Raw genomic sequence first — 56,725 nt, forward strand, 5'->3', positions numbered from 1 at the left:
CGTTCCTCGCTCATACGGGGCAGCAGCAGGCGCAGGGTCTCGGTGGCCATGGTCTTCTTGGCGGCCAGGTCGTCGCCGAACGCGAACGGGTCGAGGAGACCGGGTTGAGCCGACCCCAGGGACATGATGCGGGCCTTGCGGCCGCGGCTCTGGAGGAGTTTCACGAGGGACTCGGCGTCGCCCTTGGGATCGATGGCGGCGACCGTGACCCCGCGCAGGGCGAGCTGGTGGATGAGCAGCAGCGCCAGGGTGGTCTTGCCGCCGCCGGGCTCGCCGGTGATCGCGATGGCGGTGGGGCGGTTGCGGGCGGCGGCGACCAGCGGGTCGAAGTGGACGATGGAGCGGGCCCGGCCGATGGTCTCGCCGATGTAGGGGCCCACCCAGCCGTCGCCGGAGCGGTCGACGCGGTCGCCGACGTCGACGGTGGCCGTGGGCATGCCGCCGGCGATGGTGCGCAGGGGTTGGCGCTGGGCGTAGGCGCTCAACCGGATCCGGTCGCCCGGCAGGGACTCGTTGAACAGGGAGAACTGGTCGCCGGTGGAGTTGATGACGTCGATGCCGATGTCACGGTAGTGCTCGATGACGGCTTCGACGTGCTGGCCGAGGAGGCGTTCGGTGGGCGCCGACACCATGAGACGGTGCCAGCCGTAGACGAACGGCAGGCGTTCCTTGGTGATGCCGTGTTCGAGCATGCGGGCGGCGTCGATCTGCTCGGCCAGGGCGATGGGGGCCTCCACGCCGGCCTCGCGGATGTGCGCGTCCATGTCGCGGGCGTGCGCGAGTTTGCGGCCGACGTCCTTGGAGGCCTTGGCGGGCGGGATGAGCTTCATCCGCAGCGACACCTCGACCGGGAACGGCAGGGAGTCGGAGTGGTGCAGCCAGGGTTCTCCGTCGGGGAAGGGCATGAGGTCGGGGAACCGGGCGAAGGACAGGAAGGCGACCCAGGTGGAGCCCGAGGGTTGTTCGAGGCGGAGCGTGGAACGGCCGTTGTGGAGGGTGCCGTCGACCAGGGCCTCGATCTCGCCGCGGCCCCAGGTGCGGCGACCCGCGGCGGAGGGGCGGGGTTCCTCGGCGCTTCCGGTGACGGAGTGGCGGATGAGCCAGGCGAGCTCGTCGGCGGTGGCGTGGCGGGCGTGCAGCGAACTGGCGGCCAGGGCGCGGCCCAGGCGCTCGGACTGGTCGGTCCAGCGGGCGAGTTCCTTGTCGTCGACGGCGTCGTCGGTGATGCCCAGAACCTGTTCCGTGCGCTGGTAGGTGCCCAGGAACTGGGAGAACAGGCCCAGACCGGCGCCGGTGTTGCGCAGCCCGAGGCGGACGCCGAGGTAGGCCTCCTTGGTCCAGAAGTCCTTGGCCCACACGTGTCGGTAGGTCTCGTCGAGGTACTCGTACCAGCCGGGGCCGGAGTCGGAGGTCTCGTCCAGGCGGGTGGCCCACTCGGCGGCGGGGTAGGTGCGGTGGGCGATGCGCAGGTGGACCTCGGCGTCGTTCATGCGGATGGCGGCGAGCGCGATGGTGATGTTGGTGGCGAGGGCCTGGCGTTCCTCGGGGGTGGTGAACTCGTAGGAGACCGTCGGCAGCCGGAAGTAGGCCCAGGCCTCGCTGTCGCTGAACAGCACCCGGTCGTCGAAGTAGCGGACCGCGAGGCGGGTCGAGCCGCGGGTCCCCCATGTGCCGGTCATCTTCTGCCGCCCCTCCTGTTCGCGTCGCTCGGTGGGTGCGCCCGGCGGGCGGGCGCGACCGCGCGTGTGCCCTCCCCATAGTGCTGCACGGACCCCCGCCCGTAGAAGTGGAACGGGTTACGGCGCGCCAGAATGAGCGACGGCCCACCCCGAAAGCCGGGGAGGGCCGCGAACCGGGAGGGACGCGAGGCGTCAGCAGCGGTTGTTGATGGTGCTCTGGATCGAGGACTTCTCGGCGGAGGTCACCGTGAGGCTGTAGCGGTGCTTCACGTTGACCCACGCCTTGACGTAGTTGCAGTGGATCGCCGTGTTGGGCGGCATCCACTGGGACGGGTCCTTGTCGCCCTTGGAGCTGTTGACCGAGGCGGTGACCGCCCACAGCTGCGGGGAGTTCACGTCGTTGGCGAAGGTCCGCCGCTGGGTGGTGGACCAGGAGGCCGCACCGGTCTTCCAGGCCTCGCTGAGCGGGACCATGTGGTCGACGCTGATCTGGGAGACGTCGCCGCTCCAGTTGACGTTGTCGTAGGTGCTGTACCAACTGCCGGAGGTGGGCTGGCAGTTGGAGTTGGTGACGACGTTGTGGCCGTCGCGGACCAGGACGTGCTGGCGGGCCGTGCAGGGGCTGGAGACCACGACCCAGTGCGGGAAGAGGCTGCGGTCGTAGCCGGTCTGGGGACCCTTGGCGGCGACTCTGAGGGAGTTCAGCTGGGTCTGGGCGGCGGAGGTGGAGGGGATGCCGGGGGGCAGGACGTGGTGTGCGGAGGCGGGGGCGGCCCAGCCGATGACGACGGCGAGGGCCAGGGCGAGCGCCGCGGTCAGGGCACGGCGGAGCCCACGGGGGTGGGGGGTCACGTGTTATCTCTCCTCTTGAGCGGGGGTGAGGGTAGAAGGGGACGATGACCACACCACTGTGAAGGGATCCGGGGCTTCACACCAGCCCCCGTGTGGGAATTCCAGAAGAAACCGGCGTTACGTCCACGGGTCGTGTCCGACCTTTTTGCACCAAGGCCCGAACCGGATCCTTGTGAACTGGATCACGAAAAAAAGCGGGGGCGATGAAGCCCGGGTTTGACCGGTTGGGGGCCACCGGGGGGACCCGCGGCGATGAGCGCCCGGTCGCCGGATCGGACACGCCGTGCCATCCGCCGAGGGGAAAAGACCGGATGCACATGGGGGAACGGCGATCCGGGGCCGGGTGGGAACGGGAAAGGCGCCGTTCACCTTTTCGACCGGCGCCGCAGAGTAGAGCGACCATACCCTGGGAAGAAGTGGGCAAACCCGGTGAAGGGAATCGTCGGAGAACGGCCAGGGGCGCGTTTGTTACGTTCGGATGTCGTACGGACCGTCCACGACTGTGAAGCGACACCGAAAGGATCACCCCGCACAGGGGCTCGGCCATGACGCTGCAGATGGATCTCCCCACCCTGGACGACTACCCCACCCGCAAGAGCACCGAAGCGGCCCTGCTGTACCGCCGGGACCCCACCGTCTGGGGTACCGCCGAGGAGGGCCCCTTCACCGACTCCGAACTCCAAGACCACGACCGGCGCGGCTACACCCGGCTCGAATCGCTCGTCGGTGACGCCGAGGTGCTCGACTACCGCGACGAACTGGACCGACTGGTCCGCGACCCGGGCCTGCGCGAGGACGAGCGCGCCCTCGTCGACCCCGCGGACGGCGGTATCCGCTCGGTGTTCGAGGTGCACCGGGTCAGCGAGGCGTTCGAGTCGCTGGTCAACGACCCGCGCCTGGTCGAACGCGCCCGGCAGATCCTCGGTTCGGAGGTGTACGTGCACCAGAGCCGGGTCGACCACCGGCCCGGGTTCGGTGGCGGCCCCCTGTACTGGCGCTCGGACTTCGAGACCTGGCACGCCGAGGACGGCATGCCGCGCATGCGCGCCGTCGGCTTCTCCGTGGCACTGACCGACGAGCACTCGCACAACGGCGCGCTCATGGTGATGCCGGGCTCGCACCGCACCTACGTGTCGTGCCTGGAACCCGCCGAGGAGGACGGGCACGAGCGGGCGGGCACGCCCGATCGGGGCGCGCTGACGATCCTGGCCGGACGGCACGGGATCGACGTGCTGAGCGCGGAGGCCGGCGACGTGACGGTGTTCGACTCCAACTGCATGTACGGGGCCGGGGCGAACATCACGCCGTTCGCGCGCTCCAACCTGTTCGTCGTCTACAACAGCGTGGAGAACGTCTGCGAGAAGCCGTTCTCGGCGGCCGAGCCCCGGCCGGGGTTCCTGGCCTCCCGCGACTTCACCCCCGCCGGGGGCTGACCCGCTCACGCACGACGCCCCGCCCGGTTCCCGGGTTCCGGCGGTGGTCGCGACACCCTGACTTTCAGGAGGTCGCGGCCACCGTGTCGTCTTCAGAGGACCGTGAAGCACTCGGGGCACGGTTTCCGAGGCCTGGACGAGGTCGGCACCGTGCCGCGGGACGTCAGGTCAGGAGCTTGTCGACGATGACGCCGGCGAGGGCGCCGTGGGCGCGTTTGGTGTTGGCCCGCAGGGCGCCGACGTCGATGCGCGTGTAGGAGGAACCGAGGTGGTCGTCCCACGGGATGCGGACGATCGCCCGGCATCGACCCCGGGCCACCCGCTCGGCGGCGTCGACGTCGGGGAGACTGCGCTTGCTGACCCCGTTGACGACCAGCACCGAGTTGGCGCGCAGCGCGCCGTGACCGTTGCCGTCGAGCCAGTCGAAGGTCATCGAGACCGCGCGCTCGGCGTCGGCGTTGGCCGGGGCGACCAGGACCAGCCCGTCGGCGGCGGGCAGGGCGCGGGCGACGCCGGTGGCCGCCGGGTCCAGGACGGTGACCGCGTAGAACCCGCCGAGAAGCTCGGTGAGCTGTGCGTAGTCGCGGTCGTCGAGGGTCTGGACGTAGGGGTCGTCGAGGGTCTGGACGACCTCCAGGCCGGTCTGGGTACGACTGGTGTAGGCGCTCATCCGCTCCTGGTCGCCGATGGCGTCGGCGTTGGCGAGCAGCGCGGTCAGGGTCTCGGGAGCCTGGGCACCGATGCGTCGGGACAGGCCGTTGGGGCCCGGGTTGACGTCGACGGCGACGATGCGCTCGTCCCGGTACTCGGCCAGGGTGTGGCCGATCATCAGCGTGGTGACGGTCTGCCCGGCGCCACCGGTGCACCCCAGGACGACGAGCCCTCGGGGGCGGTCCAGCGGGGTGCGCAGGCGCTCGATGTCCTCCGAGGACAGTTCGGAACGGACCGGGGCGGCGCCGCCGGTGACGACCTTGGCCAACCGGCGCCAGCCGCGGGTGCCGCCGGAGTCGGCGGCGGGTTCGGGGGCGGGTTCCTCGATCCGGAGCGCGGGGACGCCGGCGGGGGTGTCGCCCAGGCTCTCCTGCTCGCCGGTGCCGTGGTCGAGTTCGAGGTCGGATCGGGGTTCGCGCCGGGGCGGCTCGGGTTCTTCACCCGGGGCGGGCTGACCGAAGAGCCGGCCGATGCGGCGGGCGTTCTGGGCGACCCGGTGGAACACACCGTCGTGGGGGTCGTACCCCGGGGCCGTGGAGGGCTCGGACCCGGTGTCGTGGACGATCGGCGCGGCGCCACCGGCGGCGCGCATGCTCCACTTGGCCGAGGACGGCTCCTCGGTGGGGGCCTCCTCGGGGGCGGGCCGCGCCGAACGGCGGCGGGCCAGGGCGGCCGCCTCGGCCTGTTCGAGCTCGGCGGCGGTGCGGCGGTGTTCGGGGCCTTCCCGGACCTCGGCGAAACCGGCGAGTTCACCGGTGCCGTGGTCGAGCTGGGTGGGCGGCTTCGCGAGGGGCCTCTCCTCGGCGACGGCGCTCTCGCGCAGTTCCTCGGCCGGGATGACCGGGTTGTCCCTGTCGCCGACCCTGGGCTGGTCGGGGTGGCGCTTCTTGCCGTCGTCGAACCACTCGGGGGAGTCCTTGACGTCGCGTTCTCCGGTGGGCACGACGTCGGCGAACGTGGGTCGCGGCGGGGCCGGGGTGTCGGCGGTGCTGAGGTGGCGGTCGAGCACGGTCATGTGCTCGTTCCACTCGGGGCCGTGGTCCTCGTCGTCGCTGGGCTGGGCGGGCATGGCCTCGTGCTCGCCGGTGCCGTGGTCGAGTTCCAGCGGCGGCTTGGTCTGAGCGGCCTCGCCCTCCGAGGCCCGTATCCCCTCCGGAGCGTCCGCGCCGTCCTCCGCAGCCCCCGAGATCCGCTCCGGGGCGTCCTCGACGGCCGGGAGGTCCTTCTCGGGAGTGCGCGCGGGAGCGGAGGCACGGGCCTCCGGGTCCTTGACCGGTCCGGTCTTCGCGCCCACGGGCGCGGTCGAGTCGTCGCCGTCCTCCGGGGTGCGCCCGGGGGACGCCGGACGTGCGTCCGCCACCGGGGCGGAACGGACCTCGGAGGTCCGCGCGCCGGCCGGTCCGGGCTTCGGGGCCGGGGTGTCGGTGCGCGAACCGCGCTCGTTCGGAGTGCGCGCGGGAACGGAGGCAGGGGCCTCCGGTGCCGTGACGGGGCCGGGCCTCGAAGCCGCGGGGGAGGTCGGGGTGCGTGGGACGGGCACGTCGTCGTCCGAGTCCGTGGGAGCGGCGGTGCGCTCCTCCGGTGCCGTGACGGACTTCGGAGCGTCGGGGACGGCGGTGCGGGACTCCGGGCCCGGGTCGAGGGAGCCCTCGGCGGCGCGGACCGGGTCGTCCTCCGCGTCCTCGGAGTCCTGGGGGAGCCAGGGCGCGGAGGTGGGTTTGGCCGCGGGGCGGCCCGTGGCGGCCGCGTAGCGCTGCGCGTAGTCGGAGACGTCGTACCCCGGCCCGCTCTCCTCCGCCGTCTCCTCCAGGTCCCACGGGGCGGCGTGCGGTCGGCCCGTACGGCGGGGCCGGGCCGGGGCCCGCTCCTCGGCGGGACCGGGGTCCTCAGCCCTGCGCTCCTCCAGTTCGCGGGTCACCCGGATGCCCTGGGTACGGCCGCGCAGCCGGCGGGCCGCCGTCGACTCGTCGGCCTCGCGGGCGATGGCCTCGGTGATCTCCTCCCGGCTGAACGCGGAGGTGTCCGAGTCCGCGTAGGCGCTCTTGGAGGTGAGGCCGACCGGCGTCTGCCCCGAGGAGGCGCGCAGACGGGAGAACCACTCGTCGCTGTCGCGCTCCGCCTCCCCCACCGTGTCGTAGACGGGTTCGGCGAACCCCTCCTCGAAGTCGTCCGCGTGAGGACGCGCCGGTTCGGCCGGGGTCCGGTCCAGGGCGAATCCGAAGTAGTTGAGCATCCGGACGCCCACTCCCGGGCGCCCGTCCCCGGTCGCGCCCTCCGGGGTCTCCTCGTCGCCCCCCGTGTCCTCCTCCACACTCCGCTCCACGGCGGTCACCGTGGCCACGGAGGACCGTTCGGGCTCCGGCGCGGTCTCGCGCGCCGGTTCGGGGTGCTCGGCGACCACGCGGACCGGTTCGGGGTGCTCCTCGATCACGCGGACCGGTTCGGAGTGCTCGGCGGCGTGAGCGCGCACCGGACCCGGGCGGGCCGGTTCCGGCGGGGCGGCCTTCTGGGGCGCGGGTGGGGTCTGGGCCGCGACGCGGCGCAACGGAGGTGCCTGCTCCGGCGCCGGTCGGTGTTCCTCGACGACCTCGACGACCTCGGCGGCCTCCGCCCGGACGGTCTCGGGCACGGCGATCTCGCGCTCGAAGCGCCGTCGCGGCGACGGCAGCGGCCCCGAAGCCGGGTCACGGTGCCAGACGCGCACCGCGACACGGATCTCGGCGGGTTCGTACTCGGGGGTCAACCGGGTGTACACCCGCGCCTCGGCGAGGAAGCGCGCCTGGGACAGCAGCAGTTCGGTGAGGCGTTTGCCCTCGATGACGGGCCGGGTGACCAACACCGTGATGACACCGGGCGGCACCACCCACAGGACCAGGTGCCACCCGTTGCCGAACACGAACGGGGCGTTGAGAATGCCGAGCAGGATCACCCACAGCGCGAACACGCCCAGGGCGACACCGAAGGTCCCCACCGGGAGCGGCATGGGCAGCCGGAAATCGTAGAGCTTGTACAGCCGCTTCTCGATACGCCAGATGTTGGTGTACGTGGGCAGATCCACGTTCCCGGCCTCCCTCGCCTATTCCGTCGATACGCCCATCGCTCGCGCGAGCGCCACCGCGATGACCTCGATGATGCCGGGGACGTAGAAGACGATCCCGATGAAGATCGCCAGGATGATGAACTGAGCGAATCGCGTGATCTCCCTGGTGAACAGGAAGAAGATCGCGACGATGGACACGATGACGAGGAAGAGCGGTCCGAAGAAACCGCGCAGGAAGTCCGCGAGTCCACCGGTGTCGGGGGCGTTGGCGTCGGCCAGGACGATGGGATCGACTCCGCCGAACACGGTCATGGTGTCCGCGGCGGATGACAGCAGGGGGAGCATGTCAGGCGCCGCCTCCCGGTGTCGTTGCTGCTGTGCGCATGGTCCTTCTCGTCTCCTTGCCTACGTGCCCCGTCATCCGCCGAACGAGTGCGGGGCGCCCTGGATGTCACGTACGTGCCACTCGTTTCCGGAGTTCACGACGGTGACCAGATAGCCCTGTGTCAACGTGCCGGTCCGCTCCCCTTCGGGGGCGGGCAGTACCCAGTCCACGGTGACGGCCACCTCTCGTACGTCATCATCCCCGGTCGAGGTCCGGGATGGCACCACGGGATCGGACAGTTCGGAGAATTCCAGGCTGTTCGCCGGAAGCGGGACGATCGTGGCACCGGGTTCGAGGTAGCGGTCGAGGTGGTCCGGCTGCTGCGCGTAGGCGCCGAAGAAGCCGATGAGCACCTCCCGCAACTGGTCGGCGGCGGCGGGATCGGTGTCGAAGGCCGCCCGCTCGGGCAGCGACGCGCGGTCGGGGGCGGCCAGCAGGGCGGGACTGCCGGAGATCACCAGGGAGTCGCCGTCGGCGTAGACGGGGACCTCCAGGCTCATGGGTTCGCCGTTGACGTCGGCGCGGATGACGACGAGGGCGTTGTTGTCGTCCTTGACGTCGACGGCGGTGACGGCGAGGTTCTCACCGGCGAGGGAGTCGGCGGGGGCGTCGAGCGCGGTGGCCTCGCCTTCGGGGACGAAGGCGGCCAGGGCCGAGCGTCGGGACTCGACGTCCTCGGTGTCGAGGTAGGCGTCGGCGAAGCGGAGGGCGAAGGCGGCGGCCGAGGTCTCGGGGAAGGCGGAGGTCTCGGTCACCTCCGGTTCGGGCTCGGAAGCGGGGAGGGCGAGCCCACCGCGCAGGGGGAACCAGATGCCGTTGAAGATGACGACGATGAGGAACGCCCACAGGACGGCACGGCCCACACCGACCCACCAGCGGCCGCCGGCCCCGGCGCGCGACCGGCGGGGGCGGGGGACGTCGTACTCCACGTCGTCCTCACGCTCGCGCACGGCGGCACCGCGCCGTGGTGCGTTCGCCATCCCCGACCTCCTGCACACAGTTCCAGGCCGTCCGGTCGGACGGCGTACCCGCCATGCCCTTGTCTACCCCATCCCTATAGTGAGGCATTGTGCGGGTTGGGCGCGGACATGGGCGCTCCGCGTTTCCCCGCCAACCGCGCATTGCGCGCAACAGTCGAAGTTCTCAAAAGAGGAACAATACGGCAATAAGCAGACGAACCTATCTGTTGGTTGTACACCTTCCTCGCTTTATGGTCCGCCCGAAAATGGATTAGTCACCGGACGGAGAGCAACATGTGTCCTGAGCGACAGGCCGCGACGGCCGGACTGTGACCGGGGTCTCCCCCAGGGATGCGCGACGAGGATGCCTATGATGGCGCGATGATCCCCCGCAGCCCCCTCCCCCGCGCGTTGCTCACCCTGTTCGTCCTGATCACGGCGGCGCACCTCATCGTGCAGCTCACCGGCCCCGAATCCTGGTCCCGCCCCACCCAGGCACTGCTCATGCCCGTCCTGGCGGCGTTCGTGCTGGCCGCCGTCCCGCGCCCGCGCGGGCGCTTCACGGGGCTGGTGCTGATCGCCCTCTTCTTCTCCTGGCTGGGCGACACCGCCCCGGCCCTGGCGTCCGGTGACGCGGCGTTCCTGGTGATGGTGGGCTTCTTCCTGGTGGCGCAGGTGGTGTACGTCATCGCTTTCTGGCCGTGGCGGGCGAACAGCCCGCTGTACCGGAACCGGACCCTGCTGGTGCCCTACGGGGTGGTGGTGGCCGGTCTGGTGTCGCTGTGCGCGCCGGGCGTGGGGGCGCTGCTGGTGCCGGTGCTGGTCTACGGGCTGCTGCTGGGGGCGATGGCGATCCTGGCCGTGGGGGTGCACCGGTGGACGGCGGTCGGCGGGGCGCTGTTCCTGCTGTCGGACGGGCTGATCGCGCTGCGCGCGTTCACCCCGGACTTCGACCTGCCCGCGAGCGGGTTCTGGGTGATGGCGACCTACACGGCGGCGCAGGCGTTCATCGTGCTGGGCGGCCTGGCCCGCGTCCCCGAGGAGCCCCCGCTCACCGAGGGGACGCCCGCCTGAACGTCCGAGGGCGGGGCTAGGTTCGCGGGCATGGACGATGAGGACGTGTTGGCGCGGATCCGGGACGACGGGGCGCTGCGGGCGGCGCTGGACCTGGTCGGGGACTTCGACGTCGAACGGGTGGACCCGATCGAGGAACTGGAGCTGCCCGACGGCGAACGCCCCGTCCCGATCGCGGGGTGCGCCTCGGGCGGCACGTATTTCCTGTGCGGTCCGGCCGGGACGCCACGGCCGGTGCTGTACGCCGACTCCGAGGGGCGGGCCACGCTGGCCGCCGCCGACCTGGCGGAGGCCCTGACCCTCTTCACGGCGCCGGCGTCGTGGCGGGACGCCCTCGACGGCCACCCGCTCGACGAACTGGAGGAGGAGGCCCGGGAGCGACTGCGGAACGCGGCCCGGCGCACCGTGCCCGACTTCCTGCCCCGCCCGACGGGGCACGAGGGCCACTACGAGCCCATGCACTCCGGCTGACCCGTACGGCTCACGAGGGCCTCGGAACGCCCCGGCGCGACAACCGGGTGGCGCCCCGCCCCGCCTCTCCGGGACGCGTCCGGCCTCCTCGTCCTCGTGTGGGTCCGGGCCGTGCCCGGCACCCCGAACGTCCCGTCGGCCCCTGTCCCGCTGGGCGTCCCGCCGTTCGGGCCGAGCGTTCCGGCGCCGGGCCCTCGCCGAGACCTATCCGGTCGCAGGGAACGACGGGCAGGGGCCGGATCCGAAGATCCGGCCCCTGCCTCGGGTGTCATCGCCCGACCGGCGGTCGCGCTCCCCGCCTACACGTTGAAGCGGAACTCCACCACGTCGCCGTCGGCCATCACGTAGTCCTTGCCCTCCATGCGGACCTTGCCCGCGGCACGGGCGGCCTGCATGTCGCCGGCCGCGATCAGGTCGTCGTAGGAGACCACCTCGGCCTTGATGAAGCCGCGCTGGAAGTCGGTGTGGATGACCCCCGCCGCCTCCGGGGCGGTGGCGCCCTTCTTGATGGTCCAGGCGCGGGCCTCCTTGGGCCCGGCGGTGAGGTAGGTCTGCAACCCCAGGGTGTCGAACCCGACGCGGGCCAGCTGGGCCAGACCCGACTCGGTCTGTCCCATGGACTCCAGCAGCTCCTGGGCCTCGTCGTCGTCCAGCTCGGCCAGCTCGGCCTCGATCTTGGCGTCCAGGAAGATCGCCTCGGCCGGGGAGACCAGCTCCTGGAGCTTGGCGCGCAGGGCCTCGTCGGCGAGTTCGCCGCTGTCGAGGTTGAACACGTAGATGAACGGCTTGACCGTGAGCAGGCTCAGCTCGCGCAGGCGGGCCAGGTCGACGTCCTTCGCCGCGTACAGCGAGGTGCCGCCGTCGAGGATGTCCTGGGCGGCGCGGGCGGCGGCCAGCAGCTCCTGGGAGTCCTTGTCCTTGGCGTTGCGCTTGGCGTCCTTCTCCAGGCGCGGCAGGGCCTTCTCCAGGGTCTGGAGGTCGGCGAGGATCAGCTCTGTGTTGATCGTCTCGATGTCGCGGGAGGGTTCGACCTCACCGTCGACGTGCGTGACGTCGGGGTCGTCGAAGACCCGGATCACCTGGCAGATCGCGTCGCTCTCGCGGATGTTGGCGAGGAACTTGTTGCCCAGGCCCTCGCCGGTGGAGGCGCCGCGCACGATGCCGGCGATGTCGACGAAGTCGACGGTCGCCGGGAGGATCTTGGCGGAGCCGAAGATCTCGGCGAGCCTACCGAGTCGGCCATCGGGCACGCCGACGACTCCGACGTTGGGCTCGATGGTCGCGAACGGGTAGTTCGCGGCCAGAGCGTCGTTCTTGGTCAGCGCGTTGAAGAGGGTGGACTTGCCGACGTTGGGCAGTCCGACGATCCCGATAGACAGACTCACAAGGTGAGAGTCTATGCGGCCCGACGGGGCGGGCGGTCCGTCGGGGAGGAAAGCGGGGCCATTCACCGAAACACAGTGCGCAGGGATGACTACTCACAGTAGGTTCGGTTCATGCCGCCGGGGACCGGTGCGGGAGATGTCCGAACCGTCGGCCCCTTTCCCCTCCGTCCCCTCCGGCCGACGTGCCACGGCCACGGGGCCGGGAACCGGCGCGTCCCGGGGTCGACCCGGGTGCGCGCCCCGGTCCCGAGGTCCTGTTCCCTGGGGAGAGAGCATGGTCACCGATCAACTTCGCGAACTCGTGCGCCGCTACCCGCTGGTGCGATTCGCCACCCGGCGGATACGCGTCCGGCTACCGCGGAGCATGGGAGGTCTGAACCCCGCCAGGGTGCCCCCGTGGAGCCGCGTTTTCACCCTGGACCTGCCCCGCCCGGACACCGACGCCCGCCGACTCGGCCCCGACTCGGTGACCCTGCACCTGCCCGGTTACCTGACGGTGCCCCGTCGACTGGCCGCCCACGGCCTGGCCGGGCACGAACCCGACAGCCTGTCCTGTTTCCTCGCGATGCTCGGGCACACACGGCCGGGCGCGGTGCTCGACGTGGGCGCGGGGGTGGGGGTGTACGCGATGTTGGCCGCGGCGCGTTCCGGACGGCCCGTGTTCGCGTTCGAGCCGACCCCGGAGATCGCCGCGGCGGCCCGTTCCGTGTCCGAGGGGGCCGAACTGGGGTTCACGGTGGCGGAGGTCGCGTTGAGCAACCACAACGGCACCGCGTACCTGCGACGGGCCCGGCACAACGACATGTGCAACACGATCGAGCGGTCCGGTCGCCACGACCTGTCGGGGATCACGGTGCGGGCCGCGACCCTGGCCCGGTGGAACGAGTCGGTGGGCTGCTCCCCCAGCGTGCTGAAGATCGACACGGCGGGCACCGAACCGGACGTGATCGCGGGCGGCCTGGAGGTGCTGCGCCGGTTCCGGCCGTGGATGTTGGTCAAGGTACGCCCGGGGCGGGGCCTGGAGGAACGCCTGATGGCCCTGCTGGAGCCGTTGGAGTACACGTGGTACCCGGTCAACGGACGGCCGCCGTACCCGCCGAGCCGGGAGATCGCGGGTCGGGCGTCCCCGGCGTGGGAGAGGACCTGGCTCTTCACACCGGAGCCCGCCGGGTCGGGCTTCTGGACGTCGGTGGAGGCCTGGCGGAAGGCGTTGAAGGTCTGCGCCTGACCGGCCCCCGCCGATGGCGCGGAGCGGCCGCGGGGTCCACCGGTCTCGGGGTGCCGTCACCGCCCCGGGAGGGGGAGCCCCCGTCCGGAGGGGTCGGGGCGCGACCGATTCGCGCCCCGCTCCGGTCAGGTCGCGGCCACTCGGACCCAGGAGTCGAGTTCGGCGAGGAGCCCGGGGAGGTCGTCGCGGTGGATGCAGTGGGCGGCGTTCGGCACCATGCGCACGTCGAATCCGCGGTCGGCGAGTTCGTCGGCGGTCCGGGCGTCGATCGTGATGGTGTTCTCGGCGTGCAGGACCAGGGAGGGCACGTGCGGCTCGTCCGGCAGGAGGTCGCGACCGGCGACCTCCTCGGCGACGAAGGTGTAGAACTCGGGGTCGCAGGCGGCGAACCCGGCCAGTTCCCGGGCGACGTCGAGATCGTTCCAGCGCGGGTTCATCGCGCGCACGTGCGCGGCGTCGGCGGTGGCGAACACCCGGCGCATGCGCTCGCCGGCGTCGGCGGGCATGGGCGGCAGCCGGAAGGCCGGGTCGACGTAGACGGCGTGGGCCGGGGCCAGGCGCTCCACGGCCAGGGACAGCGCCAGACCGCCCATCGAGTGACCGATGGCCAGGTCCGCGCCGACGGGCAGCGAGTCGACCAGGTCGTCGCCCAGCGCCGCCAGGCTGTAATCGCCGCGCGGGCTGCGCCCGTGCCCGCGCATGTCGACGCTCACGACGCGGTGGCCGCGCTCGATGAGGGCGGATTCGACGGCGTGCCAGGTTCCGTGGTCCGCCGCCGCCCCGTGGACGAGGATCGCCGTTCTTTCTCCGCTGCCGTTGGTGTAGGTCTCCAGGTTCATGGGACTCCTTGCAAAGGGGCGAGAGCCGTCCGGGACCGGGATGGGAGAGGCCGGTCGACCGGGTCGGTCACCTCAGCTTCTCGGACGATCCGGAGGACGAGAAGGGAAATGACCGGAATCGGACGCGCCCGCGCATTTTTCCTTCCTCGACTCCGCCCCTCCGACGCCGGGCCCGGAGCCCCGGCCCTCAGCCGTTCCCGAGGACGGTGACGAGTTCGGACAGCCCTTCGACCGTCGTCGGGTCCTCACCGGAGGCGTACGCGCGATCGACGGTGAGCGCGCTCACCGACACGGCCCCCTCCGCCAACAGGGCGATGGCGTCGGCGTCGTCCCGGGTCTCGGGGAGACAGCCGGGCGCCTCGGGTCCGCACAGCCGCATGGCCGGGGTGAAGGCGTCCTCTCCCTCGTAGTCGACGGCCAGGACCGTCCCGGCGCCCGCCCGGGTCCAGCGGACGTCGGTGCCCGGCGCGCCGTCGGGTGAGGCCGGGTGGTTGACGTTGACCACGTACCCGTCGGACCCGCCGGTGAGCAGGTCGGCACCGTGCATCCGGGCGATGAGGTCGGTGCCGAAGGCGGCGGTGGCGGTGAGGGTCTCGGGGGTGACCACGAGGTCCTCGTTCACGCTCGCGCTCAGGGCGAGCGCGGGCACCCCGGCCGCGACGGCGGCCGAGGCGACGCCGATCGTCCCCGAGTGGGGGATCTGCGAGGCGACGTTGGGGCCGGAGTTGACGCCGGAGACGACCAGGTCCGGCGGGCCGTCCCAGCCGACGACCTCGGGCAGGCCGTGGGCGAGGGCGAAGCCGAGGGCGTCCACCGGGGTGGCGCTGGGCGAGTCCGGGCGGCAGGGCCCCTCCTCGACGCACACCCCGTGGACCGCGCCGCCGGAGGGTGCGTCGGAGCAGGCGTCGGCGTACTCCTCGGGCGGGGCCGGCGGGGCCCCCAGTCCGAAGGCGCCCTCGTGGGACAGGGCGGCGCTCATGCTCGACTGCTGCGCCCAGGGCGCGAAGACGACCACGTCGGCACCGGCGTCGCACAGGGCCGCGCGCAGGGCGTACAGGCCCAGGCCGTCGCCGCCGTCGGGCTCTTCGCCGCGCATGGAGTCGTCGTTGCCGACGAGGACGCGCACACCCTCCAGCGAGGCGGGCGGGAAGTCGGCGAGAACGCGCCCTTCGGGGGCCGACGGGTCGTCGGGGGCGGCGCAGGCGGTGGCGGCGATCAGGAGGAGGGCGGTCGAGGCGAGCGTGCGCCGCATCGGTGTCATGACGGGTCCTTCGGTCGGGGGGTCTCAGGGGTGGGGCGGGACGCGGTGCCCGTGGGGGGACGGGCACCGCGCGGTCGGGTCAGAGCCAGCCGTCGAGGGAGGCCAGGAAACCGCGCAGGTCGTCGCGGTGGACGCAGTGCCCGGCACCGACGACGGTCCGGACCTCGAATCCGCGTTCGGTCAGTCGGCGGGCGCCTTCGGCGTCGACGGTGAAGCTGGGGTCGGCCAGCTGCACCAGGGAGGGCACCACGGCCTCGGCGGGCATCGGGTCACGATCGGCGGCGTCGGCGATGACGTCGAAGAACGCCGGGTCGAAGGCGGCGAACCCGGCGAGTTCGGCGGCGATGTCGGCGTCGCTCCAGCGCGGGTTCATGGCGCGCACGCTCTCGGCCGTGGCCTCGGCCACCATCCGCCGCATGGCCTCGCTCGCACCGGGGGTGACCTGGGCGAACCCGAAGGCGGGGTCGGAGTAGACGGCGCGGGCCGGGGTCAGGCGCTCCACGGCGAGGGCCAGCGCCAGACCGCCCATCGAGTGACCGATGGCCAGGTCCGCGCCGACGGGCAGCGAGTCGACCAGGTCGTCGCCCAGCGCCGCCACGCCGTAGTCGCCGCGCGGGCTGCGCCCGTGCCCGCGCATGTCGACACCGATCACCCGGTAACCCAGGCCGATCAGATGGGCCTCGACGGCGTGCCAGGTGCCGTGGTCGGACATGGCGCCGTGGATCAGCAGGGCGGTGCGGTCGCCGGTACCGCTGTCGTAGGTGGCCAGTTCCATGGGGAATCCCTTCGGTGGTCGTGCGGGGTGGCGGGCGGGGTCAGCGGACACCGCGGACGAAGACGATGGCGAGCGCCCCGAGCAGGCCGACGGTGGAGCCGACCAGGAACAGGGAGCCGTAGCCGCCGAGGTGGAGGATGATCGCCGAGGCGACGAACGGGGCGATGACCTGCGGTCCTGCGGCGGCGATGTTGAGCACGCCCATGTCGCGGGCGGCGTCGGCGCCGCTGGGCAGGACCAGGGTGGCCAGCGCCGTGTCGACGGCCATGAAGCAGCCGAAGGCGCTGCCGTTGACGAGGGCGAAGACGAGCATCCCCGTCCAGGTCGGCACGAAGAAGGGGATGAGCATCGCGCCGGCCGAGACCACACCGCAGACCAGGGCGAAGAGACGGCGGCGGTCGAAGCGGTCCGAGAGCGGTCCCCCGATCGCCGTGGTGACGATGGTGGCCACGGCGGTGATGAGGCTGAGGATCGTCACGGCGGCGGCGGGGGCCAGGCCCTCGGGCAGCTCGATGAAGTAGTCGAGGATGTAGAGCTGGAACCCGAAGATGAGGAAGTAGCCGAGGAAGAGCAGGGCGCGGCCGACGAACACCAGCGCGAAGTCGCGGTGGGACAGGGCGGACAGGAAACGGCCCAGGGCGGCGAGGGGGCCGATCCGGTCGGCGGCGACCCGCGGGGGGAGTTCGTCGCCGCGGGGGTCGTGGGTCGCGGTGGTGAGCAGGACGGCGACCGCCACGACGAGACCGCCGAGGAGGATGTGGCCGAGCGGGAGGGAGTCGGTGAACAGCGTGGCCACGCCGGTGCCGACCACACCGGCGAGGGCGATGGCGATGCCCATGGCCGCGGCGGCCGTGCCCCGGCGTCCGTAGGGGACACGGTCGGGGATGATCGCGGTGACGGCCGCCTGGTGGAGGTTCATGGCGCCCTGGGCCAGGCACCAGCCGACGACGACCATGAGCAGGGAGTCGGCGAAGCCGAGCACGAGGACCAGCAGGAATCCGGCCAGCGCGCCCCCGAGGATCCACGGGTTGCGCCGACCCCACCGGGAGCGGGTGCGGTCGGAGAGGGCGCCGCCGATGGGGTTGAACACCGTGCCGAAGACGGCGGCGATGCCCGAGACCAGGCCGAGGTTGGCGACCGCGGCCTCCTCGTCCCCGGGGGTGAGGCCCTGGACCTGGAGAGGCAGCAGGACGGCGCCGATGCCGAGGTAGAAGGCGTAGACGGCGAGGTTGCCGACACCGAGCATCGGGATCAGGCGCCGCATGCTCCGGCGGCCGGTCGCGGGCGTGGTCGCGGAAGGCGGTCCCTGGTCCGAGAGGGGGGATACGTGTTCGGACATGTCGCATCATCCTTGGCGTGAGCCGGAGTGAGAAACACCTGTTCAGGCGTTGGTTATGCGATTAAGCTAGGTTATACGTTTAACCATTGTCAACGGCCTCGTCATCAGAACTTCACACGAGCGCACATCCAGGCCGGGCGCCCCCATCCCGGCCCCGAACAGGCAGGGCAAGATAGCCGCATGACTTCGATCCGCCCCCGGCCCGCGACCATCACCGACATCGCCCGACAGGCGGGTGTGTCCACCGCGACCGTGTCGTACGTGCTCAACGATGCCCCGGCCGGCGCACGCATCCCCGAGGAGACCCGGGCGCGGGTCCGCGCGATCGCCGACGAACTGGGGTACGTCCCGCACGCCAACGCCCGGTCGCTGCGCACCGGGAGCCGGGACCTCGTGCTGTACGTCCACTTCGACGTGGTGCACGGGCCCTTGGCGACGGGGTTCCTGTACGAGTTCACCCGCGCCCTGCGCGACCTGGGCTACACGCTCATGCAGTACGGGGCCGAACGCCACAGGGGGGTGAAGGCGGCGCGTTCCTGGGCCGCGCTGCGACCGGCCGCCGTCATCGCCGGCGACGACCGGCTCACCCCGGCCGGTGTGGCGCTGCTGCTCAAGGCGGGGATCCGGGTGTTCGGCATGGGGTCGGACCCGGCCGCCGCGAAGGGCACGGGGCTGTCGACCCTGGTCATGGACCACCGGGCGATCGGCTTGGCGGCCGGCCGGGACCTGCTCGAACGCGGATACCGCGACCTGGCGGTGGTGGTGCCGGTCGACCCGCCGCTGCGCGTCATGGGTGAGGGCCGGTTGGAGGGGGTGCGCGAGGCGGCGGCCGAGGTCGGCGCGTCGGTGCGCGTCCACGAGATGGCGTACTCCCCCGGGTCGGCCGCCGGGATCGTCGCCGCGTGGGGGGAGGAAGGTCTGCCCGAGGGCGTGTTCGGCTACGACGACGAGTTCGCCGGGCTGCTGCTGGGCGCCCTGCTCGACGCGGGGGTGGACGTCCCGGGCCGGGTGGGGTTGATGGGCGCCGATGACGTGATGCTGTGCCGCATGCTGCGGCCCACACTGTCCAGCGTGCGCGTGGAGAGCGAGAGCCCGGAGGAGATCGCCCGCCGCGTCGTCGAGTCGATCACGGAGGGCACCGAGGTCCACCTCTCACCGTGGTCCCCGGTGCCCGTCCGCCGTCAGACCTGACCCCGCGCGGCCCGGGGGGAGGGGCACGGGGTCCCCGGGCGGACCGCGGACGGCACGCCCGCGCGCCGCCCGCTCCCCTCTCCTTGGGCGACGGGCTACTCCAGCTCGACGCGGGCGGTCAGGCGCGTGTCCGCGTAGGAGCGCCCCACCAGCAGGTCGTATCCTCCGGCGACGTACTCCCACTCGCCGGCGTCCTCGGCCCAGGTGCGGATGGCGTCGCGCGGAACGGCGACCTCGACCTCGACCGTCTCCCCCGCGTCGGCGGCCACGGGCGCGAACCCGGCCAGGACCTTGGCCGGGCGGTCGCCCGGCTCGTGCGGGGCCAGGTACACCTGCACGACCTCGCGGCCGGCCCGCTCGCCGACGTTGGTCAGGCGCACGCGCACCCGGGCCGCGAGGGGCTCCTCCCCCGCCTCGGTGTTCTCGACCGGGGCGACCTGGAGGGTGTCGTAGCGCCATTCGGTGTACGACAACCCGTGACCGAACCAGTAGGCGGGGGCGACGCCGTCGCGCTCCCAGCCCCGGTAGCCGATGAACACGCCCTCGCCGTACTCCAGCACACCGTCCTCGGGCACCACGGCGGAGACCGGGGCGTCGGCCAGAGCGGCCGGCCACGTGGTGGGCAGCCGTCCGGACGGGTCGGCCTCACCGAGCAGCACGTCGGCGAGCGCGCCGCCGACCTCCTGGCCGCCGAACCAGGCGAGCAGGATCGCCGACACGTCCTCCCGCCAGGGCATCTCCACCGGCGCTCCGGCCGAGACCACGACGACGGTGCGGTCATTGACCTCGGCGACACGGGCGACGAGGTCGTCCTGGCGGCCCGGCAGGACGAGGGAGTCCCGGTCGAAGCCCTCCGACTCGACCTCCTCGGTGGTCCCCACCATGACGATCGCGATGTCGGCGCCGCGGGCCGTCTCGACCGCCTCGGCCAGCAGGTCGGCCTCGTCGGCCAGCGGGGCGCGGTGGGTGAGGGTGAACCCGATGAAGGCGAAGTCGCCCATCCCCAGGTCCTCGTGGGCCTTCGTGACGGTGATCCGGACCGGCCTCCCCTCGGTCAACGCGACCGGCACCGTGGTGGTGGGCGGGGCGAACATGGCGGCGGCCGGGTCGTCGCCCTCGGCGAGCAGTTCCCCGTCGAACACGGTGGCGCCGTCGACGGTGAGCACGTAGCGACCCGCGCCGGAGATGCCGATCAGGTGGTCGCCGCTCTCCTGCGGGGTGAACTCTCCGCCGACCTCGACGCGGTCGAGCTCGGTGTTGGAGACCCCCGAGGGGAGTTCCCCGATCCAGCGGGCGGTGCCGTCGGACAGGGATTCGGTGGTCAGGGCCCGCCCGTCGGCCGCCCGGAACACGGCGGTGAGCGGTGCCCGCACGGGGGGCGGGCTCGTGCGGGGGTCGGTGCCGACGACGTGCACGAGTTCGACGTCGTCGGGCAGTGCGGCGCGCAGTCCTTCGAGCGGGGACACGATGCGTTCGGCGAAGACGCCGGCGCTGCCACCGCCACTGGTGCGGGCCTCCGCGGCGGGCAGTCCGATGAGCGCGACGCGGCGGACCCGGGCGGGGGCGAGGGGCAGGGAGGCGTTCTCGTTGCGCAGCAGGACGAAGGAGCGGGCGGCGAGTTCACGGGCGACGGCGCGACCGTCGAGGTCGGCGGGCCGGTCCGCCGGGGCCACGACGGGATCGGCGCCGTCGAGCACCCCCACCCGGGCCGCCAGACGCAGCACCCGGCGGGCGAGACCGCTCACGACCTCCTTCGGGACACGGCCGTCGCGAACGGCGTCGACGAGGTGTCGGCCGTAGACGGAGTTGGGTCCGGGCATGGCCACGTCCAGGCCGGCGAGCGCGTCGGCGACGGTGTCGCGGGCGGCGGTCCAGTCCGAGACGATGAAGCCGTCGAAGCCCCATTCCTCGCGCAGCACCGCGTTGAGTTCGGCGTGCTCGGTCATGGTGGTGCCGTTGACCTTGTTGTAGGAGGCCATCACGCCCCAGGGCCGGGCCTTGGCGACGATGCGCTCGAACGGGGCCAGGTAGATCTCGCGCAGGGCGCGCTCGTCGACGCGCACGTCGACGGTGAAGCGGTCGGTCTCGGAGTCGTTGGCGACGAAGTGCTTGACGGTGGTGGCCACGCCCCCCTCCTGAACGCCGAGGACGTAGGCGGCGCCGATCTCGGCGGTGAGGTGGGGATCCTCGGAGTAGGTCTCGAAGTGGCGGCCGCCCAGCGGGGAGCGGTGCATGTTGACGGCGGGGGCGAGCAGGACGTGCACGCCCTTGCGCCTGGCCTCCTGGGCGAGCAGGTGCCCGGCGGTGCGGACGAGGTCACGGTCCCAGGTGGCGGCGATGGCGGTGGGGCTCGGCAGCTGGATCGAGGGGTCGTCGGGGGTCCAGTGTTCACCCCGCACCCCGACGGGGCCGTCGGACATGACCAGGCGGCCGAGACCGATGGCGGGGTTCGCGGGGAGCGCCCACATGGAATCGCCGGAGAGCAGGGACACCAGGCCCTCCAGGTCGAGGGCGGCCAGGGCCTCCTCGACACGGCGTTCGCGGGCGTCGTCGGATGCGCGCATGGGAAACCTCCGGGGGTCGCGCACGGAATTTACCTACCGAGCACTCGGGAAATGATGAACCTCAGGTTAAACGCTTAACCTGAGGTTGGGAAGCCCCACCCCGAGATCGACGGGGGCGGCTAGCCTGAGACCCGACATGAGCAACGAGAGAACCGTCCCCGCCACGGGCCCCCGGCGCGGCCGCGGGCGCCCGCCGGCCACGGCGCGACGCGAGCAGATCGTCGACGCCGCCCTGGAGGAGTTCGCCGAACACGGGTTCCACAACAGTTCCCTGGCCGCCGTCGCCGAGCGGGTCGGCCTCAGCCAGCAGGGGCTCCTGCACCACTTCCCCACCAAGGAGTCGCTGCTGATCTCCGTGCTGAGCCGGCGCGACGAGATCGACGACGCCGAGTTCGGCGAGCTGAGCGACCTGGACCGGCTGCGCGACGTGGTCGAGCGCAACACCGGGCGACCGGGCGTGGTGCGGCTCTACACCCTGCTGTCCGCCGAGGGCCTGGCCGAGGACCACCCCGCGGGCGACTACTTCACCGAACGCTTCGCGGCGCTGCGCGTCCGCCTCGCCGACGCCCTGCGCACCGCCCACGGCGACCGGCTGGCCGGCGGGGCCACCCCCGAGCAGGCGGCGACCCTGCTCATCGCCGCGATGGACGGTCTCCAGCTCCAGTGGTCCTACGCCCCCGGGGCGGTGGACATGCCGGACTTGATGGGAGTGCTCACCGATGTCCTGCGTGGCGGGGAGACCGGGGACCGCACGGACTGACACCATGGGGCGCCATGGATCTCCTCTCACTGGTGGCGATACTCCTCATCGGCATCGCCGTGGGCGTCGCGCTCGGGTGGCTCCTGGCCCGGGGTCAGGGCGAACGGGCACGGGCCGAGGCCGCGGCGGCGCGGGAACGGGCCGAGTTCATGGAGGAGCGGCTCGCCGAACGGTTCCGGGCGCTGTCCGCCCAGGCCCTGGACCAGACCAACCGGAACTTCCTGGATCTGGCCGAGGGGCGGTTGCGAGCGGTCGGCGTCCAGGCCGGGCACGATATGGACGAGCGGCGCCGGGCCGTGGAACGCATGGTGGAGCCGCTGACCGAGATGCTCGACCGGGTCGAACGCCAGTTGCGCGAAGCCGACGTCGGCCGGGCCGCCGCCCACGCGGAGCTGGCCAAGCAGGTCGAGTACGTGCGCGAGGGGTCCGAGCGGCTGCGCGATCAGACCCGGTCCCTGGTGACGGCGCTGCGCCGGCCGGAGGCGCGCGGCAGGTGGGGAGAGGTGCAGTTGCGCCGGGTGGCGGAGCTGGCGGGGATGAGCGCGCGCTGCGACTTCGAGGAGCAGGTGGCCGTCGACAACGGGGCCCGCCGACCCGACATGGTGGTGCGCCTGGCCGGCGGCAAGAACATCGTCGTGGACTCCAAGGTGCCGCTGTCGGCCTATCTGGACGCGGTGGAGACCGGCGACGAGGAGGGGACGCGGGAGCGGCTGCGGGCGCACTCCCGCCACCTGCGGACACACGTGGACCAGCTGGCCGACAAGGCGTACTGGTCGGGGTTGAGCCCCTCACCGGAGTTCGTGGTGCTCTTCATCCCGGGCGAGGCGTTCCTGGCGCCGGCGCTGGAGCACGACCCCGCGCTGCTGGAGTACGCGATGGGGCGTCGGGTGCACATCGCGACGCCGACGACGCTGATCTCCCTGTTGCGCACCGCGCAGTACGCCTGGCAGCAGGAGGCGTTGAGCGCGAACGCGCGGGCGGTGTTCGACCTGGGCAAGCAGTTGCACTCGCGGCTGGCCACACTGGGCGGGCACGTGGAGGATCTGGGGCGGTCGCTCTCCAAGACGGTCTCGGCCTACAACCGGACGGTGGGCTCGCTGGAGAACCGGGTGCTGGTGACGGCGCGCAGGTTCGAGGAGCTGGGCCTGGTGGACGAGGAGCTGGGGCGCTCCCCGGGGGTGGAGGAGTTGCCCCGGACGGTCACCTCCCCGGAACTCACCGAGGATGCGAGTATTCGGCTGACAAACAACGGGCACAACGGAGCGACCTAAAAAGAAAGACGCGAGCCCGGGAACATCGGAATGCTCTTCCCCGGCCGAAAAGGTCGACCCTCCGGCGCCCTCGTCGACTCTCGGGACGAATGTGGACACTTCATCCGCGAACATCCGGAACCACGGTGGTCCATCCCGGTGTCCAACGGGAGGAAGGCGTGTTCGGCACGGAAGGGGCAAGTGGACGAAATGACGACACGTTCCCCGGAAAAGACACCGAACACTCACGAGAAGTGACACACTAAACACTGTGAGTAACACACTTGGGAGGCGAACGGCCATGCCCACGCGGAAGACGGACGGCCCGGAACCCGGGCGGGCACCGTACTTCGTGCGGCCCGACCGCCATGGCCGCACCGCGCAGAAGAACAGGAAGCCCGGACCCGCGCGGCCGACGGGGGCCCTCTCGAAGAACGGTCCGCGTCCCGCCGCCCCCCGCGCCCGCCAGAACGGCCCGCGGCTCACCGGCCGGGGCGGTGTCCTGGTCATCGCCCTCTTCAGCGTCACCGGAACGGTGCTCGCGCACGTGGCCGAACTGCCCACGGCGCCCGGTGTCGCCTTCACGCTCGCCTGTCTGCTGACCGTGTCACTGGTCCGGACGGGCGACCTGCTGTCACTGTCGGTCAGCCCGCCCATCGCGTTCTTCGCCGCGGTGGTCGCCGCCGAGAGCGTGCTCGCCCTGGGCAACGAGGGTTTCGCCCGGGTGCTCCTGCTCGCCCTGGCCTCCCGTCTGGCGCAGGTCGCCCCGTGGTTGTTCCTGGGCACCGCCCTGGTCCTGGTCATCGGGGTGTTCCGGGGGCTGCCCGGCAACGTCCGGGAACTGGGCGACCAGATGAACGGCCGCAGGTGACCGGGACCGTCCCCCGACGGCCCCGGACCTCGTCGCCCTCTCCCCACGGCCCGCGCGAGACCGGGCCCCGGGCCCGAGGAGACTGACGCCCCAGCCCGTGTTCCGCGAGTACCCGCCCCACCGCGCGACGCCCCGGGAAGGTCCTCGGCGGACGCCTACGGCGCAGCCGCCCTCCGCTCGCGACGGGGTGAGTATCCGCGGAACACGCCTTAGAAGGGCGTGTCCGCGTTCCCCGGGGCGTCGTCCTTCTCCCGCTCGTCCATGGCGGCGGCCATGGTGGCGCGAGCCCCCTCCAGCCAGCGCTCGCAGATACGGGCCAGCTCCTCCCCCCGTTCCCACAGCGCCAGGGAGTCCTTGAGGCTCAATCCGCCCGCCTCCAACCGGCGCACCACGGTGTTGAGCTCTTCGCGGCTCTCCTCGTAGCCGAGTTCCGGCTCGTCGGGTTTATCGGTCTTCGCGGGCTTCTGGGCCTTCGCGGCACCCTTGTCGGCCATGTCTATCGTTCTCCTCCGGTGTTGTCGGGCTCGGCGCCGGGGCCGTCGTCGACGGCGTCCACGGTGACGGTGAGTCCGTCCTCGGCGAAACGCACCCGCAGGGACTCCCCCACGTCGGGTTCGGCCGCCGAGCGCACCACCGAGCCGTCGGCGCGCTGCACGATCGCGTACCCCCGGGCCAGGGTGGTCGCCGGGGACAGCGCGTGCAGGCGGGCCCGGGTGTGGACCAGGTTCTCGGCGGCCCGGTCCAGGGAGACCGCGAGGTTGCGCCGAGAGCGTTCGCGCAGGTCCAGAATCTGTTCGGTGAGGCGGTCGATCTCCCGGACCGGGTCGGCCAGGGCCGGGCGGGAGCGGATCGACGCCAACCAGGCGTTCTCCCGGTCCAAGGCGCCGCTCAGCACCCGACGGCCCCGGTCACGGAGCTGACGGATGATCTCCAGCTGCTCCCCCACGTCGGGGACGGTCCTCTTGGCCGCGTCGGTGGGCGTGGAGGCGCGCACGTCGGCGACGTGGTCCAGCAGCGGGGCGTCCTGTTCGTGGCCGATGGCGCTGACCACCGGCGTGCGGGCGGCGGCGACCGCGCGGACCAGGGCCTCGTCGGAGAACGGCAGCAGATCCTCCAGGGAGCCGCCGCCGCGGGCGATGACGATGACGTCGACCTCCGGGCGGGAGTCGAGGTCCTTGAGCGCCTCCATCACCTCGCGCACGGCGCGATCGCCCTGAACGGCGACCTGGCGCACCTCGAAGCGCACCGCGGGCCAACGGCGACGGCTGTTCTCCAGCACGTCGCGCTCGGCCGCCGAGTCGCGTCCGCAGATGAGGCCGACCGTACCCGGCAGGAACGGCAGCGGCCGCTTGCGTTCGGGGGCGAACACGCCCTCCGCCTGAAGGGTGCGGCGCAGCTGCTCCAGACGGGCCAGCAGTTCACCCAGGCCGACGTGGCGGATCTCCAGGGCGCGCAGCGAGAAGGTGCCGCGCACCTCGTAGAAGTCGGGCTTGGCGTGCACCACCACGCGCGCGCCCGCCTCCGGCGGAGGCTGCTGCGCGTCCAGGACCGAGGTCTGGCAGACCACCCGCACCGAGACGTTGGCGACCGGGTCGCGCAGGGTCAGATAGGCCATGCGACCGCGCCGGTTCAACTCGGCGATCTGACCCTCGACCCAGATCCGGCCCAGTCGGCCGATCCAGCCGCCCACGGCGTTGAGGACGACGCGGACCGGCTGTGGCGCCTCGGGGGAACTCTCCATGCCCATGACACCCGAGCCTAGGCCAGGGGTGTGACGGTCGGGCCGAAGCGCGGCGGAGGGTCACGGGGCCGGGGTCACGGGGCGGCGTCACCGCCGGAGGAGACGGAGTTGCCACTGCCCAGGTCGGTCACGGTCGGTTCGCCGGAGGCGTGGTGGACGGTGTTGTCGGTCCCGACGATGTGGACGGACTCCACGGAGCCGATGTGCACGTCGAGGTCGCTGCCCGTGACGGTGACGGTGGTGCAGGAACCGTTGAGGACGACGCGGGCCCGCTCGGCGACGACGTTGACCGCGCGGCCCGCGCAGTCCTCGGTGACGTCGCCCTGGCCCGAGGCGATGGTGAGCACGTCGTCGCCTCCGAGACCGATGTTCACACCGCCCTCCCCGTCGACGGAGACCTCGTTGTCCCCCTCCCCGACGGACACGCCGTCGGGGTCGACACCGACCTCCTGGCCGCCGGGGAGGCTGAAGGAGCAGCCGGTGAGCCCGAAGACCGCGGCCGACAGGAGTGCGGCGGCCAAGACGGCCGGGGTGCGACGGGCGAGGGGAGCACTCATGGTGGGGCCTTTCGGTGGGAGCGTCGATCTCTCGACGGGTGAGACGCCCCGACCGTCGGCCGGGTTCCCCGGCACGCGGACGGGCGCCGCCGTGCTCGGCGGCGCCCGTCCGGTCCGTGTCGCCGGTCCCCCTCGCGGATCGCGAACCCTCAGGCCTCGGTCTCCAGCTTGGCGATGCGGTTGTCGTACATCCTGATGAACTCGGCGCGACCCTGGTGGGCGACCTCGTAGGCGCGCAGGTCGCGGACCTGGGCGATGGTGAGCTTGCGCAGCCGGGCGCGGACCGAGGGCAGGGTCAGCGCGTCGTAGGTGGGAACGGCCAGGTCCTCGACGGCGGGGGCGTTCTCCTTGCGGACCTTCTCCAGGACCTCGGTGTCGGCGACCTCGGTCTTGGCCTCGGCCACCGCGATCTCCTCCGCGATGGTCTCGCCGGGCTCGGTGAGGTCGGCGGTGGCGGGGGTGACGGGCTCCTCGGCCGGGGGGGCCTCAGCGACGGGCTCCTCGACGACGGGGGCCTCGACGACGGGCGTCTCCGCCTTCTCGGCGGCCTTGTCCTCGACCGGCTCGGCCTTGTCCTCGACGGGCTCGGCGACCTTCTCCTGCGCGGCCGCCTCCTCGGTCTTCGGAGCCTCGGCGACCGGGGTCTCGACGGTCGCGGTGGCCTCCGTCGCAGCGGACTCGGCGGAGGCGGTCTCCTTCTCGGCGGGGGTGGGGACCGTTTCCTTGCGCCCGAAGAGGCCCTTGAACAGGGTCACGACTTTCGTGGCGATTGTCGGGTTCGACATGTGACGGGGGCTCCTGATTGCTCTCGGCGTGGGCGGGTCACGCTCCGCGGTCCGAGCCGGGCCGAGTGAGGGCGAACCGCCTATAACACATGGTGATGGTGAACCAGGATAGAGGAGGGAGGAACACCATGAGCAGGAGATAAGTGAACGATTTCGCCACTTCGAAGCAGAACCGGAGGCCCGCCGTTGCGATACCGTCACCTTGGCCCCGGGTACGGGCCCACGCCGCGGCGCGAAGCCTCCCGCCGGCCTTCAAGACGTGTGCTCTCCCACTCCCGCACGGCGCACCTTCGGAGCCCACCTAGGATGTGACACATGACAGCGACGACCACCGACACCAAGCAACGCCGTGTGCTTCTCGCCAACCCCCGGGGTTACTGCGCCGGTGTGGACCGCGCGGTCATCACCGTCGAGAAGGCCCTGGAGCAGTACGGCGCCCCCGTCTACGTCCGCAAGCAGATCGTGCACAACACCCACGTGGTGCGAACCCTGGAGGAGCGCGGCGCCGTCTTCGTCGAGGAGACCGAGGAGGTGCCCGAGGGCGCGATCGTCGTGTTCTCCGCCCACGGCGTCTCCCCGGCCGTGCACGAGGAGGCCTCCAAGCGCAGCCTCAAGACCATCGACGCCACCTGTCCCCTGGTGACCAAGGTCCACAAGGAGGCCAAGCGCTTCGCCTCCGAGGACCGGGACATCATCCTCATCGGCCACATCGGCCACGAGGAGGTCGAGGGCACCAGCGGTGAGGCCCCCGAGCACATCCAGATCGTGGAGAGCCCGGACGAGGTCCACAAGCTGGAGGTCCGCGACCCGGACAACGTGTCCTGGCTGTCGCAGACCACCCTGTCGGTGGACGAGACCAACGAGACCGTCGACGCCCTGCGCACCAAGTTCCCGAACCTGCTCGACCCGCCCAGCGACGACATCTGCTACGCCACCACCAACCGCCAGGTCGCCGTCAAGACGATGGCCCCCGAGTGCGAACTCGTCATCGTGGTGGGCTCGGACAACTCCTCCAACTCGGTGCGGCTGGTCGAGGTCGCCCTGGCCGCCGGCGCCGACGCCGCCCACCTGATCGACAACGCCTCGCTCATGGACGACGCGTGGCTGGAGGGCGTCACCACCGTGGGCGTCACCAGCGGCGCCTCCGTGCCGGACATCCTGGTCCAGGAGCTGCTCCGGCGCCTGGCCGGGCACGGCTACGAGGACGTGGCCCTGGTGACCACCGCCGACGAGACGCTGACCTTCTCCCTGCCCAAGGAGCTGCGTCGCGACCTGCGCGCCGAGTAGTCGCGCGAGCGCGGAACACATGAGGAGGGCCTCGGGCGACGAAACGCCCGGGGCCCTCCTCATGTGGCGCGGTCCGGGTCAGTCCTCCTCGGTGGGCGCGGGCGACGAAGCGTCGGAGTCGTCGTCCGTCACCAGGCCGCCGGCGAACCCCGCCAGCTCGTCGAGGTCGGCCGGGCCGGCCACGACCAGCGTGTACCCGTCCTCGCGCAGGACCAGGGCCGACCACTCCTCGGACTCGCGGTGCTCCCACTCGCGGCCGCCGACCGAGACCGTGCCGGTCTCCTCCGCGTCCCTGGCCCGGGCGGAGACGACCGCGTCCGGGTCGCCGTCGCTCTGGGTGAACATCACATGGCTGTCCTCGGCGGTCGCGAAACCGACGCTCCACTCGACCGGACCGGTGGTGTCCAGGGTCGAACTGGTGGGCGTCCACCCCCGTTCGACGAGGTCCGCGGCGGGCAGTGTCACCGGGTAGTCGGCGGCCTCACGCACCACGTCGGCCTCGGGCCGGTAGTCCACGGAGGGGATGTTCTCGCCCGAGCGCGTGGAGACCACGAACGCCAACGCCAGGACGATGACGACGATGACGCCGAGGGAGATGGCGTAGTTCTTGAAGGTCGCGCTGGACCGGCTGTGCTCACTCATGACGCCTCCAGCTTGCCGCAGGTCGTGGAGCACACCGACCCGGGGTGCGGTTACCCGTCCCGGCGCCCGCGCGGCTGGAGCTGGTCGAGCAGCCGGGTGATGTCGTCGGCCAGTCGGCGGGCGTCGGCGTCGTCGCGGTTGACCACCTCGGCGACGGCCAGCAGCATCGCGCCGGCCACCACGATCAGCAGGGCCTCGTCCACCGGTTCGTCGGCCTTGCGGTACAGGGCGACGTTGCGGTCGGTCCACTTGGTGAGCCGGGCCCGCAACTGGTACTCGAACCCGGGCGGGCCGTCACCGCTGAAGAACAGCCGTGTGGTCTCCCTCTCCTCGATGCAGCCGAGCAGATAGGCGCGGGCCGCGAGGTTCATCAGCCGGGTGGGATCGCTCTCACCCCGGGCCCGGGCGTCCATCACCGCCTGGTGGGTGCGCTCCTGCTGGCGCTGCTGGAACTCCTCGTACAGGGCGAGGTAGAGGTCGGCCTTGCCGGTGAAGTGGTGGTAGAGGCTGCCCACGCTGGCGCCGGCCACCGCGACGACCTCGCTGACCCCGGCCTTGGCGAACCCCACGGTGCGGAAGACCTGGGCGGCGGCTTTGAGCAGGGCACTGCGCGTCGCCGCCCCTCGTGGGGAGACCCGTGTCGGCCTGTCCGTCTTTTCCACTGTCACGCCCTCACTCCCGTCCCGATCACGCCAGGGTAGACCTTACGCGTCCGACCGGACACGGGAGCGTACCCATGGAGAGGGCGGATCACGTCGGGTGACTACCCTAAGACGTGAATCCCACCCTGTTCCCCTGACGGAAGGTGTCGCTCCATGTCACAGCCCGGCGGTCCCACCGCGCCCGACCGCAACCTCGCCCTCGAACTGGTCCGCGTGACCGAGACCGCCGCGCTGGCGGCGGCCCGTTGGGTCGGCAAGGGCGACAAGAACGGCGCTGACGGTGCGGCCGTGCGCGGGATGCGTCACATGATCGGCACGGTGTCGATGAACGGCACCGTGGTCATCGGCGAGGGCGAGAAGGACAACGCCCCGATGCTCTACAACGGTGAGAGCGTCGGCGACGGCGGCGGCCAGGAATGGGACGTGGCCGTCGACCCGATCGACGGCACCACCCTGACCGCGATGGGCATGCCCAACGCGATCGCCGTCATCGCGCTGAGCCCGCGCGGGTCCATGTTCGACCCGTCCGCCGTGTTCTACATGGAGAAGCTGGCCGCCGGCCCCGAGGCGGCCGACGTGGTGGACATCGCCGCTCCCGTCGCCGACAACATCCGGGCGGTGGCCCGGGCCAAGGGGAAGTCGCCGCAGGATGTGACGGTCGTCATCCTCAACCGGCCGCGGCACGAACGGATCGTCAAGGAGGTGCGCGACGCCGGCGCCCGCATCAAGTTCATCAGCGACGGTGACGTGGCGGGCGCGATCATGGCGGCCCGCGCCGGCACCGGTGTCGACCTGCTGCTGGGCATCGGCGGCACCCCCGAGGGCATCATCACCGCGTGCGCGATGAAGTGCCTGGGCGGTGTCATCCAGGGACGGTTGTGGCCCAAGGACGACGCCGAGCGCGCCAGGGCCGTCGAGGCCGGGCACGACCTGGGCCGGGTGCTGCACACCGACGACCTGGTCTCCTCCGACGACGTGTTCTTCGCGGCGACCGGCATCACCGACGGCGAACTGGTCGGCGGCGTGCGCTACGAGTCCTCTCGGGTCACCACCGACTCGCTGGTGATGCGGGGCCGCAGCGGCACCGTCCGCCAGGTGCTCAGCGAGCACCGGTTGGGCAAGCTGGCGGCCTACAGCGGTGTGGACCTGACCTCCGCCCCGCAGCTCTGACCCTCCGTTCCCTCACACGGGTGGTCGGTCGCGGGCCCCGGAACACCGCGTCGACCACCCGCTCCCATGTCTTCACGTCCGCGCGAGAGAACCACATCCGGGTGAACCGGCATCAGAGATGTCGTCGGCAGCGCGGACACCGCGCCTGTGAGAATTCCGTCGGAGGTCCGATGTCCTACCCTGATCCCCACCAGCAGCCCCAGTGGCAGCCGCATCAGCCAGGGTTGCCCGGTCAGGGGCACCCTCCGGCGCCGGGCGCCGTTCCCCCCGGCGCCGCTCCCCCCGGCGGAATGCCCGGACAGCACTACGCCGGTCCCGGTTACCCCGCCGCTCCCGGCGGCCCCGGCTACCCTGGTGGCCCGGGATACCCCGGTGGCCCCGGATACCCCGGTGGCCCCGTACCGCCCGGCGGCGGTGGCGCCCGGCGCAACCGCTGGCTCATCCCGGCGGCCGCGGGCACCGCGGTCGTGCTGATGGCCGGCACCGTGTGGGCCACCGTGTCCCTGGTGAGCTTCGGCGGCACCCAGCCGGAGGAGGTGCTCCCCGGCAGCTCCCTGGCGTTCGGCAAGGTCGACCTGGCCATCGACGGATCCCAGGCGATCGAGCTGCTGGAGTTCGTCGAGCGGCTCCCGGCCGAGGTCACCGAGCAGACGGACACCCCCGACGGGGACATGACCGGACTCTTCGCCGAGGTGTTCGTCGATGCGTTCCCCGAGAGCTCCCCGAGCCAGGACCGGGTCGAGGAGTGGATCGGCCAGCGCGTGGGCTTCTCGGTGTGGCCCGTCTCCGGCGACGCGGAGGTGGAGGAGGGCGCCGGCGTCGCGATGGCCGTCGCGCTGGCCGTCGAGGACCCGCGCAAGGCCGACGAGGACTTCGCGGGGATCGCCTCGGAGGAGGAGGACCTGGCCTACTCGGTGGACGGCGACTACCTCGTTTTCACCCACTCCGACGCCGCCCTGTCCGATCTGGAGCGGCAGATCGACGAGCACGGCTCGCTGGCCGACAACGACGTCTTCTCCGAGGACATCTCCGGTGTCGCCTCCGGCAGTCTGGCCGTGGCCTGGGCCGATCTGGGCGCGGCCATGGGGATCGAGGCGTTCGCCCGGGAGTTCGAGTCGGAGCTCTCGACGGAGACGGCCGACTTCTCCGGTCGGGCGACCGCGTCGGTGCGGGTCGACGGCGAGTACCTGGAGGCGCGGATGGACGCCTTCGCCTTCGAGGTCAACGAGGCCGACCTGTCCTGGCTGTCGGAGGCACCGGGCGAGAGCGTGACCGCCCTGGGCGACCTGCCGGACAACACGGTGATCGCGGTCGGCGCCAGCGGACTGGACCAGGCGCTGATCGAGGCCTACGACAGCGAGGAGATCCCGTTCTTCAGCAGCTCCGGCGAGCAGCAGGAGTTCGAGCGGGGCATGAACGGCATGGGCATCTCCATGCCGGAGGGCTTCAGCGATCTGCTGGGTTCGTCGACGTCGTTCGGCATCACCCAGATCAGCCTGGACGACTTCTTCGGCGGTTACGGGAGCGAGCAGATCTCGTTCCAGTACCGCGCCGTCGGCGGTGACGAGACGGCCATCACCGACTTCCTCGCGAACGACGACCCGTACTCCATCCCGCCGGGGGTGTCGGGCGACGGCGACACCGTGGTCGTGTCACAGGGCAGCAGCGGCACCGGCCGCCTGGCCGACGACCCGGTCTTCCAGCAGACCATGCAGGAGATGGACAGCGCGGTGATGGCCGGGTACTTCGACATGCGCCAGGTGCTGACCACCAACGACGTGGAGAACCCCGACGAGTGGGGCGCGCTCGGCATGGCGCTGAGCGTCACCGAGGAGGGTGCGCGCAGCACCGTCGAGCTGCGCTGGGCGCCCAGCGCGGGCTGACGTCCGGCACGGCGAAAAGGAGCGGCGGGGGTCTGGGCCCCCGCCGCTCCCTCGTTCTCACACGCCCGGTCAGCCGACCATGCGGCGACGCATCTGGAACCCGGCCAGGAACCACATGAGCACGATGAACGCCACCAGGACACCGATGTGCAGCAGCAGCGCCCCGGCGTCGAGCCCGCCGAAGACGGATCCGCGGATGAGTTCGACCGCGTGGTAGAGCGGGTTGATCACGGCGACGCCCTGGACCCAGCCCGGCAGCTCGGTGAGCGGGAAGAACGTGCCCGCCACCAGGAACAACGGCGTGAACAGGCCGCTGAACACGTAGTCCATGGACCGCACCGACGTGATCACCGCGGAGATCCAGATGCCGAACAGCGCGAAGGCGAACCCGGCGAGGAACGCGATGAACGGCACCAGCAGGCCGCCGAGGCCGGGCCGCAGTCCGAACCCCATGGCCACCAGCAGCGGTACGCACCCGTAGACGCCGGAGCGCATCGCCAGCCACAGGGCCTCGCCGGTGACGAGCTCGCGGACGTCGATGGGGGTGGCGAGGATGCCCTCGTAGGTGTGCAGGAAACGGCGCTTGATGAAGGTGTTGATGACGGCGGGCATCATCGACTGGAACATCACCGACACCGCGACGATGCCGGTGCCGAGGAAGTCGATGTAGCTGAAGCCGGCCAGGGTGCCGATGAGCGCGCCCATCCCGAACCCGAAGCAGAGCAGGTACAGGGTGGGTTCGACGACGGCGGCGAACGTGGTGGCCCGCCACGACCGGCCGTAGAGGATCCACTCGCGGGCGACGATGCCCATGACGGCGTCCATCTCGAACCGACCGGGTCGGGCGTGGTTCTCGGGCCGGGCGTCCTCCCGGTCTCGCAGTCGACGCGCGTCGGTGTGGTCGATGCTCAATCGACACTCTCTCCTGTCAGGGTCACGAACACGTCCTCCAGGTTGCTCGCCCGGCGCAGGGGCACGGTGAGCCGGTCCCGGAGGGACGGGGGCAGTTCCTCGGCCCGCAGGACCGACACCGCGGTGCCGGTGCGGCGGGTGGTGAAACCGTGGTCGCGGATGAGGTTTTCCAGGGCGTCGATGCCGTGCTCGTCGGGGGTGTACTCCTCGACGGTGGTGCCGGCGTACTTGGCGACCAGGTCGGCGGGGGTGCCGCGTTCGATGATCCGGCCCGCCGCCATGAGGGCCACCTCGTCGGAGAGGCGTTCGGCCTCCTCGATGTAGTGGGTGGACATGAGCACCGTCGCCCCCTCTTGGCGGAGCGCGTCGATGACGCCCCACAGGTCCTGGCGGACCTGGGGGTCCAGCCCGACGGTGGGTTCGTCCATGAGGACCAGTTCGGGTCGGTGCAACAGGGCGCGGACGATGAGGAGGCGTCGGCGCATGCCGCCGGACAGGTCCTCGACGACCGTGTCGCCGCGGTCTTCGAGCTGGGCGATGCGCATGGCCCGCGCGATGGCCTCTCGACGGCGGGCGCGGGGCACCCGGTACAGGAACGAGAACATCCGCAGGTTCTGCTCGACGGTGAGCTCCTCGTCGAGGTTGTCGTGCTGGGGCACGACGCCCATGCGGGCGCGGGCCCATTTGGACTCGGCGGGGATCTCGTGGCCGAGGATGCGGATCTCGCCCTCGTCGGCGAGGGACTGGGCGGTGAGCATCTTCATCGTCGTCGACTTGCCGGCGCCGTTGGGGCCGAGGAGCCCCAGGACGACTCCCTGGGGGACCTCCAGATCGAGGCCGTCGACGGCGGTGAGCGATCCGAAGCGTTTGACGACTCCGCGCAGGTGCAACGCGGGAACGTCCGGAGACGCGCTCGGGGTCGCCGTCGCGCGGTCCGAGACGTGGAGACCGGGGTCGGAAGAGGTCATAGGGCCACGGTAGGGCCCGGGTACGACGAAAATCCACGGATTTTACGCGGCGCGAACGCCCTCCGTGTCCGAAAAAGGGGCCATCGAAACCCGGAGGTCGGACGGGGCGAACGCGGGCGACGATAAGCCCGGCCCTTCGACAATGGGACACGGGAGGCGTCGATCGACGGCACGCCCCTCGATCCGCGAAAGAGCAGGTCGAAAGCCATTCGACGATGAACCAAAAACAAACCTTACTGTCGCCCGGGTGATCCGTCAAACATCCAGGTCAGCGACCTTTATCCAAGAAAGGCTTCTTTTTTCGGACGATATCTGTATAGTCACTTTCCCTACCTTTCGGACGGGCTGGACGCCCGGCCGGCCCCATATCGACCGGGCCTGTCCGATAGGTGGTCCTCCAGCCCGGACGGCCGCGCGGATTCGCGATCCGCACGGCTCCCCGCAAGTCCACGACTAGAGGAGACACCCCCTGATGAACGTCGGACGCATCCTGCGATCCGCGGCGGCCCTGGCCGCCGCCCCCGTCCTGCTCGCCGGTCTGGCCGCCGCCCCCGCGAACGCCCACGGCACACTCGGAAATCCGATCAGCCGCGTCGCCGCCTGTTATCAGGAGGGCCCCGAACAGGTGTCCTCGGAAATGTGCGTGCGACTCGTCCAGGAGAACGGAACCCAGCCGCTCTACGACTGGCACGAGGTCAATCTGGCCAACGCCGACGGCCGCCACCGGGAGATCATTCCCGACGGCGAACTGTGCAGCGCCGGCCGCGACAAGTACTCCGCCCTGGACCACCCCGGCTCCTGGCGGACCACCGCGCTGCCCGCCGGCGGTTCGGAGTTCACGTTCGAGTACACCGCGGCCGTGCCCCACAAGGGCTACATCGAGTACTACGTCACCAGGGACGGCTGGGACCCGAACACGCCGTTGGCCTGGGGCGACCTGGAGCCCGAACCGTTCGCCGTGCATGATCGGCCGGTGGCCGAGAACGGGATCTACTCCTACGCCACGACGCTCCCGGAGAAGAGCGGCGAGCACCTGATCTACTCGATCTGGCAGCGCACCGACAGCCCCGAGGCCTTCTACACCTGTTCCGACGTGACCTTCGGGGACGGCGTCGCCACCACGCCGGTCTCCGACGACGAGGGCTTCCGGGTGGACGAGGACGATCTGGCCGCCATCGACCACGGTGACCACACCGAGGACGTCGCGGCCGAGGAGACGACCGTCCCCGAGGAGCCGACCGAGACCGCGGAGGAGACCGAGGAGGCCGCGCCCGCGGCCGACGAGGCGAACCCGCCGGCCGCCCACGACGCCCACGCCGCCGACCGGCCGGAGCTGCCCCGGACCGGCGGCGCCCTCACCGGGCTCTTCGCCGCCGCGCTGACCCTGATGGCGGCCGGCGCGGGGACCCTGTGGCTGGTCCGCCGCCGCCAGGGCGCCTGACCCGTTCCGTCCGGCCGCCGGGCCCTCCCTGCGGCCGGACGGAAAATCCGTTGTCCCTGATCCGATCGCGATCTAGCATCGACGGCGACCTGTGAACGACGAACACCGAGGGTCCGCCCCGGTGCAGGAGAAGGTGGCCGATGACCCCGAACGCGCCGAGCGCGCCTCACCGACCCCGGGACGTCCGCTCCCCGCGGAGCCCCTGACCCGTACCGAGAAGCGCTCGGCCTGCTCCCGCTGATCCTTTCCACCTCCAGCGAGGAGTCCCTCCGGTGTCCACCACCGAACCGAGCCCCACCCCGCGCGCCCTCACCTTCGACTGTGTGCGCTGCGGCCTCACCGTCTCCGCCCTCGACCCCGACGGGCGCGAACGCGATCACTGCCCCGGTTGTCTGAGCTCGCGCCACGTCGTCGACCACGACGGTGGCGGTGCCTCCGCGTGCGACGGGCGAATGGTCCCCCTCTCCATCGCGGTGCCGCGCGGCGGCGTCTGGGTCCTCGTCCACCGGTGCGTCCGCTGCGACGAACTGGCCGAGAGCGCCGTCACCGCGGACGACAACCCCTTGGTGCTCATGCGCATCGCGGTCCGGCCGCTGGCCGACCCGCCCTTCCCGCTCGACCTGTTCGGGGAGGTGTGACATGGGACGCCGTAACCGGGATCGCCGCGAACGACGGCCCCAGCGGCCCAAGACCGTCTTGCACGCCCACGGCGAGATCGGCGGGGCGGGGTCGTTCCGTTGCGCGGGCTGTCGGCTGGAGGTGCCCGCGATCGCACCCGGTACCTCCCACCGCAATCACTGCCCGCACTGTCTGACCAGCCTGCACGTGGACCGACGGATCCCGGGCGACCGGGCCGCCGATTGTCGCGGGCCGATGGTCGCGTTGAGCCTGGCGGGTCGGACCGACGGCGAGTGGAGACTGGTCCACCGCTGTTCGCGTTGCGGTGGGTTGAGCGTCAACCGGATCGCGGGCGATGACAACGCCCGCGCCCTGGTCCGGCTGGCGGTCCGGCCGCTGGCCGGGGCTCCGTCGGGGTTCGCCGCGGTGGCCCGCGGCGCCCTGGCCCGGCTCTGAGGCGTCGGTCCCGGCCCCGGTCAGCCCTCGACGGGCGCGAACGGGTCCGGGACCGCTCCGGTCCACCGGTGCAGGCGGGCCACACCGGTCTCCAGGAGGACGCCGTTCTCCTGCCGGCGACCGCGTTCGACCACGTAGAAGCGGCCGTCGCCGAGGGAGACCAGGCCGTACTGGCCACCGCTCACCGGCCACCCCGCCACACCCGTGGGACCGTGGAGCACACCGCCCTCGCGCAACGACAGCAGCCGGCCCCTCTCCTCTTCGGCCTGGCCCCGGATCGGGCCGAGCACCGGACGCCGGGAACCGTCGACGACGTACAGGGAGTGGTTGGGGAAGTGCGGCTTGACACCCGTGTAGACCGCCATGAACCAGTCGCCGGTGGCGGCGTCGTACTCCAGGTTCCGCACCCCGTGGGTGGTGTTGCCGGTGTAGACGAAGTACTTGCCCTGGGGACGGCGCGGACCGCTGGTGTGCGGCGCGTCCTGGTCGAGGGGGCGGCCCAGTCCGCGCCACCGGGACACGTCGTACTGGAGCAGCACCTGGTGGTCGTTGTCCTCGCGATCGGCGTTGGCGTAGATCCCGTAGGCGACGGTCAGCATCGTCCGTCCGCCGGAGCGGCCGAACTCGGGGCCGAAGGCGATCCCGTCGATGCCGCTGCACCCGTAGCGGTGATCGGCGGTGGCGGCGACGTTGCCGTCGAAGACCCCGTCCCCGTCCATGTCGGCGGTGTAGTCGGCGACGACCTCCGCCAGGTGGACCGTGGTGAGCACCCCGTCGGTCTCGGCGTCCATGCCGACGCGGGTGATGCGGTCGGGGTCGAAGATCGCGATGTAGAACGCCTCGGCCGCCCTGTACTCCAGGGAGCCGTAGATCCGGCCGTCGCGTTCGTCGATGTCGAGGTCGCCCAGGTGCCCGGTCAGTCCGGTGACGGTGCCGATGACCTCGCCGGCCAGGTCGGTCTTGACGAGGGTGTCGGTGAAGGAGAAGTACACGTGTCCGCGTTCCCGGTCCAAGGCGATGCCCTGGACGTGTCCGGAGCGCCAGGCCCCGCCGTCCACGGCCACCGGGAGTTCCGCGAGGCCCGGTCCGGCGGGTGCGGGGGCCGCGACGGCCGGGGAGGGGGCCGGGGCGGCGAACGCCGTCAGCACCGTGCTCAGGGCCACCGCCCAGGTCGTCGGTCTCCTCCACGTTCCGATCGCGCCCATGTCGCCTCCGCCCTTCGCGTCCGTACCGGAAACCACAGCCCGGAACCTAGGCGTGCGCGGTGAACCGGGGACTCCCCGGCGGGCGACCGGTCGGGGAACACCGGCCGAACCCGTGCCGGGACGGGGGTCGGGGCTCGTCCAGGGCGTCTTCCGTGGGCGCCGCCCGTCGTGAGCGGCGTCCCGGGGCGTTCATCGCAAAGGTCGAAGAAGGAGTCGGGGTGGGTGTGACCGACCTCCATGGTCGTTACATCTAGGGTGGTGGTGTGAGTGAGGAAGTGTCCCCCGATCGCCTGCGTGCCTCCCACAGCGACCGCGAACGGGTACTGAAGGTGCTGCGCGAGGCCGCGACCGACGGCCGCATCGATCTCGACGAGTTCGAGGAGCGGTCCTCCCGGGCCCAGGAGGCCCGGGTCCTGGGCGATCTGCCGCCGCTCACCGAGGATCTGCTGTCCGCCGAGGAGCAGCCCATCCGGTTGGACCACCAACCCGCCTTCGGGGTGTTCGGCACCGCCGTCCGCCGGGGCCGGTGGGTCGCCTACCCCGGCGACCTGGTCCTGGCCCTGTTCGGCCGGGTCCGGGTGGACATGCGCGAGGCCCTGTTGCTGCACGGCCATCACCGGATGGTCGTCACCGCCGTCGTGGGCCGGGTGGAGATCGAGGTTCCCGACGGGGTCGAGGTGCGCGTCAACGGCCGTTCCCTGCTGGGGCGGCGCAGCACCACGGCGCGGAGGTCGGATCTGTCGAATCCGCCGGTGCTGGAGATCGACGGGTTCTCGCTGTTGGGCACCGTTCGCGTCCGGGCGCCCAGGCGTTCCCGGTTCCCCAGGCTGAAACGCCGGGAGAGGCGTCCCGGCATCGACTCCTGACCTGCTTCGATGTCAACATGACGCGCGTAACATCGCCTTGGCGGGGTGAGTGACGGTGTGCTCCGGTGCGTCTGGCAGGCTGGGTTTCACAGGTCTTCCCAGGAGAGTGTGGTAGCCAATGAGTGAGTTCCGTATCGAGCACGACTCGATGGGTGAGGTCAAGGTCCCGGTCGACGCCAAGTGGCGGGCCCAGACCCAGCGTGCCGTCGAGAACTTCCCGATCTCGGGACAGGGCCTGGAGGGCGCCCACATCGCCGCCCTCGGCCAGATCAAGGCCGCCGCCGCGAAGGTCAACGCCGAACTGGGCGTCATCGGCGACGACCTGGGCAAGGCGATCCGCGAGGCCGCGCTGGAGGTCGCCGACGGCAAGTGGAACACCGAGTTCCCGATCGACGTCTTCCAGACCGGTTCCGGCACCTCCAGCAACATGAACACCAACGAGGTCATCGCCACGGTCGCCAAGGAGCGGACCGGCCTCGACGTCCACCCCAACGACCACGTCAACGCCTCGCAGTCGTCCAACGACGTGTTCCCCTCCTCCATCCACATCGCCGCCACCTCCGCCGTGATCAACGGCCTGGTCCCGGCGCTGCGGCACCTGGAGGAGGAGCTGACCCGCAAGTCCGTCGAGTTCGCCTCGGTGGTCAAGAGCGGCCGCACCCACCTGATGGACGCCACCCCCGTCACCCTGGGTCAGGAGTTCGCCGGCTACGCCGCCCAGGTGCGCTACGGCGTCGAGCGCCTGGAAGCGTCCCTGCCGCGCGTCGCCGAGCTGCCGCTGGGCGGCACCGCGGTGGGCACCGGCATCAACACCCCGGAGGGATTCTCCGCCCGGGTGATCGCCGAGATCGCCGCCCACACCGGTCTGCCGCTGACGGAGGCCCGCGACCACTTCGAGGCGCAGGGCGCCCGTGACGGCCTGGTCGAACTGTCCGGCCAGCTGCGGACCATCGCGGTGGGCTTCGCCAAGATCGCCAACGACGTCCGCTGGATGGGCTCGGGCCCGACCACCGGCCTGGGCGAGCTGTACCTGCCCGACCTCCAGCCGGGTTCCTCGATCATGCCGGGCAAGGTCAACCCGGTGCTGTGCGAGGCCGTGCTCCAGGTCTCCTCGCAGGTCGTCGGCAACGACGCCGCCGTCGCCTTCGGCGGTGCCAGCGGCAACTTCGAGCTCAACGTGCAGCTGCCGCTGATCGCCCGCAACGTGCTGGAGTCGATCCGTCTGCTCACCAACGTCTCGCGCGTGTTCGCCGACCGCTGCGTCGCCGGCATCACCGCCAACGAGGAGCAGTGCCGGACCTACGCCGAGTCCTCTCCCTCGATCGTCACCCCGCTCAACCGCTACATCGGCTACGAGGAGGCCGCCAAGGTCGCCAAGCAGTCGCTGAAGGAGAAGAAGACCATCCGCCAGGTGGTCCTGGAGCGCGGCTACATCGAGGACGGCAAGCTCACCGAGGAGCAGCTGGACGCCGCCCTGGACGTCCTGAAGATGACCAACTCCCGGTAGGTCGATCACCGAAGGTGACGATGGGGCGCCCCGCCGTGCGGGGCGCCCCGTCGCGTGTCGGTACGCCCCGCGGAGGAGGGGGTCTTCGATGACGCTTCGGTTCCGATGCCCTCTGTTCAGGAACCTTCCCCTACCGGAAGGCGTCGGACATTCTTGAACAGAGCGCCTGATCCTGGGCCCGCGTCCGAGAGGGCAGTACATGTCGAGCAACAGCGACAATGAACGCGTCGTCGCGAACCGTTACGTCCTGCGCCGAGAACTCGGCCGGGGCGGCATGGGTGTGGTGTGGGAGGCCTTCGACCCGTCCCTGGATCGCGCGGTCGCCATCAAACAGGTGCTCCTGCCCGACCACTTCACCGACTCCGAGCGGTCCGACGCCCACGCCCGGGTGCGCCGTGAGGCACGGTCCGCCGCGCGGATCTCGCACCCCTCCGTGATCACCATCCACGACGTGTTCGACTTCGAGGACGACCCGTGGGTCGTCATGGAACTCGTCGAGGGCGGTTCGCTCCAGGACCTCCTCGACGAGCGCGGCACCCTGGACGTCGACACCGTGGCCGAGATCGCCAAGGCCCTGCTCAAGGCGGTCCAGGCGGCCAACGCGGCCGGGGTCCTGCACCGGGACATCAAGCCCGGCAACATCATGATGTCCTCCGACGGCCGGGTCATCCTCACCGACTTCGGCATCGCCACCATGGAGGGTGGGCCGAGCATCACCCGCACCGGTGCGCTGATCGGCTCACCGGAGTACATGCCTCCGGAGCGGCTGGAGGGCGGACCCGCCGAACACCGGGGCGACCTGTGGAGCATCGGCGTGACGCTGTTCGCCGCCGTGGAAGGGCTCTCCCCCTTCCGCCGCGACTCCATCACCGCGGCCATCGCGGCGGTCCTCTCGGCGCCGCTGCCGCCGATGCGCCGGGCCGGCCGGTTGACCCCGGTGATCTCCGGACTGCTGGAGCGCGATCCCGACCGGCGGCTGAACGTGGAGGGGGCGCTGGCCCTGCTCGACGGGCGTGGCGGCGCCGCGGGCGACGCGAGCGGCCCCCACCCGGCGTTCGTCCCCGGCCCCGGCCCGGCCTCCGACAGCGGTCCGCTGCCGCCGCACGCGGCGGCGAACGTCGGCTTCGGACCCACCGGCCCCTCCGGTCCCATCACCGGCGAACGGTTCACCGGCCCCGGCTCGACGAGCGGCCCCATCTCCGGCCCGGTCGGGCACCCCCCGCAAGGCCCGCACACCGGTGCGCACACCCCCGCCCGACCGTTCCCTCCCCCCGGCCCGACGACCCCCGCCACCCCGTTCGGTCCGCAGGGGCGTCCCCCCGTCTACGCCGCGCACGGCGGCGGGCACGGCGGCGGGCACGGCGGCACGATCACCCCGAACCGCCCCTCCGCGCCCGCGCCCTCCTCCGCCGGTCCCGGCCGAACGCTGGCCGGTCTCGGCTGCGGTGCCTTGGCGCTGCTGCTCATCGCGGTGCTCGTGGTCGGCGGCATGCTGATGTCCCGTTCGGGCGGCGAGGACCCCGGGCCCGAGGCGGACGGGACGCCCGACACCACCGTCCCCTCCGAGCAGGACACCCCGCCCACCCCCGCGGACGTCCCCGACGAGGGGAACGATGACGACGGCCAGGACGGCCCGCCCCCCTACGACGACCTGGAGACCTACGAGTCCCAGTGGTTCGACGTGGACCACCCGGAGGGGTGGCAGGTCGACGACAGCCGGATCGAGGAGAGCCTGGTCGCGTTCATCGCCCCCGGCAACGACCACCAGGTGTGGGTGGCCGGCTGGACGGAGGAGGAGTTCGAGGGGAGCAGCGCCGACTACCTCGCCCAGACCAAGGGCGGGACCGACGTCGAGGGCGACGTGACCACCGGCTACGTCCAGCTCGGCCTGGACGAGTACGACGAGGACGAGTACGGGGACGACTGGGACGTCGCCATGGTGCGGGCCGACTTCACCAACGACACCTGGACCAGCCCCGCCCGCCGTTTCTGGGCCTACGCCATCAACACGGACTACGAGGGCCAGCGGGTGTTCTACATGGTCACCGTGAACGTGCCACGCGGCGACGCCGGGTTCTACGAGGAACTGCCCGCCGAGGTCATGGACTCCTTCGACCCGCACCTGTGACGGGTCCCCGGGAACGGGAACGGCCCCCGGCGGATTCTCGCCGGGGGCCGTCGTGCGCGTCGGGGTCAGTACCAGCCGACGGACTGGGAGTGGGACCAGGCGCCGCAGGGGGTGCCGTAGCGGCCCTTGATGTAGTCGATGCCCCAGGAGATCTGCGTCGCGGGATTGGTGCGCCAGTCGTCTCCGTGGGAGGCCATCTTGTCCCCGGGCAGGGACTGGGGGATGCCGTAGGCCCCGGAGCCGGGGTTCTGCGCGGTGTGGTTCCAGTTGCTCTCCTTCTCCCACAGGGGTTCGAGGCAGTCGGAGAACTCACTGGCCGGCCAGCCCTGGTCGAGGACCAGTTGCAGGGCGATCTCCTTGGCCGACCCGGCGGGCACGGTCGGTGTCGGCGGCTCCGGCTCTTCTTCCTCGATATCGCTGCCCTCGGTCGCGAACGTCTGCGTCCGGGAGCCCAGGGCGGCGTCACGCTCGGTCTCGGCCTGTGTGCGCAGGACCTGGAGTTCTTCCTCGGTGGGTTTCTCGGAGGACGCGAAGAAGTCGTCCTCGACGGTTTCGTCGGCGGGGGCCTCCCCCTCGACCGGGAGGGCGGCGCTCGCCGCGATCTCCGGGTCGACGCCGTCGTCCGCGAACGCGGAGACGGCGAACGTCGCGCCTGCGACGAGGGTGGCCGCACCGACCGCCGCCGTACTGCGCAGCGACATGCGGTTGAGTAACACGGTTACCTTTCCCAGGAGGGGGTCATGGGGCGGGAAAGCCCTATTAATACCAGTTGTTCGCCTGCGAGTGGGACCAGGCGCCGCAGGGGGTGCCGTAGCGGCCCTTGATGTAGTCGATGCCCCAGGAGATCTGCGTCGCGGGATTGGTGCGCCAGTCGTCTCCGTGGGAGGCCATCTTGTCCCCGGGCAGGGACTGGGGGATGCCGTAGGCCCCGGAGCCGGGGTTCTGCGCGGTGTGGTTCCAGTTGCTCTCCTTCTCCCACAGGGGTTCGAGGCAGTCGGAGAACTCACTGGCCGGCCAGCCCTGGTCGAGGACCAGTTGCAGGGCGATCTCCTTGGCCGACCCGGCGGGGACCGGGGCGGATCCGCCGGAGGACCCGGAGCCCTCCGGCTCGGGCTCGGGCTCGGGTTCCGGTTCTTCGAGGATGTCGGAGGCTTCGGCGCCGCCGGTGCGCACGGCGTCGCGGCCCGCCTCCTCGGCGGCCTCGCGGGCCTGTTCCAGTGCGGCTTCGCCCTCCTCGGGGTCGGTCGCCGGTGGGGTCCGGAAGAAGTCGTCGCTCTCCTCCGCGGGCTGCGCGGTCGCGGACTCCGCGGGATGCGCGGCCGAGGCCGCGTCGCGTGGATCGGGGGCCTCGGTGTCGGCGAAGGCCGCGACGCCGAAGGCGCCGCCGGCGACCAGGACGACGGCCGCGCCGACGACGCTCGCGTGACGCGGTGGGATCCGTGGGATCCGTGGGAGTGGCAAGATCGCCCTTTCGCGTAGACGGACACACGCGTGGCACGGGACCTTCCGTCGACGGGGGTCCTCGCGCGTGTTGTGGGTCGGCCGCCGCCGGCAGTGGGGCCGGAGGGGACGGTGGACCTTCGATCGGGTCGCGTCCGTCCGCACGGCGGGTCCGCACGTGTGGGGGTGCTCTGTGCAGCGGATTCAGCCTGCATCATCATTACGACCACGTAACGCCATAGATACTGTGTCTTGACTCACATCACCTAACGTGTCCGTATCACCGGGCTTCGACCTGCGCGGGGACACGGAATGTCAAAGGGTGACCCAAGCGACCCCGAGGAGTGGTCGGCCTCCCACCCCTGGATCGGACGCGACGCGCCCGCGCCTGAGTACGCGTACGGATGTGCGCGGGCGGGCCCGAGGACAGGATGGCGAACATGAACGTTCCAGCACCCCCACCGCCCTCCCCCGGTCCACACGTGCTCTGCCCGGACTGCCGGTCCCCGCTGGTTCCGAGGGCGCGCTCCTGTGGGCGTTGCGGGCTGGTGCTCGTCGGTTCCATCGCCCAGCGGCTGTGGGAGGTGGACACCGAGATCATCCGGGTCGACACCCTCCTGGGGCGGCTCCGCGGCGAACGCGCCGGGCTGGTGCGCGCGCTGCGCGAGGCCTCGATCCGAGAGGCGGAGCCGCGCGTCCCCTCCTCCGCCGCGGTCGCCGTCCCCCCGGCCGCGTCACCCGTTCCCGCGTCGGCCGCGCCGATGGGCCCCGCGCCGACCCCGCGTCCGCGGGTCGACGGCGAGATGCGCCGCCGTTCGGCGCAGAACGTCATCCTGGGCCTGGGCGGCCTGCTCATCGGGATCTCGGCGCTGGTCTTCGCGATCTGGACCTGGAGCGACATGGGCACCGGCGCCCGGGCCCTGGTGCTCGGGCTGACCACGCTCGGCTTCGCCGTCGTGGCCCTGCCCCTGCACCGTCGCGGCCTGCGTGCCACCGCCGAGACCTTCGGCGTGCTGGCGGCGGCGCTGATGTACATCGACGCGTTGGCGCTGTGGCTGCTCATACCCGAGCGGATCCCCAACGGCGCCGGGTACGCGGCGGGGGCGTTGGCGATCATCGCGGCCCTGATGGCGCTCTACCCGCTGACGGTGCCGTTGCGCGCGCCCCGGATCGTCGCCGTCCTGTCCGCGCAGCCGGTGCCGTTGCTGGTGCTGTTCGCGTTGCCGTTGGAGGACCCCTATCCCTGGATCACGGCGACGCTCGCCCTGGTCGCCCTGGCCGACCTGCTGCTGGTGCGCCTGACCGGGACCGGGGGCGGGGAGGTGCCACGCCGGACCCTCTACGTGCTGTCCGTGACGCTGACGGTGTTCTGCTCCGGGGTGGCCGCCCTGGCGGTGTTCTTCGTACCGGCCTCGTCGAGCCCGCCGGCCTGGTGGGGCGTGACCGCGGCCCTGCTGGTGTCGGGGGTCGGTTGGCTTGCGCTGTCCCGGGTGGCCTCGCCCATGCGCGGTGACGGTTCCGCCCGCGTGTACCCGATCCTCGGGGTCGCGACCCTGGCGTTGGCCCCCCTGGCCGCCGGACCCGCGCACCTGCCGGCGCTGCCCCGCCCACCCTTCTCGGCGCTCTGGCGTCAGGAGGGGGCGATGGAGCCGGCGAACCGCCTGCTGGGCCTGACCGAGGCGAACACGGTGTGGCCCACGAGCCTGCCCTTCGTCGCGGCGATCCTCGTCGCCGCGGCGCTGGCGGCGGGCGTCACCGCGCTGCTGCGCCGCGACCTGTTGCCGCCGCTGCTGTTCCTCATGGCGCCGCCCACCCTGCTGGCCCCGCCGATCATGCTGTCCCTGCCGCATCCGGTCGTGGTCGGGTGGGCGTTGCTCCTGGGTGCCGCCCTGGTCCTGGGAACGGCGGCCGTGCTCTTCCGTCCCCACGCGTGGGTCCCCGCGACGGTCGGGGTCGCGACGCTGATCACGGCGCTCCTGTGGGCCTGTGCGATGTTCTGGACCTTCCTGGCGTCCCTGGTGTGCGTGGGCCTGATCGGGACGGCCGCCCTGCTGCTCCTGCGCCACCGGCTGCCCGGCTTCGGGGCGTTCGTCCCCCCGGCCCCAGGAGGTCGGACGCCGGTCCCCCCGGGTCGCGCCCTGTACGGGGCCGGGCTGGCCCTGTGGGCGGTGGGGCTGGTCGCCTGGGGGTCGTCGTGGATCGCGATGTCCGTTCAGGGGACACCCGAGGCGGGGCGGTGGTGGCTGGCCGCGGCCGTCCTGGTGAGCGGTGTGACGGCGCTGCTCCTGGGCCGTCCGGCCCCACGCTCGGCGCCCGGGGGCGGGAACGAGGCCAGGGGCGCCTTCACCGTGTTCGGTCTCCTGCTCATGCCGGTGGCCCCGCTGCTGATCGGACCGGGCGGAAGCGCCCTGGGCCTCTCCGGAGCGGAACCGGTGTGGGGTGCTCCGGCCGCGGCCATGCTCGTCCCGGCGGGCGAGGTGATGGGGGTGTACGTCGCGGCCGGTCCGGGAACGGCCCTGGGCCTCGCGGCGGGCGTGCTCGCGGCCGGGGCGGCGGGCGTGGGCCTGGTCGGGCTGATCGACCGGCGTCGGACGCTGTCGGCGGCGGCCCTCGTGGCCCCGCCCGCGCTGGTGCCGCTGCCGATCATCCTGGGGGCGCCGTTCGTCGTGGCGATGGTCTGGGCGACGGCGGTGGGCGCGCTCCTGCTCCTGGCCACCGCCCTCATCCGTGACCGCTCGGCGTGGGTCACGGGTGTGATCGGCGCGATCACCCTGGTGGCGGCGCTGGCGTGGTCGCTGCCCGAACGCCACACCATGCTGATCGTCGTGTTCCTGGTGGCCGGCACCGCCCTCGCCTGCGCGCTCCTGACGCGAACGCGGCCCGGCGAGCGGACCCCGATGACCGCGGCGTCCGGAACGTCGGGGCTCGGGGCGGCCCTCGCCCCCGGTGCGCTCGCCGTGTTCGCGTGGTCGCTCTCCCTGGTGGCGACCTCCGTGCTGGGCGGCGATCCGTCGGTGTGGTGGATGCTCGCGGCGATCCCGCTGCCGCTCGGAGCCGCGGCGCTGGTGCTGGGCGAACGAGCGTGGGCCGGGGCTCGGGCGTGGACCGTGCTCGGGCTGCTCTGGGGCGCCCTGGCGCCACTGGTGGCCGGCGGATCCGGGGCGGTCGCCCTGGTGCCGATCTCCTGGCGGTACGCGGTGGCCGAGGCCCCGCCCCGGGCCCTGGTCGATCCCGCGTTCGTGTTCCTGGGACTGTCCGAGCCCTCCGGGCCCGCGTCGGTCGTGGGCGTCCTGGCGGCCGGTCTGTTGGCCGTGGCGGCGACGGCGATGACCGCCCGCCGGTGGACCGGGCACACGGCCGCGCTGGTCGCACCGCCCGCCCTGGTGCCCCTGGCGATCCTCACCGGCGCCTCGTTCCTGATGGCCTCGGTGGTGTCGCTCCTGGTCGGCACCGCCCTGGTGCTGTGGTCGGCGTGGACCCGCGACCGGGCCTTCGCCTGGCTGCCGGGACTGACCGGCCTGCTCACCCTGGCCCAGGTACTGGGTTGGGCACTGGCCGAACGGCACGCCACCATCGGCGTTCTGTTGGTCGTCGCGGTGGTGGGCTCGGTCGTGGCGGCCCTGGCCCGCACCCCGATCCCGGCGACCGCGGCGACGGCGGTGGCCACGGCCGCCACCGGCGGGTTCGCGTTCACGCTCACCCTGGTGTTGGGCGCACCGGTGGAGTACGCGGCGCTGGTGCCGATCGCCGTGGTGGCGGGGGTGGCGGCGGTCGCGCCGCGCATGCGCGCCCCGCTGGTGGGGGCCGCGGAGATCCCGGCGGCGCTGTGGGCGGTCGTGTCCGTGACCGTCGCCGTGCTGTACGGCGCGCACGGGGGGATCGTGGCCCTGGCGCTGGCGATCGTCGGGGTGATCGCCCTGGCCACCGCGATCCGGCCGGGACGCCGGTGGGCCGCGGCGGTGGGCGTCCTGTCGATGCTGAGCGCCCTGTGGACGGCCCTGGCCGCGTGGAACGTCACGGTCCCGGAGGCCTATACCGTGCTCCCCGCCCTCGCGGCGCTGGTCATCGGCTGGGAGTGGGGGCGCAAGGCGGAACGGGCGCCGTCGAGCTGGGTGTCGCTCTCCGGTGGTCTGTGCCTGCTGCTCCTGCCCGGCCTGGGCATGGTGCTCGCGGGCGAGGAGACGCCGTGGCGGGTGCCCGCGCTGTTGGTCGCCGCCCTGTTCACGGCCCTCTGGGGGTTGCGCGACCGGAGCCAGGCGACCCTGGTCATCGGTGGCGTGACGCTGGTGGCGGCCTCGCTGCGGGCGTTCGGCCCGCCGCTGTGGGACCTGACCCGGCTGCTGCCCAACTGGGTGCCGTTCGCCGTGATCGGCGCGCTGCTGCTGCTGATCGGCGCCAGGTACGAGGCCAACCTGGAGCGGGTACGCCGGTTGGGGCACTTCATCGGCGGCATGCGCTGAGCGAGGGACGCACGAGGGCGGGTCCCCGTCCCGGCCGTACGGCCGGGACGGGGACCCGCCCTCGTCAGTTCTCCAGCATCTCCGTGACCAGGGCGGCGATCGGGGACCGCTCCGACCGGGTCAGGGTGATGTGCGCGAACAGCGGGTGTCCCTTGAGCTTCTCGATCACCGCGACGACACCGTCGTGGCGGCCGACCCGCAGGTTGTCGCGCTGGGCGATGTCGTGGGTGAGGACCACCCGCGAGTTCTCTCCCAACCGGGACAGCACGGTGAGCAGGACGTTCCGTTCCAGGGACTGGGCCTCGTCCACGATGACGAAGGCGTCGTGCAGTGACCGACCGCGGATGTGGGTGAGCGGCAGGACCTCCAGCATCCCCCGGTCGACGATCTCCTCGATGACGTCCTCGCTGGTGACCGCGGACAGGGTGTCGTGCACCGCCTGACCCCACGGGGTCATCTTGTCGTTCTCGGTACCGGGCAGGTAGCCGAGTTCCTGACCGCCGACCGCGTACAGCGGGCGGAACACCATCACCTTGCGGTGCTGGCGGCGTTCCAGGACGGACTCCAGGCCGGCGCACAGTGCCAGCGCCGACTTGCCGGTGCCCGCCCGGCCGCCGAGGGAGACGATGCCCACCTCGGGGTCCGTGAGCAGGTCCAGGGCGATGCGCTGCTCGGCACTGCGACCGTGCAGTCCGAACACGTCCCGGTCGCCGCGCACCAGGCGCACCGACTTGTCCGGCCGGACCCGGCCCAGCGCCTTGCCCTTCTCGGAGACCAGGACCAGACCGGTGTGACAGGGGAGTTCGCGGGCCGGCTCGATGTCGGTGGAACCGTGCTCGAACAGCTCACCGACCTGGTGGGCGGCCACGTCCAGTTCGGCCATGCCCGTCCACCCGTGCTCGATGGCGAGTTCGGCCCGGTACTCGTCGGCCGCCAGGCCGATCGAGGAGGCCTTGATCCGCATCGGCAGATCCTTGCTCACCAGCACGACGTCGCCGCCCTCCTCCTGGAGGTTGCGGGCGACGGTCAGGATCCGGGTGTCGTTGTCGCCGAGCCGGAAGCCCGCCGGCAGGATCTTCGGATCGCTGTGGTTGAGCTCCACTCGCAACGTGCCGCCCAGGTCGTTCACCGGAAGCGGGACGTCCAGCCGACCGTTGACGACCCGCAGGTCGTCGAGGAAACGCAACGCGTTGCGAGCGAAGTACCCGAGTTCCGGGTGGTGTCGCTTGCTCTCCAGCTCGGTGATCACCACCACGGGGATGACCACCTCGTGCTCGGCGAACCGGGTCAGGGCCAGCGGGTCTGCGAGCAGGACGCTGGTGTCGAGCACGTAGACGCGCCGTCCCGCCTCCGGTTCCACCGCGGGGGCGGTGGGGGGCTGGGTGTCAGGGCGATCGGTCGAGGAACTAGCCACTCGTTCTCCCCTTGGGCGCCGCGAGGGCGCCCCACTGTCACGGGATCATGGAGGACCGGGACCAGGCCCCAGAGGGCCGGGTCCGGCCCTCCTCGTTGACGTTCCGTCGTGACGGAGAAGATCAATGAGCCGGGGCCTCCCGAACGGGTGGACGAACGCCACCCGCTGCTTTCGAAGCTACGCGCCCGTGACCCCGTTTTCCAGTGCCTTGTCCCGCGGCGTGGTGAACACCGCGTTAAGGGGTGGTGCGGTGACGGGAAGGAGGACTCAGGAGCCGTAGCGACGACTGCGCGCGCCGTAGGAGCGCAATGCGCGCAGGAAGTCCACCCTGCGGAAGGCAGGCCAGAAGACCTCGCAGAAGTAGAACTCCGAATGCACGCTCTGCCACAGCATGAAGCCGGACAGGCGCTGTTCCCCGGACGTGCGGATGAGCAGGTCCGGATCGGGCTGGCCGCGCGTGTAGAGATGCCGGGCGATATCGGAGATGTCCAGGCGCTCGGCGAGTTCCTGGATACCGGTGCCCTTGGCCGCCTCCTCGTGGAGGAGCGACCGAACCGCGTCGGCGATCTCACGTCTACCTCCATACCCGACGGCGACGTTGACAACCAGACCCGGGTTATCGGATGTGGCCTCCTCGGCCTCCTTGAGGGCGCGCGCGGTGGACGCGGGCAGCACGTCGAGGGCTCCGACGGGCCGGGTGTTCCACCCCTCTTCGCGCAGCCGGGCGATGGTCTCCTCGATGATCTGCACGAGGGCGCCGAGTTCGGCCTCGTCGCGGGACATGTTGTCGGTCGACAGCATCCACAGCGTGACCACCTGCACGCCGACCTCGTCACACCACCGGAGCAGCTCGAAGATCTTGTCGGCACCGGCCCTGTGGCCCTCCGCGGCCTCCGCCAGTCCGCTGTTCTTCGCCCACCGACGGTTGCCGTCCATCGCGACGCCGACGTGGCGGGGGATCTGCCGGCCCCGGAGCCGACGTTCCAGACGTCGCTCGTAGAGCCAGTACAGGGGGTCACGAAGCCCCATGGGCGAAACCTCTCAGAGCTGGATCATGGGCAGCACACTCCTGTGCCAGGAGGTGCCGACGGGGATACCGTCCAGAGTAGTTCGCCGTGAGGGACTACGTTACGGCCAGGGACTTTCGGACATGCTTGCGGCCCTGGTGGATACGGGATTTGACGGTGCCGAGGGCCAGATTCAGCTGGGAGGCGATCTCGTTGTAGTCCATCTGGCAGAGGTCGCGCAGGACCAAGGGCGCCACCAGGTTGGGGCGGTCCTTCTCCAGCTGGTCGAGTGCCTCCAGCAGGTCGATCCGGGAACCGGCGATGACGCTGGTGGTGCGGGGATCGCGCTGGTGCGGCATGCGCTCGGCCTCGGTGGGGAACTCGTTGGCGCGACGCTTCATGGAACGGTAGGTCTGGCGGGCGGAGTTGGACACGACGGTGTACAGCCACGTCGTGAACAGGGAGTCGCCCTTGAAGCTGTCGATCTTGCGGGCCACCCGCAGCAGGGCGTCCTGGCACGCCTCCTCGGCGTCCTGCCGGTAGGGCAGGAAGCGGGAGCAGCGGCGCAGGACCTCGGGCTGGATCCGGCGGAGCAGTTCGTCCAGGGCGACGGCGTCGCCGTCCCGGGACCTGCGGGCGAGCTCCTCCAGCTCCTCGTCGACGTTGCTCGCCACCCGCCGACGCGGCGCGGGGGTCTCCTCGTGCTCTGTGTGATCACTACTGCGCATGGCTGGTCTCTCCCTGACTGGCGGCAGACGTCCGGCCGTCCGCTCTCGGCGCTGTGCGCCCACGATTCGAGGCTCGCACGTCCTATGGGACGTCCGCGGGCCCCCTTCGGCTCCGTCTCGTTTCCGCCCTCTCGGTTCCCCGTGGCACGGAGTCCCCCGGTTCAGAGGGTTCGCATTCCGTACGACCATTCTCATGGCGACGGGAACCCGGTGAGGGTACCCACCAGTTTCCATCCCCGGCGTGGTCCGCGCTACCCGGAGAGGGGATCATATCCGCAAGGGTCAATGGGAAGGTGTAGATGGTGTATTAGTGGGCAACGACCGCGTATTCACCCCTGACAGACCGAGGCGGAAATGAGCCAACCGGAGGCCTTCGGCCGTTACCGCGTCATCCGACGTCTGGGTTCCGGCTCCTTCGCCACCGTCTGGCTCGCGCAGGACGACCTGCTGAACTATCCGGTGGCCATCAAGGTACTCGCCGAGAACTGGGCGCACCAGATGGACATCCAGCACCGGTTCCTGGAGGAGGCGCGCATCCTGCGCCAGACCGACTCCACCTGGCTGGTCGCGGTGCACGACGTGGACGTTCTCGCCGACGGGCGTCCGTACATGGTGATGACCTACGCCGACCAGGGAAGCGTGGCCGATCTCATCCATCGGGGGCCGCTGCCGCTGGACGAGGCGCTGCGGCTGTTGACCGAGATCGGCCAGGGCATCACGGTGCTGCACAACCACGGCACCATCCACCGGGACATCAAGCCCTCCAACGTACTGCTCCAATCCTCCCCGGTGGGCCAGCGCGTGCTCGTCGCCGATCTGGGGTTCGCCAAGGCCATCGACGAGGCCTCCGGGTTCACCGCGGCGGCGGGCACCCCGGGGTACATGTCGCCCGAGCAGAGCATTCCCGGTGGCGACCTGGACGTCCGTTCGGACGTGTACTCCCTGGGGGCGGTCGCCTATGAGCTCATCACCGGCAAGCCGCCGTCGCGCCCGCCGGTGCGGATCCCGCCTGGCCGGATCCGGCCAGGCCTGCCCCGAGAGCTGGACGACCTCATCCTGTCGGCCCTTTCGGTCGACCGAGAGAGCCGCCCCGGTGACGCCAAAACCTTCACCGACCGGGTCAGGGCCATCCGTACGGCGCCCGACCTGACCAAGGCGGACCCGTGGTGGCGTCGGTACCGCATGCCGTGGCGCCGGGCCGCGGCCCTCGTCACCGCCGCCGTCGTGGGGATGGGCGTGCTCACCGGGGCGACCGGCGCCCCGGGGGTGTCGCTGACCACGGTGCGCCACACGGCGCAGGGCATCCGCATGGGGGTGCCCTCGGTATGGGCCGAGGAGTTCCACACCGACCTGGAGGCCCGGCCCGCAGCGGCCGAGGCCGGGGCCGGACCGGGCCTGCTCGTGGCCACCGACACGGAGGACTGGCACTCCACCGAGGTGCCCTCCTACGGTGTGTACGCCACCGTGGTGCCCGGCTCCCGCGCCCTGGACCGGGTCGCCGACCCCGACCCCTGCCCCGGGACACCCGACCGCCGCGAGGTCCGCACCGACTCCTGGGAGGGCACCGTGTGGGACTGGCCCGAGTGCAACGGCAACGGGTCCTTCACCAGCGCCGCGGTACACCAGCCGGGGGTGCCCACCACGGTGTACATGGAGATCCGGCAACCGGACTACCGCCCCGACCTCGTGAACGAGATCATCGACCGCACCGTCCTGAGCTGACCCGAGCCCCGCGCTCCCGTCCCCGTTCCTCGGGCGTCTCCTCCGCCGGCCTCCGGAACCCCGGGGGCGCTCCCTCACCTCAGGTTCTCCAACCGCCGCTCCGCTTCGGTCCGCGCTCGGGACGTCCGGAGAACGCGAGCCTTCGGCCGCTCCGTCGGCTTCCGGAACCCCGGGGCGCCCTCGCGTCCCGAGGGCGCGGAGGAGCACCCACGGAACAGGTACTAGACCTTCCGGGCGAGGAGGGCGCGCAGTTCGTCCGGAGAGGTGACGGGAAGGCGGCACACGAAGCCCTCGCACACGTACGCCGTGGGTCGGCCGTCCAGCCGGACGCGGTCGCGCAGCAGCGGCACTCCCCCGTCGTCCAGACCGTCGCCCCGGGACAGCACGGTGCCGAGCGGCGCCCAGGTCAGGGCCGTGCGCACCAGTTCCGAAGTGGCGGGATCGGCGGGGTCGCCCACGATCGCCACCTCCAACGGACCGCTGAGCAGACCCTCGCCGACCGCCAGAGCCCAACCGGCGAACCGGGGCGCCTTCTCCGCCAGCAGGGCCAGCGGGGCCAGCGCCCGCTCGGCGGCCTCCCTGTGGCGGCGGGAGCCCGTGAGCGCGGAGTAGGTCAGCAGCGCCGACGCGGCGGCGCTGCGCCCCGAGGGGACGGCGTTGTCGGTGGGGTCCTGCGGGCGGCTGAACAGCTTCTCGGCGTCGTCGGAGGTGTCGTAGAACCCGCCGTCCTCGTCGATGAAGCGCTCCAGGACGACCTCCAGCAGTTCCCCGGCCGTGTGCGCGTAACGGGCCTCACCGGTGGCGCCGTGCAGGGCGAGCAGCCCCTCGGCGACGTCGGCGTAGTCCTCCAGCACCCCGGGGCCGCCGCCGGGACGACCGTCGCGCGAGGTGCGGGTCAACCGGCCGTCGCGCAGGTGCACGGCGAGCAGCAGTTCGGCGGTCTCCCGGGCGGCCTCGACGAATTCCGGACGGTCCAACAGGATCCCCGCGTCGGCCAGGGCCGCGATCGCCAGCCCGTTCCAGGCCGCCACCACCTTGTCGTCGCGGGCCGGGGGCGTGCGCTCCCGCCGGGCGGCCAGCAGGGCGGCCCGGACCCGCTCGTACCGCCACGTGTCGGCGGGTGACACCGGCAGGCGCAGCACCGAGGCACCGTGCTCGAAGGTGCCCTCCTCGGTGACGCCGAACACCTCGGCGGCGAAGGCGGCGTCCTCCTCCCCCAGCACCTCGCGCAGTCGCGTCGGCGTCCACACGTAGTAGGTGCCCTCCTCCCCGTCGCTGTCGGCGTCCAGCGCGGAGGCGAACCCGCCCTCGGGGGTGCGCAGGTCCCGCAGCATCCAGTCGGCGGTCTCCCCGGCGATCCGTCGCAGCAGCGCCGTGTTCGCCTCCCCGGCCGGGCCGGGGTCGGCGGGGCGGCGGCCCATGCGGGCGTAGGCGCGCAACAGCAGGGCGTTGTCGTACAGCATCTTCTCGAAGTGCGGCACGATCCACTCGCGGTCGACCGAGTAGCGTGCGAACCCTCCGCCGATCTGGTCGTAGACGCCGCCCCGGGCCATGGCGTCGGCGGTACCGACGGCCATGAGCCGCGACGGGGTGGGCTCGTCGGCGCTCTGGAGCGGGCGGGTCCGCTCGTCGTGCGCGGTCAGGAACGACAGCAGCATCGACGGCGGGAACTTGGGCGCGTCCCCGAACCCGCCTCCGGCGGTGTCGTAGTCCCGCACCAACGCCCGCACCGCCAGGTCGAGCACGGTCGCGTCCGGCGGCGGCGCCTCGGGCAGGGTGCGGGGCGCGCCGAGGGCGTCGACGACCCGGCGGCCCTGGTCGAGGAGTTCGTCGCGCCTGGTCCGCCAGGCCTGGGAAACGCCCTCCAGCAGCCGCTGGAAGTGATCGCGCGGAAAGTAGGTGCCGCAGTAGAACGGGGCGCCGTCGGGGGTGGCGAAGACCGTCATCGGCCACCCGCCCTGGCCCGTCATGGCCTGGGTGGCCTCCATGTAGACGGCGTCGACGTCGGGGCGCTCCTCCCGGTCCACCTTGATGTTGACGAACAGGTCGTTCATCCTGGCGGCGGTCGTCTCGTCCTCGAAGGACTCGTGGGCCATGACATGACACCAGTGGCAGGCCGCGTACCCCACGGAGATGAGCACGGGCACATCGCGGCGGCGCGCCTCGGCGAAGGCGGCCTCACCCCAGGGCCACCACTCCACGGGGTTGTCGGCGTGCTGTAGAAGGTACGGACTGGTCGCGTCGCTCAGACGGTTGGGCATGGTCCCACTCTGCCACCGGGGCGGCCCACCGCCGCGGTCCGCACCGGGCGCGGGACGGCGCTCTGGCGCAGACGGTGGTACTCCTCCCGTGCCGGGTGCCGCCGTTCCTGCCGTTGGGAGCACGGCCCTGCCCGGCGCGCCCACCCGAACGCGGTGTTGTAACGCCCAAGGATCGGGCTCCCTCGGTGACGTTCCCGGACTCGGCCATCGGCTCCAGGAACCGTTTCCGCAGTCGGGCCGGTCCCTTCTTCGAGGACGACACGGTGGCCGCAACCTCCCCGAAGTCAGGGTGTTGCGACCACCGCTGGAACCCGAGGATGCGGCGGGGCCGACCCCGTCAGGCCTTCGCGTCGCCGTCCGCGGTGTCGGCCGGGTTCTTCGGGGCCTCCGGGGTGTCGGCCTCGATCAGGATCGGGGCCGCCGCGACGTCGACCGGCTCGTCGATGGTGCGCACACCCCGCACGGCGTTCAGCCTGCTCGTCATGCTGCGCATGAGCAGGTACAGGCACACGCCGATGAAGAAGATGACGAGGAACCCCAGGACGCCCGGGGTCACCGTGTACTTGTCCAGGGTGAACGTGGTGGTGTTCGCCGCGGCGGACGCGAGAAGGGTGTTCATGGACTCATACTCTCACTGTGTCCCGGACACCCGCGAAGAGGTCCGTCTCGGGGATCTCGGTGTCCACCAGGGACCGCACCAGGTGGTAGTCCTCGGTCGGCCAGGCTCCGGCGACGACGTCGTTGGGCACGGCGAACCAGAACCCGTTGGGGTCGACCTGGGTCTCGTGCGCCTTCAGG

At 71.7% G+C, this 56,725-nt stretch carries 48 protein-coding genes (2 of these 48 running past the window's edge); 20 read left to right on the plus strand and 28 right to left on the minus strand.

All coding sequences use genetic code 11. From position 1 onward, the window contains the following. On the minus strand, nt 1–1,679 hold the 5' portion of the coding sequence (locus PWG71_RS09885; RefSeq protein ID WP_274809283.1) for an ATP-binding protein. 787 nt of this gene lie to the left of the window's left edge; only the first 1,679 of its 2,466 coding nucleotides appear in the window; it begins with the start codon at nt 1,677–1,679; its stop codon lies beyond the left edge, outside the window. Nucleotides 1,680–1,871: 192 nt separating this feature from the next. Further along, nucleotides 1,872–2,531 (minus strand): HNH endonuclease family protein, encoded by a 660-nt coding sequence (locus PWG71_RS09890; RefSeq protein ID WP_274809284.1) that lies wholly within the window; start codon nt 2,529–2,531, stop codon nt 1,872–1,874. Nucleotides 2,532–3,076: 545 nt separating this feature from the next. On the opposite strand from PWG71_RS09890, the gene thpD reads away from it, so the two are divergent. Beyond that, nucleotides 3,077–3,964 (plus strand): ectoine hydroxylase, encoded by an 888-nt coding sequence (thpD, locus tag PWG71_RS09895; RefSeq protein WP_274809285.1) that lies wholly within the window; start codon nt 3,077–3,079, stop codon nt 3,962–3,964. 163 nt (nt 3,965–4,127) lie between these two features. On the opposite strand, the gene PWG71_RS09900 is transcribed toward thpD, so the two are convergent. The 3 genes from PWG71_RS09900 to PWG71_RS09910 form a co-directional block, all read right to left on the minus strand. Then, nucleotides 4,128–7,733: a TcpE family conjugal transfer membrane protein gene (locus tag PWG71_RS09900; protein WP_274809286.1), complete on the minus strand. Its 3,606-nt coding sequence runs from the start codon at nt 7,731–7,733 to the stop codon at nt 4,128–4,130. 18 nt (nt 7,734–7,751) lie between these two features. Then, on the minus strand, nt 7,752–8,060 hold the full coding sequence (locus tag PWG71_RS09905) for a hypothetical protein (protein WP_274809287.1): 309 nt from the start codon (nt 8,058–8,060) through the stop codon (nt 7,752–7,754). Between the two features lie 72 nt (nt 8,061–8,132). Beyond that, on the minus strand, nt 8,133–9,080 hold the full coding sequence (locus PWG71_RS09910) for a conjugal transfer protein (RefSeq protein WP_274809288.1): 948 nt from the start codon (nt 9,078–9,080) through the stop codon (nt 8,133–8,135). 360 nt (nt 9,081–9,440) lie between these two features. Between PWG71_RS09910 and PWG71_RS09915 the strand changes: the two genes are divergently transcribed. Next, entirely contained in the window at nt 9,441–10,133 is a 693-nt protein-coding gene (locus PWG71_RS09915) for a lysoplasmalogenase (protein ID WP_274809289.1), read from the plus strand. Nucleotides 10,134–10,163: 30 nt separating this feature from the next. Continuing rightward, complete coding sequence (locus PWG71_RS09920; protein WP_274809290.1) at nt 10,164–10,604, plus strand: hypothetical protein; 441 nt, start codon at nt 10,164–10,166, stop codon at nt 10,602–10,604. A gap of 299 nt (nt 10,605–10,903) precedes the next feature. Here PWG71_RS09920 and ychF read toward each other — a convergent pair whose 3' ends face one another. Then, the gene (gene ychF / locus PWG71_RS09925) at nt 10,904–11,989 is read right to left on the minus strand and encodes a redox-regulated ATPase YchF (protein ID WP_274809291.1); all 1,086 of its coding nucleotides are present in this window, start codon (nt 11,987–11,989) and stop codon (nt 10,904–10,906) included. Between the two features lie 274 nt (nt 11,990–12,263). Here ychF and PWG71_RS09930 point away from each other — a divergent pair, with 274 nt between their 5' ends. Continuing rightward, nucleotides 12,264–13,217, plus strand: a complete 954-nt coding sequence (locus PWG71_RS09930) for an FkbM family methyltransferase (protein WP_274809292.1) — start codon at nt 12,264–12,266, stop codon at nt 13,215–13,217. 125 nt (nt 13,218–13,342) lie between these two features. Here the strand turns inward: PWG71_RS09930 and PWG71_RS09935 are convergent, their stop codons facing one another. From PWG71_RS09935 to PWG71_RS09950, 4 genes are all read right to left on the minus strand, one after another. After that, nucleotides 13,343–14,056: an alpha/beta fold hydrolase gene (locus PWG71_RS09935; protein ID WP_274809293.1), complete on the minus strand. Its 714-nt coding sequence runs from the start codon at nt 14,054–14,056 to the stop codon at nt 13,343–13,345. Nucleotides 14,057–14,243: 187 nt separating this feature from the next. Next, entirely contained in the window at nt 14,244–15,317 is a 1,074-nt protein-coding gene (locus PWG71_RS09940) for a 5'/3'-nucleotidase SurE (RefSeq protein ID WP_274809294.1), read from the minus strand. 79 nt (nt 15,318–15,396) lie between these two features. Further along, entirely contained in the window at nt 15,397–16,092 is a 696-nt protein-coding gene (locus PWG71_RS09945) for an alpha/beta fold hydrolase (RefSeq protein ID WP_274809295.1), read from the minus strand. A 40-nt stretch (nt 16,093–16,132) separates the two neighbouring features. After that, complete coding sequence (locus PWG71_RS09950; protein ID WP_274809296.1) at nt 16,133–17,431, minus strand: MFS transporter; 1,299 nt, start codon at nt 17,429–17,431, stop codon at nt 16,133–16,135. Nucleotides 17,432–17,611: 180 nt separating this feature from the next. Between PWG71_RS09950 and PWG71_RS09955 the strand changes: the two genes are divergently transcribed. Further along, entirely contained in the window at nt 17,612–18,622 is a 1,011-nt protein-coding gene (locus tag PWG71_RS09955) for a LacI family DNA-binding transcriptional regulator (RefSeq protein WP_274809297.1), read from the plus strand. Nucleotides 18,623–18,717: 95 nt separating this feature from the next. Here the strand turns inward: PWG71_RS09955 and PWG71_RS09960 are convergent, their stop codons facing one another. Further along, nucleotides 18,718–21,186, minus strand: coding sequence for a beta-glucosidase (locus tag PWG71_RS09960; protein ID WP_274809298.1), 2,469 nt, complete (start codon nt 21,184–21,186; stop codon nt 18,718–18,720). A 136-nt stretch (nt 21,187–21,322) separates the two neighbouring features. On the opposite strand from PWG71_RS09960, the gene PWG71_RS09965 reads away from it, so the two are divergent. The 3 genes from PWG71_RS09965 (at nt 21,323) to PWG71_RS09975 (ending at nt 24,067) form a co-directional block, all read left to right on the plus strand. Next, the gene (locus tag PWG71_RS09965; protein WP_274809299.1) at nt 21,323–21,946 is read left to right on the plus strand and encodes a TetR/AcrR family transcriptional regulator; all 624 of its coding nucleotides are present in this window, start codon (nt 21,323–21,325) and stop codon (nt 21,944–21,946) included. A 14-nt stretch (nt 21,947–21,960) separates the two neighbouring features. Continuing rightward, nucleotides 21,961–23,217: a DNA recombination protein RmuC gene (locus tag PWG71_RS09970; RefSeq protein ID WP_274809300.1), complete on the plus strand. Its 1,257-nt coding sequence runs from the start codon at nt 21,961–21,963 to the stop codon at nt 23,215–23,217. 280 nt (nt 23,218–23,497) lie between these two features. Then, the gene (locus PWG71_RS09975) at nt 23,498–24,067 is read left to right on the plus strand and encodes a DUF6542 domain-containing protein (RefSeq protein WP_274809302.1); all 570 of its coding nucleotides are present in this window, start codon (nt 23,498–23,500) and stop codon (nt 24,065–24,067) included. A gap of 209 nt (nt 24,068–24,276) precedes the next feature. On the opposite strand, the gene PWG71_RS09980 is transcribed toward PWG71_RS09975, so the two are convergent. The 4 genes from PWG71_RS09980 to PWG71_RS09995 all read right to left on the minus strand — a co-directional run bounded on the left by PWG71_RS09980 (nt 24,277) and on the right by PWG71_RS09995 (nt 27,150). Continuing rightward, on the minus strand, nt 24,277–24,561 hold the full coding sequence (locus tag PWG71_RS09980; RefSeq protein WP_274809303.1) for an exodeoxyribonuclease VII small subunit: 285 nt from the start codon (nt 24,559–24,561) through the stop codon (nt 24,277–24,279). A 2-nt stretch (nt 24,562–24,563) separates the two neighbouring features. Further along, nucleotides 24,564–25,814, minus strand: coding sequence for an exodeoxyribonuclease VII large subunit (xseA, locus tag PWG71_RS09985; protein ID WP_274809304.1), 1,251 nt, complete (start codon nt 25,812–25,814; stop codon nt 24,564–24,566). Nucleotides 25,815–25,882: 68 nt separating this feature from the next. After that, nucleotides 25,883–26,365 carry a DUF3060 domain-containing protein gene (locus PWG71_RS09990; RefSeq protein ID WP_274809305.1) on the minus strand — a complete coding sequence of 161 codons (483 nt, stop codon included), beginning with the start codon at nt 26,363–26,365 and terminating at the stop codon, nt 25,883–25,885. A 149-nt stretch (nt 26,366–26,514) separates the two neighbouring features. Further along, nucleotides 26,515–27,150, minus strand: coding sequence for a hypothetical protein (locus tag PWG71_RS09995; protein ID WP_274809306.1), 636 nt, complete (start codon nt 27,148–27,150; stop codon nt 26,515–26,517). Between the two features lie 315 nt (nt 27,151–27,465). Between PWG71_RS09995 and PWG71_RS10000 the strand changes: the two genes are divergently transcribed. Beyond that, entirely contained in the window at nt 27,466–28,437 is a 972-nt protein-coding gene (locus PWG71_RS10000) for a 4-hydroxy-3-methylbut-2-enyl diphosphate reductase (protein WP_274809307.1), read from the plus strand. Between the two features lie 78 nt (nt 28,438–28,515). On the opposite strand, the gene PWG71_RS10005 is transcribed toward PWG71_RS10000, so the two are convergent. Both PWG71_RS10005 and PWG71_RS10010 read right to left on the minus strand, forming a co-directional pair. Beyond that, nucleotides 28,516–29,079: a DUF4245 domain-containing protein gene (locus PWG71_RS10005; RefSeq protein ID WP_274809308.1), complete on the minus strand. Its 564-nt coding sequence runs from the start codon at nt 29,077–29,079 to the stop codon at nt 28,516–28,518. Nucleotides 29,080–29,129: 50 nt separating this feature from the next. Beyond that, nucleotides 29,130–29,741: a TetR/AcrR family transcriptional regulator gene (locus PWG71_RS10010; protein ID WP_274809385.1), complete on the minus strand. Its 612-nt coding sequence runs from the start codon at nt 29,739–29,741 to the stop codon at nt 29,130–29,132. A 153-nt stretch (nt 29,742–29,894) separates the two neighbouring features. Between PWG71_RS10010 and glpX the strand changes: the two genes are divergently transcribed. After that, nucleotides 29,895–30,911: a class II fructose-bisphosphatase gene (glpX, locus tag PWG71_RS10015; protein ID WP_274809309.1), complete on the plus strand. Its 1,017-nt coding sequence runs from the start codon at nt 29,895–29,897 to the stop codon at nt 30,909–30,911. A gap of 290 nt (nt 30,912–31,201) precedes the next feature. Continuing rightward, entirely contained in the window at nt 31,202–32,794 is a 1,593-nt protein-coding gene (locus tag PWG71_RS10020) for a hypothetical protein (RefSeq protein WP_342455958.1), read from the plus strand. 69 nt (nt 32,795–32,863) lie between these two features. Here PWG71_RS10020 and PWG71_RS10025 read toward each other — a convergent pair whose 3' ends face one another. Further along, nucleotides 32,864–33,706 carry an ABC transporter permease gene (locus PWG71_RS10025; protein ID WP_274809311.1) on the minus strand — a complete coding sequence of 281 codons (843 nt, stop codon included), beginning with the start codon at nt 33,704–33,706 and terminating at the stop codon, nt 32,864–32,866. Further along, nucleotides 33,703–34,674, minus strand: coding sequence for an ABC transporter ATP-binding protein (locus PWG71_RS10030; RefSeq protein WP_274809312.1), 972 nt, complete (start codon nt 34,672–34,674; stop codon nt 33,703–33,705). Before PWG71_RS10030 ends, PWG71_RS10025 begins: the two co-directional genes overlap by 4 nt. Nucleotides 34,675–35,146: 472 nt before the next feature. Here PWG71_RS10030 and PWG71_RS10035 point away from each other — a divergent pair, with 472 nt between their 5' ends. The 4 genes from PWG71_RS10035 to PWG71_RS10050 all read left to right on the plus strand — a co-directional run bounded on the left by PWG71_RS10035 (nt 35,147) and on the right by PWG71_RS10050 (nt 37,189). Then, nucleotides 35,147–36,115 carry a lytic polysaccharide monooxygenase gene (locus PWG71_RS10035; protein WP_274809313.1) on the plus strand — a complete coding sequence of 323 codons (969 nt, stop codon included), beginning with the start codon at nt 35,147–35,149 and terminating at the stop codon, nt 36,113–36,115. Between the two features lie 91 nt (nt 36,116–36,206). Then, complete coding sequence (locus PWG71_RS10040) at nt 36,207–36,356, plus strand: hypothetical protein (protein ID WP_274809314.1); 150 nt, start codon at nt 36,207–36,209, stop codon at nt 36,354–36,356. Nucleotides 36,357–36,387: 31 nt separating this feature from the next. Then, nucleotides 36,388–36,753, plus strand: coding sequence for an RNHCP domain-containing protein (locus PWG71_RS10045; RefSeq protein WP_274809315.1), 366 nt, complete (start codon nt 36,388–36,390; stop codon nt 36,751–36,753). Between the two features lies 1 nt (nt 36,754). After that, on the plus strand, nt 36,755–37,189 hold the full coding sequence (locus tag PWG71_RS10050; RefSeq protein ID WP_274809316.1) for an RNHCP domain-containing protein: 435 nt from the start codon (nt 36,755–36,757) through the stop codon (nt 37,187–37,189). 20 nt (nt 37,190–37,209) lie between these two features. Here the strand turns inward: PWG71_RS10050 and PWG71_RS10055 are convergent, their stop codons facing one another. Further along, complete coding sequence (locus PWG71_RS10055; protein WP_274809317.1) at nt 37,210–38,394, minus strand: hypothetical protein; 1,185 nt, start codon at nt 38,392–38,394, stop codon at nt 37,210–37,212. Nucleotides 38,395–38,669: 275 nt separating this feature from the next. Between PWG71_RS10055 and PWG71_RS10060 the strand changes: the two genes are divergently transcribed. The 3 genes from PWG71_RS10060 (at nt 38,670) to PWG71_RS10070 (ending at nt 42,895) form a co-directional block, all read left to right on the plus strand. Next, nucleotides 38,670–39,260 carry a DUF1707 SHOCT-like domain-containing protein gene (locus PWG71_RS10060; protein WP_274809386.1) on the plus strand — a complete coding sequence of 197 codons (591 nt, stop codon included), beginning with the start codon at nt 38,670–38,672 and terminating at the stop codon, nt 39,258–39,260. A gap of 118 nt (nt 39,261–39,378) precedes the next feature. Continuing rightward, nucleotides 39,379–40,767, plus strand: coding sequence for a class II fumarate hydratase (locus PWG71_RS10065; protein ID WP_274809318.1), 1,389 nt, complete (start codon nt 39,379–39,381; stop codon nt 40,765–40,767). Between the two features lie 199 nt (nt 40,768–40,966). Further along, nucleotides 40,967–42,895, plus strand: a complete 1,929-nt coding sequence (locus tag PWG71_RS10070; RefSeq protein ID WP_274809319.1) for a serine/threonine-protein kinase — start codon at nt 40,967–40,969, stop codon at nt 42,893–42,895. A gap of 65 nt (nt 42,896–42,960) precedes the next feature. Here PWG71_RS10070 and PWG71_RS10075 read toward each other — a convergent pair whose 3' ends face one another. Both PWG71_RS10075 and PWG71_RS10080 read right to left on the minus strand, forming a co-directional pair. After that, nucleotides 42,961–43,611 (minus strand): aggregation-promoting factor C-terminal-like domain-containing protein, encoded by a 651-nt coding sequence (locus PWG71_RS10075; protein WP_446724994.1) that lies wholly within the window; start codon nt 43,609–43,611, stop codon nt 42,961–42,963. Between the two features lie 43 nt (nt 43,612–43,654). Then, a complete protein-coding gene (locus PWG71_RS10080) occupies nt 43,655–44,356 on the minus strand; it encodes an aggregation-promoting factor C-terminal-like domain-containing protein (protein ID WP_274809320.1) in 702 nt (233 codons plus the stop codon). A gap of 419 nt (nt 44,357–44,775) precedes the next feature. Here PWG71_RS10080 and PWG71_RS10085 point away from each other — a divergent pair, with 419 nt between their 5' ends. After that, the gene (locus PWG71_RS10085; RefSeq protein WP_274809321.1) at nt 44,776–48,795 is read left to right on the plus strand and encodes an SCO7613 C-terminal domain-containing membrane protein; all 4,020 of its coding nucleotides are present in this window, start codon (nt 44,776–44,778) and stop codon (nt 48,793–48,795) included. 64 nt (nt 48,796–48,859) lie between these two features. On the opposite strand, the gene PWG71_RS10090 is transcribed toward PWG71_RS10085, so the two are convergent. From PWG71_RS10090 to PWG71_RS10100, 3 genes are all read right to left on the minus strand, one after another. Beyond that, complete coding sequence (locus tag PWG71_RS10090) at nt 48,860–50,209, minus strand: PhoH family protein (protein WP_446724995.1); 1,350 nt, start codon at nt 50,207–50,209, stop codon at nt 48,860–48,862. A 267-nt stretch (nt 50,210–50,476) separates the two neighbouring features. Then, a complete protein-coding gene (locus PWG71_RS10095; protein ID WP_274809322.1) occupies nt 50,477–51,238 on the minus strand; it encodes an isoprenyl transferase in 762 nt (253 codons plus the stop codon). Nucleotides 51,239–51,332: 94 nt separating this feature from the next. Next, nucleotides 51,333–51,944: an RNA polymerase sigma factor gene (locus PWG71_RS10100; protein WP_274809323.1), complete on the minus strand. Its 612-nt coding sequence runs from the start codon at nt 51,942–51,944 to the stop codon at nt 51,333–51,335. Between the two features lie 354 nt (nt 51,945–52,298). On the opposite strand from PWG71_RS10100, the gene PWG71_RS10105 reads away from it, so the two are divergent. Next, nucleotides 52,299–53,666, plus strand: a complete 1,368-nt coding sequence (locus tag PWG71_RS10105) for a serine/threonine-protein kinase (protein WP_274809324.1) — start codon at nt 52,299–52,301, stop codon at nt 53,664–53,666. A 221-nt stretch (nt 53,667–53,887) separates the two neighbouring features. Here PWG71_RS10105 and PWG71_RS10110 read toward each other — a convergent pair whose 3' ends face one another. The 3 genes from PWG71_RS10110 to mca all read right to left on the minus strand — a co-directional run. Further along, on the minus strand, nt 53,888–55,927 hold the full coding sequence (locus PWG71_RS10110) for a thioredoxin domain-containing protein (protein WP_274809325.1): 2,040 nt from the start codon (nt 55,925–55,927) through the stop codon (nt 53,888–53,890). Nucleotides 55,928–56,264: 337 nt separating this feature from the next. After that, nucleotides 56,265–56,546, minus strand: coding sequence for a hypothetical protein (locus tag PWG71_RS10115; protein WP_274809326.1), 282 nt, complete (start codon nt 56,544–56,546; stop codon nt 56,265–56,267). 4 nt (nt 56,547–56,550) lie between these two features. Continuing rightward, a protein-coding gene (mca, locus tag PWG71_RS10120) for a mycothiol conjugate amidase Mca (protein WP_274809328.1) crosses the window boundary here: on the minus strand, nt 56,551–56,725 show its final stretch. Its footprint extends 704 nt past the window's final position; 175 of the gene's 879 nt are visible here — the last part of the coding sequence; its start codon lies off the right edge, out of view — the gene reads right to left on this strand; it ends in the stop codon at nt 56,551–56,553.

Origin of the sequence: Nocardiopsis sp. N85 (genome assembly GCF_028882275.1) — a bacterium.
Lineage (GTDB): Bacteria > Actinomycetota > Actinomycetes > Streptosporangiales > Streptosporangiaceae > Nocardiopsis > Nocardiopsis lambiniae.

What these genes read in the sequence shown, in the direction of transcription:
- PWG71_RS10055 (WP_274809317.1), bottom strand. Translation starts at nt 38,394, where the DNA reads ATGGGCGCGATCGGAACGTGGAGGAGACCGACGACCTGGGCGGTGGCC.
- PWG71_RS09955 (WP_274809297.1), top strand. Translation starts at nt 17,612, where the DNA reads ATGACTTCGATCCGCCCCCGGCCCGCGACCATCACCGACATCGCCCGA.
- PWG71_RS09965 (WP_274809299.1), top strand. Translation starts at nt 21,323, where the DNA reads ATGAGCAACGAGAGAACCGTCCCCGCCACGGGCCCCCGGCGCGGCCGC.
- PWG71_RS10020 (WP_342455958.1), top strand. Translation starts at nt 31,202, where the DNA reads ATGCCCGGACAGCACTACGCCGGTCCCGGTTACCCCGCCGCTCCCGGC.
- PWG71_RS09940 (WP_274809294.1), bottom strand. Translation starts at nt 15,317, where the DNA reads ATGACACCGATGCGGCGCACGCTCGCCTCGACCGCCCTCCTCCTGATC.
- PWG71_RS09960 (WP_274809298.1), bottom strand. Translation starts at nt 21,186, where the DNA reads ATGCGCGCATCCGACGACGCCCGCGAACGCCGTGTCGAGGAGGCCCTG.
- PWG71_RS09935 (WP_274809293.1), bottom strand. Translation starts at nt 14,056, where the DNA reads ATGAACCTGGAGACCTACACCAACGGCAGCGGAGAAAGAACGGCGATC.
- PWG71_RS09970 (WP_274809300.1), top strand. Translation starts at nt 21,961, where the DNA reads ATGGATCTCCTCTCACTGGTGGCGATACTCCTCATCGGCATCGCCGTG.
- PWG71_RS09980 (WP_274809303.1), bottom strand. Translation starts at nt 24,561, where the DNA reads ATGGCCGACAAGGGTGCCGCGAAGGCCCAGAAGCCCGCGAAGACCGAT.
- PWG71_RS10105 (WP_274809324.1), top strand. Translation starts at nt 52,299, where the DNA reads ATGAGCCAACCGGAGGCCTTCGGCCGTTACCGCGTCATCCGACGTCTG.
- PWG71_RS09910 (WP_274809288.1), bottom strand. Translation starts at nt 9,080, where the DNA reads ATGGCGAACGCACCACGGCGCGGTGCCGCCGTGCGCGAGCGTGAGGAC.
- PWG71_RS10100 (WP_274809323.1), bottom strand. Translation starts at nt 51,944, where the DNA reads ATGCGCAGTAGTGATCACACAGAGCACGAGGAGACCCCCGCGCCGCGT.
- PWG71_RS09975 (WP_274809302.1), top strand. Translation starts at nt 23,498, where the DNA reads ATGCCCACGCGGAAGACGGACGGCCCGGAACCCGGGCGGGCACCGTAC.
- xseA (WP_274809304.1), bottom strand. Translation starts at nt 25,814, where the DNA reads ATGGGCATGGAGAGTTCCCCCGAGGCGCCACAGCCGGTCCGCGTCGTC.
- PWG71_RS10030 (WP_274809312.1), bottom strand. Translation starts at nt 34,674, where the DNA reads ATGACCTCTTCCGACCCCGGTCTCCACGTCTCGGACCGCGCGACGGCG.
- PWG71_RS10070 (WP_274809319.1), top strand. Translation starts at nt 40,967, where the DNA reads ATGTCGAGCAACAGCGACAATGAACGCGTCGTCGCGAACCGTTACGTC.
- PWG71_RS10085 (WP_274809321.1), top strand. Translation starts at nt 44,776, where the DNA reads ATGAACGTTCCAGCACCCCCACCGCCCTCCCCCGGTCCACACGTGCTC.
- thpD (WP_274809285.1), top strand. Translation starts at nt 3,077, where the DNA reads ATGACGCTGCAGATGGATCTCCCCACCCTGGACGACTACCCCACCCGC.
- PWG71_RS10115 (WP_274809326.1), bottom strand. Translation starts at nt 56,546, where the DNA reads ATGAACACCCTTCTCGCGTCCGCCGCGGCGAACACCACCACGTTCACC.
- glpX (WP_274809309.1), top strand. Translation starts at nt 29,895, where the DNA reads ATGTCACAGCCCGGCGGTCCCACCGCGCCCGACCGCAACCTCGCCCTC.
- PWG71_RS09950 (WP_274809296.1), bottom strand. Translation starts at nt 17,431, where the DNA reads ATGTCCGAACACGTATCCCCCCTCTCGGACCAGGGACCGCCTTCCGCG.
- PWG71_RS10095 (WP_274809322.1), bottom strand. Translation starts at nt 51,238, where the DNA reads ATGGGGCTTCGTGACCCCCTGTACTGGCTCTACGAGCGACGTCTGGAA.
- PWG71_RS10035 (WP_274809313.1), top strand. Translation starts at nt 35,147, where the DNA reads ATGAACGTCGGACGCATCCTGCGATCCGCGGCGGCCCTGGCCGCCGCC.
- PWG71_RS10000 (WP_274809307.1), top strand. Translation starts at nt 27,466, where the DNA reads ATGACAGCGACGACCACCGACACCAAGCAACGCCGTGTGCTTCTCGCC.
- PWG71_RS09995 (WP_274809306.1), bottom strand. Translation starts at nt 27,150, where the DNA reads ATGTCGAACCCGACAATCGCCACGAAAGTCGTGACCCTGTTCAAGGGC.
- PWG71_RS10110 (WP_274809325.1), bottom strand. Translation starts at nt 55,927, where the DNA reads ATGCCCAACCGTCTGAGCGACGCGACCAGTCCGTACCTTCTACAGCAC.
- PWG71_RS10065 (WP_274809318.1), top strand. Translation starts at nt 39,379, where the DNA reads ATGAGTGAGTTCCGTATCGAGCACGACTCGATGGGTGAGGTCAAGGTC.
- PWG71_RS09915 (WP_274809289.1), top strand. Translation starts at nt 9,441, where the DNA reads ATGATCCCCCGCAGCCCCCTCCCCCGCGCGTTGCTCACCCTGTTCGTC.
- PWG71_RS09920 (WP_274809290.1), top strand. Translation starts at nt 10,164, where the DNA reads ATGGACGATGAGGACGTGTTGGCGCGGATCCGGGACGACGGGGCGCTG.
- PWG71_RS09945 (WP_274809295.1), bottom strand. Translation starts at nt 16,092, where the DNA reads ATGGAACTGGCCACCTACGACAGCGGTACCGGCGACCGCACCGCCCTG.
- PWG71_RS09990 (WP_274809305.1), bottom strand. Translation starts at nt 26,365, where the DNA reads ATGAGTGCTCCCCTCGCCCGTCGCACCCCGGCCGTCTTGGCCGCCGCA.
- PWG71_RS10005 (WP_274809308.1), bottom strand. Translation starts at nt 29,079, where the DNA reads ATGAGTGAGCACAGCCGGTCCAGCGCGACCTTCAAGAACTACGCCATC.
- PWG71_RS10050 (WP_274809316.1), top strand. Translation starts at nt 36,755, where the DNA reads ATGGGACGCCGTAACCGGGATCGCCGCGAACGACGGCCCCAGCGGCCC.
- PWG71_RS09930 (WP_274809292.1), top strand. Translation starts at nt 12,264, where the DNA reads ATGGTCACCGATCAACTTCGCGAACTCGTGCGCCGCTACCCGCTGGTG.
- PWG71_RS09905 (WP_274809287.1), bottom strand. Translation starts at nt 8,060, where the DNA reads ATGCTCCCCCTGCTGTCATCCGCCGCGGACACCATGACCGTGTTCGGC.